The sequence below is a fragment of the Amycolatopsis melonis genome (assembly GCF_040064235.1).
GTDB lineage: Bacteria > Actinomycetota > Actinomycetes > Mycobacteriales > Pseudonocardiaceae > Amycolatopsis > Amycolatopsis melonis.
Genome location: NZ_JBDZYD010000005.1, coordinates 1 through 55488, shown reverse-complemented (window position 1 = coordinate 55488; position 55488 = coordinate 1). Strand labels below are relative to the sequence as shown.

The window sequence follows — 55488 nt, the reverse complement described above, 5'->3', positions numbered from 1 at the left end:
GTCGACCGGATGGTGCTGAACCGCCTGCTCCGCGCGGGTGAGGGCAAGATGGTGAAGCGGCTGCGCAACATCGCCGATCACATCAACTCCCTCGAAGACGACGTCAAGGACCTGACCGACGCCGAGCTGCGGGCCAAGACCGACGAGTTCCGCAAGCGGAACGGCGAAGGGGAGTCGCTCGACGAGCTGCTGCCGGAGGCCTTCGCGGTCGTCCGCGAGGCGGCCAAGCGGGTGCTCGGCCAGCGCCACTTCGACGTCCAGCTCATGGGTGGCGCGGCGCTGCACCTCGGTCAGGTCGCCGAGATGAAGACCGGTGAGGGCAAGACCCTGACCTGCGTCCTGCCTGCCTACCTCAACGCCATCCCCGGCAAGGGCGTGCACGTCGTCACCACGAACGACTACCTGGCCAAGCGCGACTCGGAGTGGATGGGCCGCATCCACCGGTTCCTCGGCCTCGAGGTCGGCGTCATCCTTTCGGAGCAGCAGCCGGACGTCCGGCGCGCCCAGTACAACGCCGACATCACCTACGGCACGAACAACGAGTTCGGCTTCGACTACCTGCGCGACAACATGGCGTGGAGCCTCGACGACTGCGTGCAGCGGGGCCACAACTTCGCCATCGTCGACGAGGTCGACTCGATCCTCATCGACGAGGCCCGGACGCCGCTGATCATCTCCGGCCCGGCCGACCAGTCGTCGCGCTGGTACGTCGAGTTCGCCCGGCTCGCGCCGCTGATGCAGGGCATCGACACCACCACGATGGGGTCGCGCGAGCGCGTCGAGAAGACGAACCTGATCAACTCGAAGTACCACTACGAGGTCGACCAGCGGAAGCGCACCGTCGCGGTGACCGAGAAGGGCGTCCGGTTCGTCGAGGACCAGCTCGGCATCGACAACCTGTACGAGGCCGCGAACACCCCGCTGGTCGGGTACCTGAACAACGCGCTCAAGGTGAAGGAACTCTTCCACCGCGACAAGGACTACATCGTCCGCAACGGCGAAGTCATGATCGTCGACGAGTTCACCGGGCGCATCCTGCACGGCCGCCGCTACAACGAGGGCATGCACCAGGCGATCGAGGCCAAGGAAAAGGTCGAGATCAAGGCCGAGAACCAGACGCTGGCGACGATCACGCTGCAGAACTACTTCCGGCTCTACGACAAGCTGTCGGGCATGACCGGTACGGCCGAGACCGAGGCCGCCGAGTTCCACCAGACCTACAAGCTGGGTGTGGTGCCGATCCCGACGAACCGGCCGATGATCCGCCAGGACCAGCCGGACCTGATCTACAAGACCGAGCAGGCCAAGTTCGAGGCCGTCGCCGAGGACATCGCCGAGCGGCACGAGAAGGGCCAGCCGGTGCTGGTCGGCACGACGAGCGTCGAGAAGTCCGAGCACCTGTCGAAGCTGCTGGTGAAGCTGAGCGTGCCGCACGAGGTGCTGAACGCGAAGCACCACGACCGCGAGGCGCTGATCGTCGCGCGCGCCGGCCAGAAGGGCGCCGTCACGGTCGCCACGAACATGGCGGGCCGCGGTACCGACATCGTGCTGGGCGGCAACCCGGACATCATCGCCGACCAGGTGCTGCGCGAGCAGGGCCTCGACCCGGTCGAGCACTCCGAGGAGTACGAGGCCGCCTGGCCCGCGACCCTGGAGAAGGTCAAGGCCGAGGTCAAGGCCGAGGCCGAGGAGGTGCGCGCGGCCGGCGGGCTGTACGTGCTGGGCACCGAGCGGCACGAGTCGCGCCGCATCGACAACCAGCTCCGCGGCCGGTCGGGCCGTCAGGGCGACCCGGGCGAGTCCCGCTTCTACCTGTCGCTCGGTGACGAGCTCATGCGCCGCTTCAACGCGACGATGGTCGAGCGCGTCATGACGACCATGCGGCTGCCCGACGACGTGCCGATCGAGCACAAGATGGTCTCCAAGGCCATCAAGAGCGCGCAGACCCAGGTCGAGCAGATCAACATGGAGCAGCGCAAGGACGTCCTCAAGTACGACGAGGTCATGAACGAGCAGCGCAAGGTGATCTACGCCGAGCGCCACCGCATCCTCGCCGGCGAGAACCTGCGCGACCAGATCGAGGGCATGCTCGAGGACGTCGTCAACGCCTATGTGGACGGTGCGACCGCCAACGGCTACGCCGAGGACTGGGACCACGAGAAGCTGTGGTCGGCGCTGAAGACGCTGTACCCGGTCAGCGTGACCTGGGACGAGCTGATGGAGGACGGCGACCTCGACGCGGACGGCCTGCGCCAGGCGCTGCTCGACGACGCCCGCCGCGCCTACGACAAGCGCGAAGAGGAGATCAACGCGCTGGTCGGCCCGGACGGCATGCGGACCCTGGAGCACCAGGTGATGCTGACGGTCCTGGACCGCAAGTGGCGCGAGCACCTCTACGAGATGGACTACCTCAAGCAGGGCATCGGCATGCGGGCGCTCGCGCAGCGTGACCCGCTGATCGAGTACCAGCGCGAGGGCTTCGACATGTTCCGCGCGATGCTCGACTCGCTGAAGGAGGAGGCCGTCGGCTTCCTGTTCAACCTGCAGGTCGAGCGGGCCGAGGCACCGCCGGCGGAGGACGCGGCGGCGCTGCCCGCGGGTGTCGCGGCCGGCAACGGCCAGGCGACGGAGGGCCGCCACGCGCGTCCGGCGCCGCCGCAGCCGCCGGCGACCGACACCGAGTCCGTCCCGGCCGCGCTGCGCGGCAAGGGCCTCGGCGGCAGTGCCCCGCAGACGGGCATGACGCTGTCCGGCCCGGGCGAGGACGGCGAGGTCGAGTCCCACACCGACGGTGGCGCGCAGGCCGCGGGCGGCGGTGGCGGGGCGTCCCGCCGCGAGCGCCGCGCCGCCCAGCGTGACGCGCAGAAGAAGGGCAAGAAGGGCCCGCGTCGCTGACGTGAGCCGGGGCCGGGGTGTGCGGGACGTCCGCACACCCCGGCCTTTTTTCGGCAGTCAATCGGGGGAGCGGCACGTGGCCGAGGTCGATCCGCAGGAGTTCTTCGCGTTGTTCGCCGCCGAGCGGCGGGCGGACCCGTACCCGCACTACCGGAAGTGGCGTGAGCGCCTGCCGGTCGCGGCGCCTGCCGAGCGGATGTTCGTGGTCAGCGGCCTTGCCGAAGCCACGCAGGTGCTGCGCGACCCGGCGTTCGGCCACCCGGAACCGGAGTACCTGGATCCGGCGGACCGGCTCCCGGACCAGCCGGTCGACGAGTCGGGACGCGTGGTCCGGGCGTTCCTGTCGCTGAACCCGCCCGACCACACGCGCCTGCGGCGGCTGGTGGCGAAGGCGTTCACCCCGCGGATGGTCGAGCGGCTGGCGCCGCGGATCGAACAGATCGCGGCGGACCTGATCGACCGCGCGCCGCCGGAGTTCGACGTGATGACGGCGCTGGCGAAGCCGTTGCCGGTGGAGGTGATCGCCGAGCTGCTCGGCGTGCCGCTGGACGACCGCGAGCGGTTCGCGGAGTGGTCGCACGCGATGGCGCGGGCGCTGGACCCGCCGTTCCTGCAGAGCCCGGAGACGGTGGAGCCGGCGGTCAGGGCCCGGCAGTCGTTCGTCGCGTACTTCCGCGAGCTGGCCGGGCACCGCCGCCGCGAGCCGGGCGACGACCTGCTGTCGGCACTGGTCGCGGTGTCCGACGCGGGCGACGTGCTGAGCGAGGGCGAGCTGCTGGTGACGTTGACGCTCCTGCTGATCGCCGGCCACGAGACGACGACGAATCTGATCGGCAACGGCGTCCTGGCCCTGCTGCACCACCCCGGCGGCCTGCGCCCGGCGGCGGAGGCGCCGGACCGGGTGGTGGAGGAGACGCTGCGCTACGACTCCCCGGTCCAGCTGACGGCACGCACAGCGCTGCGCGACACGACGCTCGGGACGTCGGCGGTGCCGTCCGGAAGCCAGGTGATAGTCCTGCTCGGAGCGGCCAACCGCGACCCGGCAACGGGCGCCGACCCGGAATCGTTCGACCCGTCCCGCGAGCCAGGCCGCCACCTGGCGTTCGGCCAGGGAATCCACTTCTGCCTCGGCGCCCCACTGGCGCGGCTGGAGGGCCGGATCGCGTTCCGCGAACTGGCCCGCCGCCGCCCGGAGCTGCGACTGGCAGGCACCCCGCAGTGGAACCCGACGACAACCCTGCGGGGTTTGTCGAGCCTGCCGGTGGCGTGAGACGGCTCGGCGGATGCGCCCCAAGGTGGCCTTGGTTGCAGGACCACCGTGGGACGCCCGGGACCGTGCTTCGCCTCTACTGGCGGCGCCCTCGCCCCACACCTCCACCTCACGCCGCGCGCCGGCTCGACTGACCCGGACCGCCCGGCTTCAGCAGCGCGAAGCGCTCACACCGCCATCCCCGCTCCGTGCGGGCGAAGCGGGCCGCCAGGGCGAACGACCTCCCGTCCGCCTCCACCCGGGCGCAGGCCTCGATCACGCCCGGCCGCGGTGTGCACGTGTGGATCGTCTGCGTCCGGTGCCGCGGCCGTGCCAGGCGTGGCCCGCTGAGTCCGGAGTACACCTCCGGTGCCACCAACGCGCGGATCTGGGCCGCCGGGCGGCGGCCGTCGTAGGCCTCCAGCAGCATGCCGAGCAGGCGGCCGACCTCGCTCGCCTCGAGCTGTCTCGGCGTCGGCCACCGGGTGCCGGTGCGCCGATTCTCCTGTGGTGCCAGGGTTTCCGGCCGGTCCGCCCGGCGGGCCGGCTCGTAGTGCCGCAGCGTTCTCACCCGGTGTTCCTCGATCATTTCCTGCCCTCCCGACTCGGCATTTCACCGCCTGCCCCGCTTAGAGGCGGGAACGGGCCGGAAAGTGTCAGGAATCGCCCGATCCGGGCGAGAACCGCCGAAGCCGTGGATTGCGCGCGCGGGATGCGCTAAACCGGGCAACCGTTTGTTGCGCTCTGCGAGACACGGGTCATCGCCCCCGGCTATGGTGTGCCGGGTGCTGAAAGGGCTGTTGGTCGATTTCGCCGGAGTTCTCACCGATCCCGATGCAAGCCGCTTCTACGACTACCTCGCCGGCGTGCGCGAGCGCGGCGTCCGCACCGCTCTGCTGTCCAACGCGCCCGGCGCGTCCGAGCAGGTCAAGAACACCTTGTTCGACTATTTCGACGCTCTGGTGTTTTCCGGAGAGGTCGGCGTGGCCAAGCCCGACCCGGCCGTCTACGTGATCGCCGCCGAGCGGCTCGGCCTGCCCGCGATGTCGTGTGCGTTCGTCGACGACTCCGCGACGAACATCCGCGGCGCGGTCCAGGCGGGCATGGTCGGGGTGCACCACCGGTCGGTCGAGGAAACCCTCGCCGAACTGGAGGTGCTGTTTCCGGACGGCTGAGTCAGCGCGCGCGGCGGACCAGTTCGAACGACAGCACGGCCGCGGCGGCCGAGACGTTCAGCGATTCGACGTCACCCGGCATCGGAATGGACAGCCATTCCGTGACCAATTCGCCGACCTCCTCGCCGACACCGGCCGTCTCGCCGCCGAGCACGAACGCCGCGCGCTGCGGAAGGTCCACATCGAACACCGTCGTCTTCGCCGACGCACCGAGCGCGTACAGCCCGTAGCCGGCGTCGGTGAGCATCTCGGCGGCTTCCCGCGCCGAACCGCAGCGCAGCACCGGCGCGCGGAACGCCACCCCGGCCGACGCCTTGACGACCAGCGGGTCCAGCGCCGCGACACCGCGGCGCGGCACGATCACGCCGTCCAGCCCGGCGGCGGTCGCCGTGCGCAGGATCATGCCGACGTTCGCGGGCGTGGTGATGCCGTCCAGCAGCAGCACCCGCGACGGCGGACGCCGGTCCGACAGTGCTGCACTCAGTGCGCGCATACGCGGGGCAACGACGTCGGCGAGCACGCCCTGGTCCTGCTTGCCGTTGCCGGCGAGCACCTTGACCCGGTGCGCGCTCGCGCGCTGCACCGGCACGCCGGCGGCCTTCGCGGCGCGCTGGATCTCCGCCGCCCCGGGACCACGGGCGGTGTCGGCGAGGATCACCTTGTCCACGCGCAGGCCGTCGTCGGCCAGTGCTTCGAGCACCGGCTTCCGGCCGTACACGGTCAGGAAGCGGTCCTTCGGCGAGATTGTCGACTCATCACCCACACCCGGCAGTCTTTCACTGTGTAAGGATCGGCTCATGCCCGACCGCCTTTCCGCGCTGGACGCCTCGTTCCTGTACGTCGAGGACCACGCGACTCCGATGCACGTCGGCGGGGTGGCGATCTTCGAACGGCCACGCTCCGGGTTCACCTACGCACAGCTGCTGGACCTGATCGGCGGGCGGCTGGCGTTCCTGCCGCGGTACCGCCAGCGCGTCATGGAGGTGCCAGGCCACCTCGCGCGGCCGGTGTGGGTGGACGACGTCGACTTCGACCTGAACTACCACGTCCGGCGCTCGGCGCTGCCCCAGCCGGGCAGCGACGAGCAGCTGTTCGACCTGGTGGCGCGCCTGATGTCGCGCCGGCTGGCCCCGGAACGGCCGCTGTGGGAGGCGTACTTCATCGAGGGCTTGGCCGGCGACCGGGTGGCGCTGGTGACGAAGACCCACCAGTCCGTTGTGGACGGTGTCGGCACGATCGAGCTCGGCCAGCTGATCCTCGACCCGGCCCCGGCCGAGCCGGAGCCGTTCGAGGACATCTGGACGCCGCGCCGCGAGCCGAGCCGCACCCAGCTGATGCTGGACGCGATCAGCGAGGGCGTCCAGCGGCCGGGCGAGGTGGTGGAGAACGTCCGGTCGGTGGCGATGGACGCGGCCGCGGCGGCGGGCAAGTTCGCCGAGACCGTCGGCGGGATGGCGTCGACGCTGCGGACGCTGGTGAACCCGGCGCCGTCCGGTCCGCTGAACGTCCGGGTCTCCGGCGGGCGCGTGTTCGCCGTGGTTCGCACGCGCCTGGAGGACTTCCGGAAGATCCGCGCGGCGCACGGCGGAACGGTCAACGACGTCGTGCTGGCGGCCATCACGGGTGCGCTGCGCGAGTGGCTGCTGTCGCGCGAGGAGCAGCTGACGCCGGACACGACGATCCGCGCGCTGGTGCCGATGGCGGTGCGCGACGCCGAGACGGCGGAGTACTCGACGCCGGCGCTGGTCGGCAACCAGGTGGCGGCCTACCTGGTGGATCTGCCGGTCGGCGAGCCGAACCCGGTGCTGCGCCTGCAGCACGTCGGCCACGCGATGGCCGAGCACCTGGACTCGGGCCGGTCGGTGGCGGCACGCGGGCTGCTCAAGGTCGGCGGATTCGCTCCGGCTACGCTCCACTCCCTCGGCGCGCGAGCGGCGGGGTCGCTGTCGGGGCGCATCTTCAACGTCATGGTGACCAATTCACCGGGTCCCCAGGTGCCGATGTACGCGGGAGAGGCCAGACTGGTCGAGATGTTCCCGGTGATGCCGCTGATGCGCACGCAGGCGCTGGCGATCGGGGTGACGTCGTACCACGGCGGCGTCTACTTCGGACTCAACGGCGACCGCAAGGCCGCCTTCGACGTGGACCTCCTGGCCGGGATGATCGAAGAGTCCCTGGAAGAGCTGAAGGGTGCGCACTGGTGAGGGTCTATCTGCCTGCGACCATCGCGATGCTTCGCGACCTCGAGTCGTCGGGCGAGTTCCGCGCCCGCAGCGGAACGGCGTTCGCGCTGACGCCGGCGTTGCGCGAGGCGTACGTGAGCGGCAGCGACGAGGAGCTGGAGTACGCGGCACTGCTGGACGCGGCCCGGGCATCGCTGCGCCTGATCGCGGCGGAGGAGAAGGGCGAGCCCCGCCGGGTGGTGGTGTCGGCGGACGTTTCGGACGTGACGTTGCGTCCGGACCTGGACGCCCCGGTGGTCCGCCTGGCGCGCCCGGTCCCGCTGTCGGCGGTGGCGGCAATCCACGTGGACGCCCCGGAGGCGGCGGAAGCGGTGGCAGCAGCGGCCGCGGTGATCGACGCGGCCGACTTGGGCGACCCGGACGCAGAGTTCGTCCTGGGCGACGCGGAGGACCACGAGCTGGCTTGGTACGCGCCGCAGGAACTGCCGTTCTTGCTGGAGTTGCTCTGAGTTTCGGCTGAGTTGTCCACAGGTGGAGCGGCTTGTGGACAACCCGGCTCGAGCAGCGGTTTCCGTCGGGGTGGCCGGGTAGACTGGGCCTGGGGACGCCCCCCTGGGAGTGGCGGGGGCTGGTCTGGGGGTTTCTGGGCGGGGGCAGGCCGCTCGGTCCGCTGTCGCTGTCGCCCGGGGGACACCGCCGTGGATTCGGAACCTGTGCTCGGGCCGGCGTCCGAACGAGTCATCCGGGACGTCCAAGTCCCGCGAGGCCGGATTCTGCGTTCACCGCGCCGTTCGGCGACAGTGCCGGCGCACCCAATGTGGCGTTGGTTGCGTCCAGCGCACCGAACGCCACCTTGGGTGCATCCCCCTGAAAGCCCCACCCAGCCGAGCCCGCCTTCGACGACATGAACGACTCTTTCCTGTCGTCGGACGAGGTGAACGAGTCGTTCACGACACCAGCAACACCGGCGCGCGGGAGACAGTCAGTCCACGAACCACTCCGGACCCGGCACCGGCCGCTCACAGAACCACCCGGTCGCCTCCATCAGCTTCCGCGACACCACCCGCTGCGAACGCCCCGTCGGTTCCGCCATGGGCAGCCAGGAGACCAGCCACTTCGGCACCGCCCGCGCCCGATGTACCCCCGCCGCCGCAGCCAGCGCCGCCCCCAGTTCGCCTTTCAGCACCGGGGGCGCCCCCACGTTGTAGACCCCGGCCGGCGCCTCCACAGCCGCCGCGATGGCCGATGCCGCGTCCGGGGGGTGGATTGCCGTTGTCCAGTCCGTCCGGGAGCCCATGATCAGTGGGGCGCCGCGGCGGGCTGCCGCCAGCATTGTCGTTGTCATGACGTCCGTTCCCACCAGCAGGCCGATTCGCAGCCGGATCACCGTGCGGTCCGTCAGTGCCGCGACGTTCTCGTGGGCCGTCACCGAGGATGCCGTTACTCCGCGGGGGTTCAGGGGTGCTTCCTCCGTCAGCTCGCGGGATCCGCCGTCCGCGTACACGAACGAAATGCCCTCCTGGACCACCGTCCGGACCTCTTCGACCTGGCGGACCGCCGCCGCCAGGGTTGCGCTTCCCTCGATCCTCACCCGGTCGTTCGCCGCCCAGCCCGATCGGCGCAGCATGGCTCGGGGGCCCGGGATGCGGGTTGCCAGGTTCACCACCGCGTCGTGGCCGTGCAACGCCCTGACCAGTGAAGACTCCGAGAACAAATCGACATGCGCCGGTGCGGTCACCTCGTGCCCTGCCGCCCGCAGGCGCGCCGTCGTCGGCCTTCCCAGTACTCCCGTCGCCCCGATCACCAGCACCCGCATGTCCGTCTCCCTTCGCCACCCCTCCGGACGACGGCGGGCCGGGAAACGTGACTAGCCCACTTCGCCCGCCGGGGGCGGCTGGACGTCGACGGGGGCTCCCCACTCCGTATAGCGGGTCGTGATCCGGGCTTCTCCCTGCAGGATCGGCGACAGATCCAACACAATCTGCAACGGCCGGTGCGTGTCGTCGAGCCACAGCTCCACCGGGAACCGGCCGAGCCGGCCCGCCGACTCCGGTGGGAGGCCCGCCGGCAGGTCCGTGCCCAGGCGGGCCAGGTCCAGGTTTACGCGGTAGTGCTCCGCCGCCACGCCGCCCAGCTGGGTGCGCTCCGCCGAGACGATCGTGCCCGCCGTGCGGATCTCGCCCAGCGTGTGCGCCGGGTCGTTCTGCGCCGCCAGCTGGGTCAGGCTGCCGCCGAGCACCTGGGAAAACGGATCCGTTCCGTCCGCCGCGACCGCGACCCACGGCTTGCCCGCGCCCATCTCGTCGCGCGAGCCCTCCGGCACCTTCGCGTACAGCTTGCCGCCCACCAGGCGCAGCTCCATCGGCTCGCCGAGGACGTCGGTCGTCATCACCTGGGCCGTCCCGCCTGCGCCGAACCGCGCCTGGCCCTGGCCCTTCGACCGGATCGCGCCGACCGCGACGTGCGTGCCGAACTTCGCCGAGCCGCCGCTCGCCGTCGCCGCCGTGGCCGCGTCGGCCAGTGCCCGCGCGTCGCCGAACGACGGGGGCGGCGACGGCTCGGAGCACGCGCCGGCGAGCAGGGCGAACAGCACGGCGACGACGGTTTTCCGCATGGTGCCAACAAAAACACAGCGGCTCCCCCGAACTCGTTCGGGGGAGCCGCCGCTACTCAGCGTCGTCCGGTCAGCGACCGGCCTTCTTCAGCAGCTCGGCGATGTCGACGACCTGGTCGGCCGGCGGCGCCGCGACGTCGACCGGGGTGCCCCAGTCGGTGTACTTCATCGTGAACTTCGCGTCGGTCGCGCCCGGCGCGCCCAGCGCCTGCATCATCGGGCCCTGGTCCATGGTCACCTGCAGCGGCAGGTTGTCCTTGTTCAGCCACAGCTCGGCCGGGATCTTGATGTCCTTGCCCTTGAGCATGTCGGTGAGCTTGTCGCGCGCCGCGGCGGGCACGGAGCCGGTGAACTGGTCGATGGCCTTCGCGACGTCGAGCTCCACCTTGTAGTGGTTGACCTGCTCGCCGTTCAGCTGCGTCTGGTCGGACGAGACGATCCGGCCGGTCTTCGAGATCTGCTCCAGCATCTTGCTCGGGTCGCCCTGCTCGGCCGACTGCGCGAGCGCGCCACCCAGCGCCTGCGAGACCGGGTCGGTGCCGTCCGGCGAGACCTTCGCCCAGGTCTTGTCGGTGCCCAGCTCCTTCTGGTCGCTGGCAGGCAGCTTGATGTACATGACCTTGTCGACCAGCCGCATCTCGGTGGTCTCGCCGCCGGTGGTGGTCTTCAGCGCGAACTTGGTGTTCGCGGCGTCGAAGCTCATCGCCCCGGAGGCGTTGACCGTCTGGCCGGCGGCGGAGCCCTCCATGGTGAACTTCGCCGACTTGGACTTCTGGGTGCCTTCCTTGGACGCCGACGCCAGCTGGATCGCGTCGGTGAACGGGTTGGCGAGGCCGCTGCCGGCCGGCTTGGCCTGCTCGCCGCCCGGCGCGGCGGTGCCCGTGGTCGTGTTGCCACTGCAGGCCGTCAGCGTCAGCACCAGCGCGGCGCCCGCGGCGACCAGAGTCGTCTTGCGCATGAGTTCCCCTCGGAGTCGAACCTTCTGTCCGGCATATCGCCCGAACGGGCGAATGGTTACCGATGTGACGGTGACGATCCGGAATCGGTTCCCGGTTGCCTCAGGGCTCGGTGGGGCGGGTCACGTCGTGGCCGCCGCGGGAGACCAGCAGGCGCCGCAGCGACGCCAGCCGCTCGGGGCTGGCCGTGCCGTCGGCGACGACGTCGTCGAGCGCGCAGTCCGGGTCCTCGGGCGCGCCCAGGTGCCCGCAGCCCGAGGGGCATTCCTCGGCGGCTTCGGCGAACTCCTCGAATGCGTTCACGATGTCGTCCGCGGTGACGTGGGCCAGCCCGAACGACCGGACGCCCGGCGTGTCGATCACCCAGCCGCCGTCGGGCAGCGGCAGCGCCACCGCCGCGACGGACGTGTGCCGCCCCTTGCCGACCGCGCTCACGACGCCGGTGGCCAGCTCGGCGTCCGGCACCAGGCGGTTCACCAATGTCGACTTGCCGACACCGGAGTGCCCGACCAGTGCGGTCACGCGGTCCTTGAGCATGTCGGCGAGGCCGTCCGGCTCCTCGTCGTAGCGCGTCACGACCGCCGGGATGTCGAGGCCCGCGTAGCTCGCCAGGAGCTCGTCCGGGCTGGCCAGGTCGGCCTTCGTCAGGCAGAGCACCGGCTCGACGCCCCCGGCGTAGCAGGCGACCAGGCAGCGGTCGATGAAGCCGGTGCGCGGCGGCGGGTCGGCCAGCGCGGTGACGATCAGCAGCCGCTCGGCGTTCGCGACGACCAGCCGCTCGTACGGGTCCGTGTCGTCGGCCGTGCGCAGCAGGGAACTCGTGCGGTCGTCGACGCGGACGATCCGGGCGAGGGTGTCCGGCCTGCCGGAGACGTCCCCGACCACCGCGACGCGGTCGCCGACGACCACCGGCGTCCGGCCCATCTCGCGGGCCCGCATCGCGGTGATCACGCGGCCCGGATCGGCGTCGACCGCGCAGGTCCAGCGGCCGCGGTCCTTGCCGATGACCATGGCGGTGACGGCGTCGGCGTGCTCGGGACGGCGCTTGCTGCGCGGGCGGCTGCCCTTGCCGGGACGTACTCGGACGTCGGACTCGTCCAGCCTGCTCCAGTCGCTGCGCGCCAACAGTGACCTCCTCCCGTGCGCCGGTGCCACCCGAATGATCCCATGCCGCTCGCCACGGCCCTGGCCAGCGTGTAACGATGGCGTCGGCGGACATTTCCGGTACCGAGGAGGTTGGCCATGTGCGGCCGGTACGCCGCCACGAAGGACCCGGCGAAGCTGATCGAGGAGTTCGACGCGGTCGACCTCACCGAAGGTCGTGCCCGCGCCGACCACAACGTGGCGCCGACGAAGAACGTCGTCACCGTCGTGCAGCGGCATCCGCGCGACGAAGACGGCCAGGTCCTCGAGGACGAGCCCGCCGAACGCTCGCTGCGGATGATGAAGTGGGGCCTGGTGCCGTTCTGGGCCAAGGACCCCTCGGTCGGCTCGCGGATGATCAACACGCGCGCCGAGACGGCCGCGGAGAAGCCGGCCTTCCGCCGCGCGCTGACGTCGCGGCGCTGCCTGGTGCCCGCCGACGGCTGGTTCGAATGGCGCCGCACCGGCAAGGAGAAGGAGCCCTTCTACATGACGTCGCGCGACGATTCGTCGCTCGCGTTCGGCGGCATCTGGGAGAGCTGGCGGCCGAAGGACGACGACAACGCGGCGCCGCTGATCACCTTCTCGATCATCACGACCGACGCCGCGGGGCAGCTCACCGACATCCACCACCAGATGCCGCTGATCGTGCCGCGGTCGCACTGGGACGGCTGGCTGGACCCGGACCGCGAAGACGTCACGGACCTGCTGGTGCCGACGCCGGACGACCTCGTGGCGTCGCTGGAGCTGCGGCCGATCTCGACCCTGGTCAACAACGTCCGCAACAACGGGCCCGAGCTGCTGGAGCGGGTCGACCCGGCACACGAGGGCGCCCTGTTCGACGTGCCGAAGTCATGACCGCGCTGGAGATCGACACCGAGTACGGCCCGGCGCGGGCGTACCTGCACTGCGCCGAGGAGGGCACGGCGGTGCTCATGCTCGGCCACGGCGCGGGCGGCGGCCTCGGCGCGAAGGACCTGGTGGCGGTGACGCGCGCGGCGCAGGCGGCGGGCGTGCACGTGGCGCTGGTCGAGCAGCCGTACCGGGTGGCGGGCCGCCGCGCACCGGCACCGGCGAAGCAGCTGGACGCGGCCTGGCTGACGGTGGCGGACGACCTGTCGGCCCGCTTCGACGGCCTCCCGTTCGTGTTCGGCGGCCGCTCGTCGGGCGCAAGGGTGGCCTGCCGCACGGCGGCGGCGGGCCAGGCGGTGGCGGTGCTCTGCCTGGCGTTCCCGGAACACCCGCCGGGCAAGCCGGAGAAGACCCGCCAGCCGGAACTGGACGCGGTCGAGGTCCCGGTACTGGTGGTCCAGGGCGAGCGTGACCCGTTCGGGCGACCCGCGGGAGGGCCGCACCACGAGATCGTGGTGGTGGACGGAGACCACAACCTGTCGGCGGACCTGGAGTCGGTGTCGCGGGCGGCGACGGAGTGGCTGTCCCGGGTGCTGCGGCCGCTGGCCTGAGTCGTCCACATCGGGCTGAGCCTGCGCCTCCACGAGGTGAACGACTCTTTCCTGTCGTCAGACGTCATGAACGACTCGTTCATGACGTCCGGTCAGCCAGGTCAGGCCGCGATCGGTGCCACCACGGCCCCGGTCAGCCGGATCAGCTCCCCGGGGGCCAGCTCGACCTCGAGTCCCCTTCGCCCGGCCGAGCAGAACACCGTCTCGAACTTCTCCGCCGTGGCGTCGATCACCACCGGCAGCCGGCTCCGGTGGCCCAGCGGGGAGATGCCGCCCAGCACGTAGCCCGTCGCCCGCTGGGCCGCCGCCGGGTCGGCCATCTTCGCCTTCTTGCCGCCCGCCGCGGCCGCCAGGGCCTTCAGGTCCAGCTGGCCCGTGACCGGGACCACGCCCACCGTCAGGCGGCCGTCCACGTCCGCGACCAGCGTCTTGAACACCCGGGCGCGGTCGAGCCCGAGTGCCTCCACCGCCTCCAGCCCGTACGACTCCGCGCGCGGGTCGTGGTCGTAGGCGTGCAGCGTGTGCGGCACCTTCTGCTTCGTCAGCAACGCCGTCGCCGGGGTCCCCTTGCCAGCCATGGGCGGAAGTCTAGGGAATGCCCGCATCCCCTGATCGGTTGTACGGGGCGTGACCACGACGCTCGCCACCCCACGCTCCCGCAGCCGTCGCCGCCCGCAGGCACCGGCGAACCCCGGCGTGCCCGGGCCCCGCGTAAACTCGGGCCTGCCGTATGCGCGCACGCGCATCGACGCCGAGCGGGAAGGGAACGGTTTGCCGAGCACGCAGAACTCAGCACCGGAAGAAGCGACCGAGGCGGAGCGCGCCGAGCGCTTCGAACGGGACGCGATGCCGCTGCTCGACCAGCTGTACTCGGCCGCGATGCGGATGACCCGCAACCCCGCCGATGCCGAGGACCTGGTCCAGGAGACCTACCTCAAGGCGTACGCCGCCTTCGCGTCCTTCAAGGCCGGCACGAACCTCAAGGCCTGGATGTACCGCATCCTGACCAACACCTACATCAACGGCTACCGCAAGCGCCAGCGGCAGCCGGTGCAGGCGCCCACCGAGGAGATCACCGACTGGCAGATCGCCAAGGCGGAGAGCCACACCTCCAGCGGGCTGCGCTCGGCCGAGGTCGAGGCGATGGACAACCTGCCCGACACCGACGTGAAGGCCGCCCTGCAGAAGCTGCCCGAGGAGTTCCGGCTGGCCGTCTACCTGGCCGACGTCGAGGGCTTCGCGTACAAGGAGATCGCCGAGATCATGGACACCCCGATCGGCACCGTGATGTCCCGCCTGCACCGCGGCCGCGCGCAGCTGCGCGACCTGCTCGCCGACGTCGCGCGGGAACGCGGTTTCATCCGGGGTGCCAAGGAGGAGGTGGCCGGGCGATGAACGACATGTGCGAGGGCGCGTCCGACAAGGTCCGCTGCGAGGAGGCGCTCGCCGACATCTACCTGCTCCTCGACAAGGAGTGCAGCCCCGAGCGGGACGCCGCGCTGCGCAAGCACATCGAGGACTGCCCGCCGTGCCTCGAGGAGTACGGCATCGACGAGCACATCAAGCAGCTGCTGGCCCGCAAGTGCGGCGGCGACCACGCCCCGGCCGAGCTGAAGAGCCGGCTGCGCGCGTCGATCCGCCAGACCGTCGCCTCCCGCGGCGGTGTCACCGTGGAACGCACCGAGATCACTCTCGAGCAGCGCTCCGAATAGGCGCCCGAGCACGACGAAGGCCCCCGCACCGGTGGTGCGGGGGCCTTCGGCATGCCGAACGCTCAGGCGTTGGGCTTCTTGCCGTGGTTCGCGCCGTTCTTCTTCCGGTCGCGACGCTTGCGGGCGCGCTTCGACATGTTCACTCCTCGTCGTCAAAGCTGGTCAACCTCTCAAGTGTGGCATGACGCTCCGCTCTGGTTGGATGGGGTGCGTGTCCACGCTCGCGGAACTGCTCGCCGAGAACACCGGGCTGCCCGGTGAGGCGGCGGACCACCTCCAGACCGTCGTCGCCGAATGGCAGCTGCTGGCCGACCTGTCCTTCGCGGACTTCCTGCTCTGGGTCCCGGTGACCGAGGAGCTGCAGCCGGACGGCGGCGACTTCGTCTGCGTCGCGCACGCGCGGCCGACGACGGCGCCCACCGCGCACCCGGAGGACGTCGTCGGCACGCGGTTCACGGTGGAGGAGCACCCGCAGCTGGCGAAGGCCATGCGCGAGGTGCGGATCTGCCGCGAGGAGGACCCGCACTGGTACCGCGACCTGCCGATGCGGCGCGAGGCCATCCCGGTGCGGTTCCACGACCAGGTGATCGCCGTGATGAGCCGCGAGACGAACCTCGCGGCGCCGCGGGTGCCGTCGCCGCTGGAAATCGCGTACCTCGGCAGTGCAGGCGACCTGTGCCAGATGATCGTCGACGGCACGTTCCCGCCGAGCGGCTCCAACCAGACGGACACGCACACGTCACCCCGCGTGGGTGACGGCCTGATCCGGCTCGATTCGAGCGGCACGGTCGTGTTCGCCAGCCCGAACGGGTTGTCCGCGTACCACCGGATGGGGCACGAGTCCGATCTGGTCGGGACGCGGCTGGCGCCGCTGACGCGCTCGCTGATCCGCGACCCGTTCGACGCGACCGAGGTGTCCCACCGGATCATCGAGGCCCTCGACGGGAAGCCGTCCAGCCGCACGGAGGCGGATTCGCGCCGGGGCGCCGTGGTGCTGTTCCGCGCGCTGCCGCTGCGGCCTGCCGGGCAGGCGGCGGGCGCGCTGGTGCTGGTCCGCGACGTCACCGAGGTGAAGCGGCGCGACCGGGCGCTGCTGTCGAAGGACGCGACGATCCGTGAGATCCACCACCGGGTGAAGAACAACCTCCAGACGGTGGCGGCGCTGCTGCGCCTGCAGTCCCGCCGGACGACGTCGGAGGAGGCGCGGCTCGCGCTGGCGGAGTCCGTGCGCCGGGTGACGTCGATCGCGCTGGTGCACGAGGCGCTGTCGATTTCGGTGGACGAGCGCGTCGACCTCGACAAGCTCCTCGACAACGTGCTGCCGATGGTCGGCGAGGTCGCCACGGCGGAGTCGCAGGTCGGGCTGTCGCGGAAGGGCTCGTTCGGGGTGGTGGTCGCGGAGATCGCGACGCCGCTGGTGATGGTGCTGGCGGAGCTGGTCCAGAACGCGATCGAGCACGCGTTCCCGGCCGGCCGGTCGGGCAAGGTCGAGCTGATCGTGGAGCGCTCGGCGCGCTGGCTGGACGTCGTGATCCGCGACAACGGGCGCGGCCTGCCGTCGGGGTTCTCGCTGGAGCGGTCGGACGGGCTCGGGCTGCAGATCGTGCGGACGCTCGTGGAGTCCGAGCTGCGGGGGTCGCTGTCGCTGCGGAAGGTGCGGGCGGAGGCGTCGTCGACCCGGGTCACGGGGACGGAAGCCGCGCTGCGGATCCCGCTTTCACGCCGCCTCTGACTCGTGTCGTCTCTCTGATCACGCGTGTCGTCCCCTCAATCACGCGAGTTGACCGCTCCATCACGGTCTGGGCTGCCGACGATGTGACGGAGAGGTCGACACGCGTGATTGGAGGGTCGACACGCGTGATTGAAGGGTCGACACGATGAAGGCCCGGCACCAGGTGCGTGGTGCCGGGCCGTTCAGCGCTTGCGGGAGGACTTGAAGTCCCGGTGAGGTTTCACCGCACCCGTCGCCAGGTGGTTTCGCCCCACTTGTTAAGCTTGAACCGGGTAGGTAGCACCCCAGACGGCGTGGGCACAGCAATGCCCGCCGGGAGAATTTCCTCTTCGGTTCCGGTGCTTTTCGTGAAACTCAGGCGTTGGTACGCGTGCCGATGTGCGTACGGCGGCGCTTGAGCGCGCGTCGCTCGTCTTCGCTCATACCGCCCCACACGCCCGCGTCCTGCCCGCTGGCCAGAGCCCAGGCCAGGCAGTCGGAAGCGACGGTGCAGCGGTGGCACACGGCCTTCGCCTGCGCTACCTGCGACAGAGCAGGACCGCTGGTTCCCACGGGGAAGAACAGCTCGGGGTCCTCGTCTCGGCAGGCCGCGTCGTGGCGCCAGTCCATGTTCGTGAGCTCCTTCATACGGCGCGGGAGGGCCGCGCCACAGTCGTCAATGGCGGTCGTGTTCTTGGGTGCTTGTGAATGCTTTCACGAAGCACCGCTTTCGACAAGGGTTTCCGGAAGATCGGTGAGTCAGGTCACCCGGCCGAGCGACGCCTCTGACCTGCGGTTTCTCTCCGAAACAGCCTCCCGAAGGGAAGGCTGATGCGCTGAGTGGAGCTTCTGCGTCGACGAACGGCAACTGGCACTTTGCCGCAGGCGATCAGCGGTCACGTCGTCACACGATTACCGACAGTGCATCCGGGACGCTGAAGAACTCCACTCGGGTCCGCTGGCCGACGAGGTCGCCGTCCACCTGGAAGTTTACCGGTTCAGCTGCGTCGATGCGGATCATCGGGAGGTCATCGTGACGCACGAGACGTCGCCCGCGCTGGTTGCTCTTCGTAGCCAAAGCTTGGCGTACATGCTTGAACACGGTGGGCAATCCCAGACCGTTCAGCGCGAACAAGCCCAATCCCGTCTCGAACGAGCAACCCGGGTTGAGGTGGACGGCACGCTCGCCCAGGTAGCTCCACGGATCGGTGTTCGACACGAAAGCGGTCAGCGCCTCGGCGGGTTCCTGGCCGGGGACGCGGATCGTGAGGGTCGGCCGGCCCAGTGGCGGCCGGAAGTAGGAGCGGACGGCGGCCCGCATGTACAGCCCGGCGGTCGTCTGCTTGCCGCGGCGCTTGGCGACCCGGCCGACGACGTCGGCGTCCCAGCCGAGCCCGGAGTTGAAGGTGAACCAGTGCCCGTCGGCCAGGCCGAGCCCGACCCGGCGCGAGCGGTCGTGCTCCAGCGCGTGGAGCAGCTGGTGGGTGGCCTCGACGGGGTCGTGGGCGATGCCGAGGGCGCGCGCGAACACGTTGGCCGAGCCGCCGGGGACGACGCCGAGCGCGGGGATCCGGCCGATTTCGGCCGGGTCGCCGTCACTGTCGGCGAGCAGGCCGTTGACGACCTCGTTCACCGTGCCGTCGCCGCCGTGCGCGACGACCAGGTCGATCCCGTCCCGCGCGGCCGAGCGCGCGACGGCCATCGCGTGGCCGCGGTAGTCCGTCTCGACCACGTCGAGCTTGACCTGGCTGGCGAGCGCGTGGGCCAGCACGTCCCTGCCACCCGCGGTGGTCGAGGTGGCCTGGGGGTTCACGACGAGGATTGCGCGCATTACCGCAGAGTAAGTGACTTCCGGCGGTCCGAGAACCTTCCGGCGGTCCATGGTGACGGGCGCAACCCCTCCGAACAGCACCTGCGAAAACCCTGTGCCGGGCGGCCCTCCTTCACGTGCGAGTGTCCGCGCGTCGTGACAAGTGCACCCGGGCCGACCGCCCGCTCATCGACGACACCTGAATTTTCGACGCTCACGCGGTCCCGCGAAAACGGCCGACCGGGTGGCATACGATCGAAGAAGCTCACGCACCGTGACTCGCCCTGGTCGAGTCCACTGTGCACCGCCCGAAAAGCTCTCCGGAAGGCCGCCGCAGTGAAGCTCTCGCCCGCTCCCCGGGAGGTCCGGCTGGCCGGTGCCGTCACCGCGGTGCCGTCGCTCGCCCTGCTGGTGTTCGGGGTGATCGTGCTGGTGAACGGCCTGCGGACGCCGGCGCAGCCGGGCAACAACGTCTTCGTCGAGTCCGGCACGTTCATCGTGGTGGCGCTGGCGTTCCTGGCCGCGTCGGCCGGGCTCGTGCTGGGGCAGACGTGGGCGCGCTCGCCCGGCGTGGTGATCGCGCTGATCGTGATCGGGCTCGGCTGGTACCTGCTCGGCCCGTCGGGCGAGCCGGCCTTCGGCGTGCCGGTCGCGCTGTTCGGCATCGCGGCGCTGGTGCTGCTGTTCCGGCGGCCGTCCCGTGCCTGGGCGCTCGGCCTGCGCGAGGGCGAGACGGAGACGGAGGCCGCCGAACGCGGCGGGCTCGCGGGCCGCCGCGCCGAGCGCGAGGGCCGCGAAGAAGACTGAACCCAGATCTCGCGTGATCAGAGCCGGATCTCGCGTGATTGAAGCCGTAACTCGCGTGATTGAAGCCGGAACTCGCGTGATCGGGGCCGTAACTGGCGTGTCAGGGCCGTAACTCGCGAGATCCGGTCTCAAGCACGCGAGTTACGGTCTCAAGCACGCGAGTTACGGGCCCAGTCACGCGAGTTACGGGCCCAAGCACGCGTGGTGCGGGTCAGGCTTGGGCAGCCAGGGCTCGGAGGGGTTCGTCGGTGAGGCGGTTGACCGTCCACTCGTCCATCGGGACCGCGCCGAGGGCCTTGTAGAACTCCGTTGCCGGGTTCCAGTCCAGGACCGACCACTCCAGCCGCGCGTAGCCGTTCGCGACGCACTCCGCCGCCAGTGCCGCCAGGAGGGCCTTGCCCAGGCCCGAGCCGCGGTGTTCCGGCAGGACGAACAGGTCCTCCAAATAGATGCCGTGCACGCCGCGCCAGGTGGAGAAGTTCAGGAACCAGACCGCGAAGCCGGCGATCTTGCCGTCCACTTCGGCCACATGCCCGAACAGCTTCGGCGCTTCGCCGAACAACGCCGTGTGGAGCTGGTCGGCCGTCAGGTGGCACTCGTCCGGGGCGCGCTCGAACTCCGCCAGCGCGTACACCAGGCCGACGGCGGCCTCGACGTCGTCGGGCCGGATGCGGCGGATGCGGTTGTCGGGCACGTCAGTCCTCCGTCGGCAGCAGGTTGAGGTGTTCGATCTGGGGCTCGCCGCGCTCGTCGCCGAGTACCGCGATGCCGGCCGCGTCCAGTCCGAAGTGGACTCCGGCGGTGGCGGGCAGGCCGAGCCAGCGGGCCACCAGCACGCGGCTGAAGTGCCCGTGCCCGACCAGGACGACGTCGCCGTCCTCGATGTCGCGGCGGGCGCGGGCCAGCACGCGGTCCGCGCGGGTGGTGACGTCCGCGGCGCTTTCGCCGCCGGGGATCGGGTGGGTCCAGACCGTCCAGCCGGGCACGGTTTCCCGGATCTTCGGCGTGGTGACGCCTTCGTAGTCGCCGTAGTCCCACTCGGCGAGGTCCTCGGTGACTTCGTCGACGCGCAGCCCGGCCAGCGCCACCGTGCGCAGCGCCCGCGTGCGGGGGCTCGACAGCACCAGCGACGGCCCGCCCACCAGGTTCCGCAGCGTGCCGCCCGCGGCACGGGCCTGGCCCTCGCCTGCCGGGGTCAGCGGGATGTCCGTGCGCCCGGTGTGCCGCCCGTTCAGCGACCATTCGGTCTGGCCGTGCCGGAGGAGGAAGAGCCGATGAGCCACGCCGCCGAATATATCCGGCCGTTTGCGCGGCGACCGGTCGTCTGCTTAGCTACTGAACGGTAGCTTAGTCCGAGGAGAACCCCATGTCCGAGACGCCGACGTTCGCGCTGTGGCAGAAGCTGGCCGGGAAGCCGGGCGGGAAACAGCTGTTCAGCGCCGCGATCTGCCTGCGTGTGCCCTACTTCCGCACGGTGCTGCCCTCGGTGCGTGACCTGCGACCCGGCCGCTGCGAGGTGACCGCGCCGAAGTGGTGGGGTGTTTACAACCACATCCGCACCTTCCATGCGATCGCCGCGTGCAACCTCGCCGAGATCGCGATGGGCATGCTCGCCGAGGCGACGGTTCCCTCGACGCACCGCTGGCTGCCGAAGGGCATGAACGTCCAGTACGTCGCCAAGGCCGAGACGGGCCTGCGCGCGGTGGCCGCGCTGCCCGAGCTGCCGGAGTTCGGCGACGAGGGCTTCGACCTCGAGGTCCCGGTGACCATTTCGGACGCGAACGACCGGCCCGTGGTCACCGGGACGATCACGATCTGGGTGACGCCGAAGAAGCGTTAGAGCTGCTTGTACTGCACGTACGTGGTCTGGTGGAACGTGTTCCGGCCGGACGGCGACGGCAGGCCGAGCCTCCGGTCGACGAGCCTGCCGAGCGGCCCGCAGTCCTGCGTTGCCGGCACGGCGAGTTCCCGGTCGAAGACGCCGAAGTGGAACGTCGGCGGGTGCTGCGAAATCCGCGTCGGCGGCACCGCCGGGTCGTCGTGGACGACCGTGTGCAGCACGCCGGTCCGGCAGTCCTTGCGCAGCAACGGATGGTGCAGCGACGCGTAGACGTCCAGCTCGCCGCGCCGCTCGTCGTTGCCCTGGAAGTCCGAGTAGCCGCCGTAGTGCAGCTGCAGGGTCGTGCCGGCGAGGCCGGGAACGCGGACCGGCGCGTGCCGCAGTGCGCCGAAGATCTGCGCGTACCGGCCGCCGACCTGGCCTTCGCTGAACGTCAGGCGCATTTCCCCGAGCGGGATCTCCCGGTCGCCGATGGTCAGGGTTCCTTGCGACACAAAGGCTTCGCAGCGCCACGTGCCCGGGTCGGCGTCGGGCGGCGGTGCCGGGCAGTCGGTGAAGTCGAACGTCGGCAGGTCGGCGGGCGTGTCGGCGGAAGCCGTTCCGGGCACGATCGCCAGTGCGGCCACGGCCGCCCCCAGTGCGAGAAGTTTCATGGCGGTGAGCCTGCTCCCGCGCCGGCGCCGGGACATCCGGGATCGCCCCCAGGGGACACCCGAAATCTCACTCGACCGGGTGAAACACGTTCCATTTAGTTAACGACGTTCACTGAACTGGGCCATGCTCGGGCCCATGTCCGCCTTCTCCCGCCGCCGGTTCCTCGGCCTCGCCGCGCTGAACTCGGCCGCCGCCCTCGGGCTGACCACGATCTCGACGACCCGCGCCGCGGCCGCCCTGCCCGAGTACTGCCCGGCGCTGGTCGTCGGGACCGGCTACGGCGCCGCCGCCACGGCGTTGCGCCTGGGCGAGGCCGGGATTCCCACGCTGATGCTCGAGATGGGCAGGCTGTGGACCACCCCGGGCGCCGACGGCCGGGTCTTCTGCCCGATGCTCGCGCCGGACGGGCGCGCGATGTGGTTCAAGGACCGCACCGAAGCGCCGCTCGCGTCGTTCCTCTGGCTCGACCTCGCCAACCGCGACATCCCGCGCTACGCCGGGGTTCTCGACCGGGTGAACTTCGGCGACATGGCGGTGTACCTCGGCCGCGGGGTCGGCGGCGGCTCCCTGGTCAACGGCGCGATGGCGGTGACGCCGAAGCGGTCCTACTTCGAGGAGATCCTCCCGCGGGTCGACGCCGGCGAGATGTACGGCAAGTACTTCCCGCGGGCGCGGGCGCAGCTGGGCGTCAACGTCGTGGACCCGCAGTGGTTCGAGACGTGCCGCTCGTACCGGTACGCCCGCGTCTCGCGGAAGGCCGCGGCCAGGGCGGGCTTCGGCACGGTGTTCGTGCCCAGCGTGTACGACATGGACTACCTGCGGCGGGAGGAGGCGGGCGAGGTCCCGCGCTCGGCCGACGCGTCCGAGGTCATCTACGGCAACAACCACGGCAAGCGCTCGCTCGACCGGACCTACCTCGCCGCCGCGCTCGGCACGGGCCGGGTGACCATCCAGGCACTGCACGAGGTCCGCGAGATCCTCCACCAGCCCGACGGCACGTACACCCTGGTCGTGCGCGAGATCGACGAACACGGCACCGTCCTGGCGACCAAGCACGTCACGACCAAGCACCTCTTCCTGGGCGCGGGCAGCCTCGGCTCGACCGAGCTGCTGCTGCGGGCGCGGGAGACCGGCAGGCTGCCCGCGCTGAACGACGCCGTCGGCCGCGGCTGGGGCACCAACGGCAACGTCATGCTCGGGCGCGCCAACCACGTCTGGGACCCCACTGGCACGCTGCAGTCCGGCATGCCCGCGCTCGGCATCGACAACTGGGCCGATCCGGTGCACCCGGCGTTCGCCGAGATCGCGCCGGTGCCCGCCGGGGTCGAGACGTGGCTCAGCCTCTACCTGGCGATCACTCGGAACCCCGAACGCGGCCACTTCGGCTACGACGCCGCCAGTGACTCCGCGAAGCTGCACTGGACGGCGTCGCAGGGGCAGCCGTCGGTCGCGGCGGCGAAGGCGCTGTTCGACAAGATCAACCGGGCGAACGCGACGATCTACCGCTACGACCTCTTCGGCGACACCCGCGTGTTCGAGGACCGCTTCACCTACCACCCGCTGGGCGGGCTGGTCCTCGGCGAGGCGACCGACGACTACGGCCGGGTCAAGGGCTACCGGAACCTCTACGTCACGGACGGCTCGCTCATCCCCGGCAGCACCGGCGTCAACCCGTTCGTCACGATCACCGCGCTCGCCGAGCGCAACATCGAGCGCGTTCTCGCCGAGGACATCAGGGGCTGAGCCGGGCCAGCGCGTCGGTGAACTCGTCGCCGACGCCGTCGAAGAACGACGCGTCGGCGGCCTCGACGTCCTTCAGGGCCTTCGCGACCAGCTCCAGGCCGGCCGGGGTGACCTCCAGCCGCTTCGCGCGGGCGTCCGCGGGGTCGTCGGCGCGGGTCAGCAGGCCACGCTCGGCGAGCTTGCGGACGACCTGGCTGGTCATCATCGTGTCCGTGCCCGCCTGCTCGGCGAGCTGCCGCTGGGTGGGTGGCTCGCCCCCGCGGGTGAGCCACCACGTCGTGGTCAGCAGCACGAACTGGACGTGCGTGAGGTCGTGCGGGGCCAGCGCGGCCCGCATCGCCCGCTGCCAGGCCAGCGTCACGCGCCACAGCAGGAAGCCGGGGCTGCGTTCCGGGCCGGGCAGGCGGGACTCGGGAGTGGTCATGCCCGCTCGGCCAGGCGGGCCAGCGCGCGCATGGCGTCGGGGGTGTCCTCGGTCACCTGCGGGCCGAAGCCGTCCGGGCCGTCGATGGTGACGCGGTAGGTGATCCGGGTGCCGCCGTCGACGTCGGTCAGGACGTGCTCGAAGCGCAGGAACGCGTCCGGCAGGCGGGTCTCGTCGGTGAAGCTGCGGCCCTCGGTGACCTCGGTGAGCGTGAAGGGGATCGGCGGCATGCCGTCCATCGTCATGGTGCCGCTGGTCCCCACGGCGAAGGGGCCGTCGATGACCACCGACCGGACGCCCGCGTCCCACTCGGGCCAGCGGCTCGTGTCGGCCCAGAGCGGCCAGATCGCGGCGGCGGGAGCGGTGGAGGTCTCGCTGTGCTCGTACTCGTAAAGTGGCATGCGGGCAGACTATATGCACGCTTACTAAATTCGCAAGCGGCCGGGCGGCCGGAGCGGTGCTCAGTTCGCCGAGCGCAGCTTGTCGTAGTAGGCGACGCAGTCCGCGTACACCGGGAGCAGGCCCTGCTCCAGCGCTTCGGCCAGGGTCGGCGCCTCGCGGTCCTTGGCGGACAGGACCGGCTCGAGGTCCTGCGGCCAGGGCAGTCCCAGCGCCGGGTCGAGCGGGGTGATGCCGTGCTCGCCGGCGGGGTTGTACGGCTCCGAGCAGTAGTAGCTCATCACGGTGTCGTCTTCGAGCGCGACGAAGCCGTGGCCGAGGCCCTCGGCCAGGTACATCGCGTGGAACTCGCGCGCGTCGAGCTTGACCGCGTCCCACTGGCCGAAGGTCGGCGAACCGACGCGGAGGTCGACGACGACGTCGAGCAGCGAGCCGCGCGGGCAGTAGACGTACTTCGCCTGCCCGGGCGGCGTGTCGGCGAAGTGGATGCCGCGGATCGTGCCGCGCCGGGACACGCTGTGGTTCGACTGGCCCAGCCGCAGCGGGTGGCCGACCGCCGCGCGGAAGGCGTCCTCCTGGAAGGGGGCGACGAACAGGCCCCGGTCGTCGGGGAACGCCCGGGGGGAGAACTCGTAGGCGTCCGGGACGCGCAGCGGGCGGAATTGCATGACATCACCTTATCGGGCGGCAACAAAACCGGACGGACGTCTTGGGAATTGCCGGAATTGGCCGATGATGTGACATCAACCGCACCGAGGGGTCACCCGCGGCACGGGACCTGTCACAATGAACGAACCGCCGCGTCCGCGGCCATCGCCAGACCCACGGCACCGATGGCCGACGTGACGCCTCGCCGACAGGCCGGCGCTACCGCGCTGGGCTGCCGTGCCGGGAGCCGCCACGGTTCGCACTGCGAACCGTGGTCCCAGCCCGCAGGCCCAGGAGAAATTCCAGTGACCCACGTTCGAACCGCGAGTTCCGTCATTCCCACTGGAGGAATGACGGAAACGACGACAGGAAACCCCATGAGCGACCCCACCGGCGCCGTCGCGCCGGTCACCGACGAAGAGATCTTCACCGGGCACGAGGGCGGCAAGCTCTCGGTGGCGGCCACCCGCCCGATTTCCAGCCCGCGTGACCTTTCGATCGCGTACACCCCGGGTGTGGCGAAGGTGAGCCGCGCGATCGCCGAGGACGCGGCCAAGGCCAAGCGGTACACGTGGGCGGACCGGCTGGTCGTCGTGGTGAGCGACGGGACGGCGGTGCTCGGCCTCGGCGACATCGGCGCCGGCGCGTCGCTGCCGGTCATGGAGGGCAAGTCGGTCCTGTTCAAGACCTTCGGCGGGCTCGACTCGATCCCGCTGGTGCTGGACACCACCGACGTCGACGAGATCGTCGAGACGCTGGTGCGGCTGCGGCCGTCGTTCGGCGCGGTCAACCTGGAGGACGTCTCCGCGCCGCGGTGCTTCGAGCTGGAGGACAAGCTCAAGGAGGCACTCGACTGCCCGGTCATGCACGACGACCAGCACGGCACGGCGATCGTCACCCTCGCCGCGCTGCGCGGCGCCAACCTGGTGCTGGACCGGTCGATCGCCGACCAGCGCGTCGTCGTCTCCGGTGCGGGCGCGGCCGGTGTCGCCTGCGCGAAGATCCTGCAGGAAGCGGGCATCGGCGACGTCACGGTGCTCGACTCGCGCGGCATCATCCACTCCGGACGCGACGGCCTGAACCCGGTCAAGGAGCGCCTGGCCGCGACGACGAACAAGGCGGGCCTGCGCGGCGGTCTCGCCGAAGCGCTCGAAGGCGCGGACGTGTTCCTCGGCCTGTCCGGCGCGACGATCGACGAGTCGCTGCTGGGCCGGATGGCAGGCGGCGGCATCGTGTTCGCGCTGTCCAATCCGGACCCGGAGGTCCACCCCGAGGCCGCGGCGCGGTACGCGTCGATCGTGGCCACCGGGCGCAGCGACTTCCCGAACCAGATCAACAACGTCCTGGCGTTCCCGGGCGTCTTCCGCGGTGCGCTGGACTCCGGCGCGCGGGCGATCACCGAGAACATGAAGCTGGCGGCGGCCGAGGCGATCGTGTCGGTGGCGATGGACGACCTCGGCCCGGACCGGATCGTCCCCAGCCCGCTCGACCCGCGGGTCGCCCCGGAGGTCGCGACCGCGGTGGCGAAGGCCGCGGAAGCCGACGGCGTCACGGACTGACCTTCGGCGCAAAGCGGCACTTTCACGTGAAAGTGCCGCTTTGCGCTGCAGAAGTTCAGCGCAGCAGGTCGGGGAGGCGGTGGCGGGGGACGTCGACCAGGCGCAGGTCGACCAGGTCCGCGGGGACGTCCAGGGCGACGTTCGCCAGGCGGGCGTGCGCCCGGGTCAGGATCTCGTCCTGGTGGGCCACCGCGTCCGCGACCACCACCGCGTGCCGGTTGTCCGGAGTGCTGCGCAGGTAGCGCAGGGCGTATTTCCCTCTAACGAGTGAAGCGAGCGCCTCCTGGGACGCCTGGTCCGCCAGGTCCGGGTGGGCGTTGGGCAGCAGCAGTGCCAGGCGCCGGGCGTTCGTGCCCAGCAGCGTCCGCAGCAGCCATGGGCCCGGGTCGGCCGAAAGGTCCATCGCGACCGCGTCGCCCTCCGGGCCGGAGATCGACCAGTCCACCGGCCGCGACTCCAGCGCCAGGCCGCCGGAGACCGCGATCTCCTTCAGCTTCTCCAGCAGCGCCGGTTTCGTGCCCGCCGACTCCACCGACTGCGGCCCGTGCGTGTAGATCGCCTTGCCGCTGCGCATCTTCTTGGCCTTCGCCGTCGGCTGGCAGACGTACAGGTCCGCCGCGCTGCCGATCGCCTGTGCCCCGAAGTACCGGTTGAAGCCCGGCAGGATCGCCTCGAACGTCAGCCCGAGCGTGGCCAGCGACCGCTGCACCTGCGCGCCCAGCGCCGGGTGCCGCGGGCTGTAGCCGTAGGCCAGCAGCAGCCGTCCCTCGCTCGGCTCGCGCAGGGCCTGCACCCCGCGCGCCGCGAACAGCCCCATCCCCTCCGGCGTGTACGGCGGATCGCTGAACACCAGGTCGAACCGGCCGGCGAACGCCGGGGGCAGCCCGACGCGCAGGTCCGTGTGGGCCGTCGCGATCCCGCGTTCGCCACGCTCGTCCAGGTAGGCCAGGACGCGCTCGTCCAGGTCGACGACCGTCAGCGACGCCGACGGGCAGACCGCGCGCACCGCCAGCGACGTCAGGTCGTGGTCGCCGAGGAACAGCAGCCGCGCCGAGGCGAGGTCGTACTGCGCGTCCAGCCACAGTGCCCGGCGCAGCACGGTTTCCGGGGTCGCCTGCACGTGGTCGAGCGCGGCGAGCGGCGACGGCACTTCGGCCACCCACTCGGCCACCTTCGGCAGCAGCTCGTGCGTCGCCACGGCTTCGTCGAGCGGGTCGGCGTACCGCGGCGCGCGGTACTGCAGGTACGACGCGGCGACGCCGGGGGCGATCCGCAGCCGGTCGCCGCTGCGGTCGAGGTCGTCGCCGAGGGCGTTCAGGACGGCCTCCACGCTGCGCCGCGGCGCCGTGGACAGCCGCACCAGCTCACCGAGGTCGTGGTCGCCGGTGCGGAGCAGGTCGAGGACGCGGTACAGCGGGCGGACGCCGACGCCGTGCGCGGCGAGGACGTCGTCGAGTGCGCTCACGGACTCCGAGCCTAGTAGCCACCTTCCGGGACACCGTGCCAACCGCCGTCAACTCGGCTACGGTCGGATGCGACCGGGACATGGGGAGTGGCCGTGACCATCGAATTCCGCGACGTGACCAAGCAGTACCCGGACGGGACGGTCGCTGTCGACAAGCTGAACCTGACGGTCGAGGACGGCACGATCACCGTGTTCGTCGGCCCGTCCGGCTGCGGCAAGACGACGTCGCTGCGGATGATCAACCGGATGGTCGAGCCGACGTCCGGGCAGGTGCTGCTGGACGGCAAGGACGTCGCCGACGGCGACCCCGCGCTGCTGCGCCGCGGCATCGGCTACGTCATCCAGCACGCCGGCCTCTTTCCACATCGGACAGTGCTCGACAACATCGCCACCGTGCCGCTGCTGTCGGGCTGGGACAAGGCGAAGGCCCGCAAGCGCGCCGCGGAGCTGCTGGAGATCATCGGCCTGCCGGTCGAGCTCGGCAAGCGTTACCCCGCCCAGCTTTCCGGCGGGCAGCAGCAGCGCGTCGGCGTCGCCCGCGCGCTCGCCGCGGACTCGCCGGTGCTGCTGATGGACGAGCCGTTCTCCGCGGTCGACCCGGTGGTGCGCGAGGGTCTGCAGGACGAGCTGCTGCGGCTGCAGTCGCAGCTGGGCAAGACGATCGTGTTCGTCACCCACGACATCGACGAGGCCGTCCGGCTCGGCGACAAGGTCGCGGTGATGCGCGTCGGCGGCAAGCTGGCCCAGTACGGCACGCCCGCCGACGTCCTGCGGCACCCGGTGGACGACTTCGTCGCGTCGTTCGTCGGCCGCGACCGCGGGTACCGCGGGCTTTCGTTCCTCTCCGCCGAAGGCGTCGAGGTCAAGGAACTGGACCTGGTCGAGATCGGCTCCGCCGTCCCCGCGAGCGACGGCTGGCGGCTCGCGGTCAACACCGAGAAACAGCCCCGCGGCTGGCTGCCGCCGGGCTCCACAGTGGACGGACCGCTCGCCGAGGACGACCTCGTGGCGGGCGGGTCGCTGTGGGTGCGCGGGACGCCGATCCGCGGCGCGCTCGATGCCGCGCTGTCCTCGCCCGCCAGCCTCGGCGTGGTCGTGGACGAGGACCACCGCGTGCTCGGCGCCGTCGTCGCGCGGCAGGTGCTGGACGTCATCGAGGGCACGCCCCAGGCGTCATGAGCTTCTTCGACGAGCTCGTGCGGTACCTGGGCAGCGCGAACAACCGCGGCCAGATTCTCGGCGACCTGGGCGACCACGTGTATCTCGCGCTGCTCCCGCTGGTGCTCGGCATCGTGCTCGCGATCGCGGCGGGCTGGCTCGGCAGCCGGTGGCAGCCCGCGCGACGGGTCCTCGTGGTGCTGGCCAACCTGCTCTACACGATCCCGTCGCTCGCGCTGTTCGTGGTCATCCCCGGCCTGATCGGGACGAAGATCCTCGACAGCGCGAACGTCGTCGTGGCGCTGACGATCTACACGACGGCGCTGCTGGTCCGGCCGGTGCTCGACGCGCTGGACGCCGTGCCGCCGCCGGTGATCGCCGCCGCCACCGCCGTCGGGTACCAGCCGGTGCGCCGGTTCTTCGCCGTCGAGCTGCCGTTGTCCGTGCCGGTGCTCGCGGCGGGCGTGCGGGTGGCGTCGGTCAGCAACATCAGCCTGGTCAGCGTCGGCGCGCTGATCGGCACCGGCGGTCTCGGCGTGCTGTTCACCGACGGGTTCCAGCGCGAGTACTTCTCGCCGATCGTGGTCGGCATCGTGCTGACGCTGCTGCTGGCACTGGTCGTCGACCTGGTCCTGGTGGGCTCGCGTAACCTGCTGACGCCGTGGGTCCGGGCGGGAGCCGCATGATCACCGACCTCTTCCGCTGGTTCGGCGACCCGGCGCACTGGTCCGGCCCCGACGGCATTCCGCAGCGGCTGCTGCAGCACCTGGGCTACACGGCGTTGTCGCTGGTGATCGCGCTCGTCATCGCCGTCCCCTTGGGACTGTTCGTCGGCCACACCGGACGCGGCGGCGTCGCACTGGTGAGTGCCGGCAACGCGATCCGTGCGCTGCCGACACTCGGGCTCGTCACGTTCCTGTTCCTGCTCTTCACCGAAAGCGTCACCTCGACGATCATCGGGCTCGTCGTGCTGGCCGTGCCGCCGATCCTCGCCGGGACGTACGCCGGGCTGCAGGCGACCGACCACGGCGTGGTCGACGCCGCCGAGGGTGTCGGGATGACCGGCTGGCAGCGGCTGTGGCAGGTCGAGGTGCCGATCTCGCTGCCGCTCGTGCTCGGCGGCATCCGCAACGCGGTACTCCAGCTCGTGGCGACCGCCGCGGTGGCCGCGTACGTCGGACTTGGTGGCCTCGGCCGGTTCCTGCTCGACGGACTGGCCATTTTGGACTATTCCGAGGTGATCGCGGGCGCGCTGCTGACGACGGCGCTGGCCGTCGTCCTGGACCTGCTGTTCGCGCTGCTGAACCGCGCACTGGTCCCTCGCGGAGTCCGGCTCGCGGCGGCGGCGAAGAAGGTGACGGCGTGAAGCGGCTGATCTTCCTGATGGTGCTGGTGCTGGCCGCCGGCTGCGGCAACCCGCTGGCCGGCGGCGGCGAGGGCGGTGCTTCGGGGGACATCATCATCGGGGCGTCCGACGTCGGGGAAAGCCTGCTGCTGGCCCAGATCTACGCTGGAGCGCTGCGGCAGGCGGGGGCCACGAACGTCACCGTGCGGCCGCCGGTCGGCAGCCGCGAGGTCGTCGTCAAGGCGCTGCAGGACAAGTCGCTGTCGGTGGTGCCGGACTACAGCGGAAACCTGTTGCGCTACTTCGACAAGGACACCACGGCGACGACCTCGCAGGACGTCTACGCGCAGCTGCGGCAGAAGCTCCCGCCGGGATTCGAGGTACTGGACCAGGCACCGGCCGAGGACAAGGACCTGCTCGTCGTCGGGCCGCAGCTGGCTTCGGTCAGGACGGTGTCCGACCTGGCCCCGCGGTGCCGCGAGCTGGTTTTCGGCGGGCCGGGGCAGTGGAGCAGCCGCTGGAAGGACAAGATCAAGGCGTTGTACGGCTGCGAGTTCAAGGAGATCCGCACAACCGACACGGGCGGACCGGTGACGGTGGCGGCGCTGAAGTCGGGCGAGGTCCAGGTGGCAGACCTGTTCAGCACGTCGTCGACGATCGCGGCGAACGGGTTCGTGCCGCTCACCGACGACAAGAACATGTTCCCGGCGCAGAACATCGTGCCGCTGGTGGCCCGCGGAACGCTTTCGCCGCGTGAGGTGGCGGCGTTGAACCGGGTGTCGGCGGCGCTGACGACCGAGCAGCTCACGCGGTTGAACGTCGAGTTCACCGAAGAGAAGCGCAACCCGCTGGACATCGCGGAGGACTTCCTCGCGCGGGCCTAGTCAAGGGCGAGCTTCACGCCGAGCCCGATGAAGATGCCCCCGGTGGCGACCTCGAGGCGGCGCTGGTTCCGCTTCCGCCGCAGCCACCCGCCGAGGCGGCCGGCGAGGACGCCGACGGTGCCGTCGACGAGGAACTCGAACACGATCATGATCGCGCCGAGGACGGCGAACTGCAGCCAGAGCCCGCCGCGCGCCGGGTCGATGAACTGCGGGAGGAAGGCGATGGTGAAGGTGACCATCTTCGGGTTGAGCAGGTTGGTCAGCAGGCCGGACAGGTAGGCGCGCTCCGCGGGCTTCTCGACCAGGGGCTTGCGGTTCCGGATGGCCTGAACGCCCAGGTAGATGAGGTAGGCGGCCCCGGCAATCCGCACAACGGTGAAGGCAACGGGCACGGCGGCGAAGAGAGCGGCCAGCCCGGCCGCGGCGACGGCGACGTGGATGGCCTCGCTGGTGGCAACCCCGGCGGTGGCGAGCAGCCCGGCCTTCGGGCCACCGCGCATGCCGCAGCCGAGGATGAAGAGCATGTCCGGGCCCGGGGTGACCATCGCGATCGCGGTGGTCACCAGGAAGGCCAGAAGGAGGTGCGGATCGACCGGCATGTGTCGATCCTGACACGGCGGGTGGGTTGGCGGCGCGGTGAACGCTTTCCGCGGCCGGGTCCCGCTCGGAGGCGGGTCGGGGGCTGGTGGTCGTTGTCGGCCGCGGGTTGGTAGCGCCTGTGGCCTTCGTCGGTGAGCCAGGGCGGCGGCTTTCCGCGGCCCGGCCCCGCTCGGAGCCAGGCCGCCGAAAGCTCGTCTTCGTCAGCCGCGCAGGGCTGCCGCCACCCGGCCCGCGTCCTCGATTCCGCGCTCCGGGGGCTCCTCCGGCAACGGCAGCAACACCACCGAGCCGCTGCCTGCCTCGTGCAGGGAACGGACCGCCGTCACGCAGTGGTCCAGGTCGCCGCAGATGGCCAGGCTCTGCAGCCACTCCGGGTGCAGGCCCGCTGCCAGCTCGTCCACCGTGGCTGCCGCATCAACCAGCTCCAGCAGCTCTGCCGCGAACGGCAGGCCCTCCACCTGGACCCGCGCCCCCGGGGTCAGGGATTCCGCGACCGTCCGGCGGGCGCGCTCCGGGTCGCCCAGGGCCAGCCAGTTGTACGTCACCACCGCGTGGTGGGGCGGGGCACCCGCCGCCGCGCGGCCTGGGGCGATGCCTGCCAGTGCCGTGCGGACGTACTCCGGTGGGGCCGGCTCGGCGAGGATCGTCCCGTCCGCCGTCGCGCCCGCCACCGCCAGGGACTTCGGGCGCCGGACGCCCGCCACCAGCGGGGGTGGCGTCGACGCCGGGAACACCAGCTCGACCTCGTCGAGGTGGACGTGCCTGCCGCTCATCGAGACCCGCTCGCCCGCCACCAGCCTGCGGACCGCGACGAGCGTCTCCTCCAGCGCCGCCAGCGGGGACGCCGGGTACGCGCCGATCTGCCGCATCCACGACGCCACGCCGTGGCCGAAGCCGGCGATCAGGCGGCCCGGGTGCAGCTCGGCCAGCGCCGCGATCTCCATTGCCGCGATCGCCGGGTTGCGGGCGACCGCCGGGAGCACGCCGATGCCGACCTTGATCGTCGACGTCGCCGCCAGCGCCGTCGCGACCGTGGCGATTCCCGCCGCCCAGAAACAGTCTTCGACCAGCCAGACTTCGTCGAGCCCCGCGTCTTCCGCCTGCCGGGCCAGCTCGATCAGCCGGGACGGCGGCTGTTCGCGGTTGATCCGGACACCGACCGACGTCGTGGGTGCGTACATGCGCAGCTCCTGTTCAGATCCGGGCGAGGGCAGGCGCGTACTCGAAAGCGCCGGCCTGGGTGGGTTCGTAGGCCGCCAGCGTCCGGGCCTGGAAGTACTTCCCCCAGCTCGGATCCGGCGAAACGATCGACAACTCCGCCGCCGCGGTGAACCCGAACCGCGCGTAGTAGGCGGGCTCGCCGAGCAGGACGACCAGGCCGTACCCGAGTGCGTCCGCCGCTGCGAGCACCGCGTGCATCAGTGCTGCACCTACGCCGGAACCCTGGTGCGCGGACAGCACGCCGAGCGGCCCCAGCCCCACGGCGGCCGCCGGATCACCGCCGAGCCGGGCGCGGCTGCAGCACACGTGCCCGGCGACCTCGCCGTCGCGGACCGCCACCAGCGACAGCGCGGCGATCAGGTCGCCTTCGGCGCGCAGGTCGTCCACGAGCGGTGCCTCGATCGGGGTGACGCCCTCCTCGCGCCGGAACGCTTCGCTGTGTACTGCGTGGATCGCCGCCTGGTCGGCGGGAGTTTCCCGGCGGATCAGCATGAGCGTCACCTTGCCGTGAACCGGCGCCGAGCGGAAATCGTTTTCAGGGGTGCCGCGCCACCAGCAGGTCGACCACGTAGGTCTCTTCCACCTCTTCGCCGGGGAACATCCTCCCCAGCCGCACCCGCTCGTCGGCGAGAAACGCCCGGCGGCCGTCCTCGCCGAGGACCAGGAACGCCGAGCGGCTGCCGAGGTTGGCGAGATGCACGTCCAGCGAGACCGTGCGGCTCCAGCGCAGCTGACGGCGGGTCACCCGCAGCCCCGTCAGTCCCGCCAGCCGGACGGCCTCGCCGTCCGGGGGCCGCACCGCGGGCCGCGGCTCGACCCCGCAGTGCTGCGCGATGCGCGCGTGCTGCGCCCGGATCCACGGGACGTCGAAGGCCGTGGTGTTCCACCAGATCGCCAGCGCCCCGTGCGGGCGCAGGACGCGCAGCGCCTCCGGACGCGCCCGGCCCGGGTCGGTCCACTGCCAGGACTGCGCGTACGTGACGAGGTCGCAGGAAGCATCGGCGAGCGGCAGGGCGTTGCCGTCACCCCGCACGACCGGCACGTCCGGGAGCGCCCGGCGGAACTCGCCTGCCATGGCGCCGCCCGGCTCGACGGCGACCACCTCGGCGCCCCGCTCCCGCAGCAGCGCGGTGGCGATTCCGGTGCCCGCGCCGACGTCGGCGACCCGCGCGCCGGCCAGGCGGCTGCCCGTGGACTCCTCGAGGTCGTCGAAGAGCGCGGCGGGGTAGGCGGGACGGCTCGCCGCGTACTGCGCGGCGGCGACGTCGAACGACAGGGCGCGTGAACCGGCGGTCATGTCCTCATCATCGGAGTAACCCGTCACCACCGCGGGTGGTTCGGGCGGAAACGCCCGCTCCGGTCGCGCGAATGGCCTAGTGTCCGGTTCGTGCAGCAAGGACCGCAGTACCCCTATCAGCAGCAGCCGTATCCCCAGCCGCAGTACCCCGGCTACCCGCCGCCGAAGTCCGGGAAGACCGCGCTGGTCGTCACGCTGGTCGTCGTCGGAGTTCTCCTGCTCGCCGGCGTGGGCGTCGGCGCCTTCTTCCTGCTGACCGCCCGCGACGACAAGCGAGCCGCGCCGGTCACCACCACGACGTCACCCGCGGGCGAGCCGGACCGGTACACCTCGCTGCCGCGGTGCAGTGAGATCGGCAGCCGGATGAACAACCTGCCGCCGCTCGACAGCGACAAGCCGCCGGAACCGGCGAGCACCTCGAACCCCGAAATCGAGCAGTCCGTGCTGGGCTGTTCGTGGCGCAAGCCCGGCTCGTCGGCGGGTGACCTGTCGATGTACCTGTCGAAGTCGAAGCAGCCGGGCTCCGGCGCGGGCGCGGGGTACGCGGCCGCCGGGTACGAGAACGCGGTCGACGACGGCGCGAAGCCGATCACCGAGAAGATCGGGAAGGCGACGAAGGCCGCGGACGTCGAGTACAACCAGGGCAGCACACTGCAGTGCGGCGTGCGGTTCTACCAGGGCAACGTCGACGCGACCGTGATCGTCTCGGCGGCCGACGCGACCGACCGCAATCTCGAACGCTGTCGCCGTAACGCGCACAGCCTCGCGAAGGCTGCTTCGGAAGCCCTCGGCTGAGAAACGGCGAAGGCCTCCTCACCGGCGAACCGGGGAGGAGGCCTTCGCCGTGGTCAGGCGATCAGTCGAACGCCTTCGCGATCAGCGCCTTCTGCTCGACCTCGTGCACCTTCGACGAACCCGCCGACGGTGCCGCCATCGGGCGGCGCGACACGACCTGCAGGCCCGAGAGCAGCTCCGGGAACTTCCGCGGCAGGTTCAGGCCGAAGAACGGCCATGCACCCTGGTTCTCCGGCTCCTCCTGGACCCAGGTGATCTGCTGCGCGTTCGAGTACCGCTCCAGCGCCGCCACCAGCTTCTTCTTCGGCAGCGGGTAGTATTGCTCGATCCGCACGATCGCGACGTCGTGCGCCTCGCGCTTAGCCCGCTCCGCGACCAGCTCCCAGTACAGCTTCCCGGAGGTCAGCAGCACCTTGCGGATCTGCGCCGGGTCCGGCGTCGTGTCGTCGATGACGGACATGAAGCGGCTCTCGCCGGTGAAGTCCTCGACCGCCGACGTCGCGGCCTTGTTGCGCAGCATCGACTTCGGCGTGAAGACGATCAGCGGGCGCTGGATGCCGTCGAGGGCGTGGCGGCGCAGCAGGTGGAAGTAGTTCGCCGGGGTGGACGGCACCGCCACCGTCATCGAGCCCTCCGCGCACAGCGAGAGGAACCGCTCGATGCGGCCGGAGGTGTGGTCCGGGCCCTGGCCCTCGTGGCCGTGCGGCAGCAGCAGCACGACGTCCGAGCGCTGGCCCCACTTGGCCTCGCCGGAGGAGATGTACTCGTCGATGACGGTCTGCGCGCCGTTGACGAAGTCACCGAACTGCGCTTCCCACATCACCAGCGCCTCGGAGTTCGCCACCGAGTAGCCGTACTCGAAGCCGACCGCCGCGTACTCCGACAGCGCCGAGTCGTAGATCATCACGCGGCCCTGGCCGTCGGCCAGGTTCTGCAGCGGCGCGTACTCCTGGCCGGTCTTGCGGTCGATGAAGACCGAGTGCCGCTGGGTGAACGTGCCGCGGCGCGAGTCCTGGCCGGACAGCCGGACCAGCCGTCCCTCCATCGCCAGCGACCCGAACGCCAGCAGCTCGCCGAAGGCCCAGTCGATGTCGCCTTCGCGCGACATCTTGTGGCGCCGCTCCATCACCGGCTTGACGCGCGGGTGCGGCGTGAAGCCCTCGGGGATCTGCACGAACGCGTCGCCGATGCGCTCGATGACGTCGCGGTCGACCGAGGTCTTCACCTTGGCCGGGACCTGCTGCTCCTCCTCGACCGACGGGCTGGCCTTCGCCGGGTGCTTCTCCAGCTCGCGGACCTCGTTGAAGACGTGCTCCAGCTGGCTGGAGAAGTCGCGCAGCGCGGCCTCGGCCTCCTCGACGGAGATGTCGCCGCGGCCGATCAGGGACTCGGTGTAGGTCTTCCGGACCGAGCGCTTGGTGTCGATGATGTCGTACATCGCCGGCTGCGTCATCGACGGGTCGTCGCCCTCGTTGTGCCCGCGGCGGCGGTAGCAGATGAGGTCGATGACGACGTCCTTGTGGAACGCCTGCCGGTAGTCGACGGCCAGCTTGGCCACCCAGTGCGCGGCTTCCGGGTCGTCGCCGTTGACGTGGAAGATCGGCGAGCCGATCATCTTCGCGACGTCGGTGGCGTACTGCGACGAGCGCGAGTGCTCCGGCGCGGTCGTGAAGCCGACCTGGTTGTTGACGATGACGTGCACGGTGCCGCCGGTGCGGTAGCCGCGCAGCAGCGCCAGGTTCAGCGTCTCGGCCACGACGCCCTGGCCCGCGAAGGCCGCGTCGCCGTGCATCAGGACCGGCAGGACCGTGTAGCCCTCGCCGCCCTTGTCGAGGATGTCCTGCTTCGCGCGGACGATGCCCTCGAGCACCGGGTCGACCGTCTCCAGGTGGGACGGGTTCGCGGTCAGCGACACCTTCGTCTCGCCGTCGCCGAACATCCGGAAGTACTTGCCCTCGGCGCCGAGGTGGTACTTCACGTCACCGGAACCGTGCGCCTGGCCCGGGTCGAGGTTGCCCTCGAACTCCTGGAAGATCTGGCTGATCGGCTTGCCGACGATGTTGGCCAGCACGTTCAGGCGGCCGCGGTGCGGCATGCCGATGACGACCTCGTCGAGCTCGTGCTCGGCTGCCTTGTCGAGGATGGTGTCGAGCAGCGGGATCGCCGTCTCGCCGCCTTCCAGCGAGAACCGCTTCTGGCCGACGTACTTCGTCTGCAGGAACGTCTCGAACGCCTCGGCGGCGTTCAGCTTCGAGAGCACGTACTTCTGGACCGCGGGGTCCGGCTTCTCGTGCGGGATCTCGACGCGCTCCTGGATCCAGCGCCGCTCCTCGGGGTCGAGGATGTGGGTGTACTCGATGCCGACCGTGCGGCAGTACGAGTTGCGCAGCACGCCCAGGATGTCGCGCAGCTTCATCCGCTCCTGGCCGGCGAAGCCGCCGACCGGGAACTCGCGGTCGAGGTCCCAGAGGGTGAGGCCGTGGGACAGCACGTCGAGGTCCGCGTGGCTGCGCTGGCGGTAGTTCAGCGGGTCGGTGTCGGCCATCAGGTGGCCGCGCATCCGGAACGCGTCAATCAGCTCGATGACGCGGGCGGTCTTGTCGACCGGGCCGTCCGGGATGTCGGCGACCCAGCGGATCGGCTCGTACGGCAGGCGCAGGCTGGTGAAGACGTCGTCGTAGAAGCCGTCCTCGCCGAGCAGCAGCTCGTGGATGCGCTTGAGGAACTCGCCCGACTCCGCGCCCTGGATGATGCGGTGGTCGTAGGTCGAGGTCAGCGTCATGATCTTGCTGATGCCGAGGTCGACCAGGGTCTTCTCGCTGGTGCCCTCGAACGCGGCCGGGTACTGCATGGCGCCGACGCCGATGATGGCGCCCTGGCCTGCCTGCAGGCGCGGCACCGAGTGGTTGGTGCCGATGCCGCCCGGGTTGGTCAGCGAGATCGTCGTGCCGGAGAAGTCGTCGGCGGTCAGCTTGTTGGTGCGGGCCTTCTTGACGATCTCCTCGTACGCCTGCCAGAACTGCAGGAAGGTCATGTCCTCGACGGCCTTGATCGAGGCGACGACCAGGTTGCGCGAGCCGTCCTTGCCCTTCATGTCGATCGCGAGACCGAAGTTGACGTGCTCCGGCGTGACCGCGAACGGCTTCCCGTCGATCAGCTGGTAGTGCCGGTTCATGTTCGGGAAGTCCTTCAGCGCCCGCACCATGGCGTAGCCGATGAGGTGCGTGAAGGAGATCTTGCCGCCGCGGGTGCGCTTGAGGTGGTTGTTGATGACGATGCGGTTGTCCGCCATCAGCTTCGCCGGGACCGCGCGCACGCTGGTCGCGGTGGGGACGCTCAGCGAGGCGTCCATGTTCTTGGCGATGGCCGCCGCGGCACCGCGCAGCTGCTTCGACTCCGGCTCGTCCTTCTTCGCGTCGGCCTTGGCCTCGGCCTTCGGGGCCGCCTTCGGCTCGGGCTTCGCCTCCGCCTTCGGGGCGGCCTTCGCCGGGGCCGGCTTCGCGGGGGCCGCCTGCTTGGCCGCCGACGCCGCGTTCTGCACGGCCTTGGCCGACGGCTGTGCCGCCTGGCCGTTGGTGGCGGGCTTGGCGTCGGCCTGCTGCCGGGCGTTGTCCGCCTTGGCCTGCGCGCTCTGCGTCGGCTTGAAGTCCGCGAAGAAGTCGTGCCAGGCGGCATCGACTGAAGAAGGGTCGGCGAGGAACTGGTCGTACATCTCTTCGACCAGCCACTCGTTGGGGCCGAACTGTGACGCAGGGCTGCTGCTGGACACGGCTGGGGCTCGCCTCTATCCGTCTCGATCTCGATCTTGAATCCGCTGATGCGCCTACCAGGCTAACCCCCTCGGTGACCGCGATGTGATGGAACCGGCCTGTGTGAGGCGTGGCGCACTAGGGGATCGGTCACTGACTCGATCAAGATGTGCTAAGGGAACCTTAAACGCTGGACCCGGTCCAGGGTTCCCTGGCTCTTCGGCGGGGGTTCTCCGCGCTGCCCGCGGCCGTTCACCGCGGCGGGTTCTCCTGGGAGAATGTGGCTGGTCGAATGTCCTTCGTTCTGGGACCAGGGCCTGGTACGGCCGCTGGTCACCGAGTCCGGCGCGATCGTGCTGCGGTGCGACTCGTGCGCCGCGGTCTGGCCGACGCTGGCCGACTTCGAGCAGATGGAGTGGGTCGAGCCCGACGAACCGGACTGGCTGGTCGGCGCCGGCGTCCACGTCCGGCCGGGCACGGTCCGCTGGGCGTCCCGCCCGGACGTCGAGGCGGCCGGCCTCGGCGAGCTGAAGTGGCGGGCGCTGCCTTAGCCGGGTTCGTACGGCGGTTCGTGGGGGACGAGCTTGACCGCCAGGTGCAGCCGGTCGGTGGCCAGGAGCCCGGCGACGTCCCGCACGACCGGGGTGACGTCGGCGACCGCGGTGACCCATGCGCCGGGGAGTTCGCTGCGGATCCGGATCGCCTGGAAGTTCAGCGGCGAGTGGTCGAGGTCCCGTTCCGGGACCCACTCGACGTGCTCCCGGAGAGCCCGCTCGAAGCCTTCGCGGGTGAGGTCGACGGCCAGGACGCGCTCGCGCCCCGGCTCGCTCCCGTTGCCGCTGAGGTGGGCGGCGAGACGGAACGATGGAGTGAGCCACACGGCCCCCACCCGCCCGAGGTCCTGCTTCCCGAGCGCGTCGTCGGCGACGGCGGGCGGGCAGGCCAGGTAGACCCGGACGGTCGTCTCCGTCTGCATGGCCCGGACCTGCCGGTCGGGAACCCGCTTCTCCTCGAACATGCCCGCCATGCTCCCAGCACGGACCTGCCCCGGCCATGCGGCGAGGGGCATCACGCGTGTCTGGAGGGGCATCACGTGTGTCTGGAGAGGCATCAACTGTGTCTGGAGGGGCATCAGCCGCGATGCCCCGCCAATCACGCGTGATGCCCCTCGGATCACGCGTGATGCCCCTCGCCGCACGTCAGCCGAGGGACCAGAGGCGGGCGTAGTGGCCGTTGGCGGACAGGAGTTCCTCGTGGGTTCCGGTTTCGACGATCTTTCCGTGGTCCAGGACCACGATGCGGTCCGCGCGGGCCGCGGTCGCCAGGCGGTGGGCGACCACGAACGTCGTGCGGCGGCGGGCCACCGTCTCCGTTGCCCGGAGGACCGCGGCCTCCGTTGATGGGTCCAGGGCTGCCGTGGCCTCGTCCAGGAGGAGGACATCCGGGTCCACCAGTTCCGCGCGGGCCAGGGCGACCAGCTGGCGCTGGCCTGCCGACAGGGACCGGCCGCGTTCGCCCACCGGTTGCAGGAAGCCCGAGGGCAGTGCCGCCACGCCGTCCAGGGCGCCCACCGCGCGGACCGCCGCCTCGACCTCCGCGTCGGACGCCGACGGGCGGCCGTAGCGGACGTTGTCCGCCACCGTCCCCGAGAACAGGTGGGCTTCCTGCGGGACCACGCCCATCCGGCGGCGCAGGCCGGCCAGCTCGTACTCGCGGACGTCCGTGCCGTCGATCCGGACCTCGCCGCCGGTGACGTCGTAGTAGCGCGCGACCAGCTTCACCGCCGTCGACTTGCCCGCGCCGGTCGCGCCGACGAGCGCGACCGTCTCGCCCGCCGCGACGTCCAGCGAGAACTGCTCCAGCGCCTTGCCCTCCGCGCCGGCGTAGGCGAAGTCGACCTCCTTGAACGACACCTCGCCGCGGAGCCGGTCGGGCACCGCGACCGCGTTCTCCGCCGCCGGGACCGACGTCGGCGTGCGCAGCAGGTCGCCGATCCGGTTCAGGCCGACGCGGGCCTGCTGGTAGCCGTCGAACACCGCCGACAGCTGCTGGATCGGCGAGAAGAACTGCTGCAGGTACAGCAGGAACGCCAGCAGCACACCCGCCGAGAGCGTGCCCGCCGAGACGCGGTTCGCGCCCGCCACCAGCACCGTCGTCGTCGCCAGGTCGGACAGCAGCGCCACCAGCGGGAAGTACGTCGCCACGTACCGCTGCGCCCGCAGCCGCGAGCGCCGGTACTCGTCGCTGCGCGAAGCGAACGCCTCCGCGGAGCGGTCTTCGCGCGTGTACGCCTGTGCCACGCGCAACCCGCTGACGTTCTCCTGCATGTCCGCGTTCACGACGCTGACCCGCTCGCGGGCCTCGTTGTACGCCTTCGACGCCGACCGCCGGAAGATCACCGTGGCCACCGCCAGCACCGGCACCATCGCCAGCGCGTACAGCGCCAGCCCGGCGTCGGTGACCAGCAGCGCGGCCGTGATCCCGGCCAGCGTCAGCGCGCTGACCACCGCCGTCGCCAGCCCGGTCTGCAGGAACGTCGACAGCGCGTCGACGTCCGTGGTCATCCGGGTCATGATCTTCCCGGACAGTTCCCGCTCGTAGTAGTCGAGCCCGAGCCGCTGCAGGTGCGCGTAGCTGCGGACGCGCAGCGCGTACAGCACCGTTTCGCCCACCCGCGACGTCAGCCGCGTCTGCGCGAACACCACCAGCCAGTCGGCCGCGATCACCGCCGCGCCGATCCCGGCGGCCAGCCAGATCATCCACTCGACGCCGGCGCGCACGCCGTGGTCGACGCCGAACTGGTACAGCCCCGGCAGCGCGATCGACGCCAGCGCGTCCGCCGCGACCAGCCCGATCACCGCGGCCAGCGGCCACCGGACCGGCCGCAGCAGCCGCGCCAGCCGGAACCCTGGGTCGGGTGCGGTGACGTCCATGCCGGGCAGCCGCGGCCGGTCGGGCGCGGGCGGCAGCTTGCGCACGCCCTCGATCAGCTCCGGCGTCGGCGGGACGTCGAGACCGCCGCCCCCGCCGACGAACCCGCTGTTGTTCGGGTCGCCGCTGCGCCGGAGCGCCGCTTCGGCCAGTGCGTCGACCTCGTCGCGCTCTTCGCGTGGCCACAGCGACGGCGTGATCCCGGCCGGGCCGCAGTCGAGGCTTTCGCAGCGGTGCTTCTCCTCGACGTCGTCGCCCGGGCCCGCGACCAGCTCGCGGAACAGCGGGCAGCGCGCCATCAGCTCGGCCTCGGTGCCGACGTCGACGACGCGGCCTTCGTCCAGCACCGCGATCCGGTCGGCGAGGGCGAGCGTGGACCGCCGGTGGGCGATCAGCAGGGTCGTCCGGCTAGCGGTGACCGACCGCAGGGTGTCGTGAATGGCCGCCTCGGTGACCGTGTCGATGGCCGACGTCGCGTCGTCGAGGACGAGGATCCGCGGGTCGGTGATCAGGGCCCTGGCCAGCCCGAGCCGCTGCCGCTGGCCGCCGGACAGCGTCAGCCCGCGCTCGCCGACCAGCGTGTCGTAGCCGTCCGGCAGCGCGCGGATGAAACCGTCCGCCTCGGCCGCGCGCGCGGCCGCGACGATCTCCTCCTCGCTCGCGTCCGGGCGGCCGTAGGCGATGTTGTCCCGGATCGACGCGGAGAACAGGAACGCTTCTTCGAAGACGACGCCGATGGCCTGGCGCAGCTGCCGCAGCGGCACGTCACGGACGTCGAGCCCGCCGACCCGCACCGCGCCCTCGTGCACGTCGTAGAACCGGGGCAGCAGCAGGGAAATCGTCGACTTCCCGGAGCCCGCGGTGCCGACCAGCGCGAGGGTCTCGCCGGGGTGCGCGGTGACCGAAAGGCCGTCCAGCACCGGTTCGCTGCGCGTGTAGCCGAAGCGGACGCCGTCGAGTTCGACGCCGAGCGGGCCGTCCGGCAGCGGCCGCGCATCGGGGGAGTCGGTCACTTCCGGCTGTGCGTCGATCAGCTCGTACACGCGCTCGGCGCCTGCGCGGGTCAGCTGGGCCTGCACGACCAGGCCGGACAGCATCCGGGCCGGGCCGATCAGCGTCGCGAGGTAGGTCGCGAAGGCGAGGAAGGTGCCGAGGGTGATCGAGCCGTTCAGCGCGAGGACACCGCCGATGCCCAGCACGGCGACCTGGCCTGCCGCGGGGAGCGCGGCCGTGGTCGCCGTCGGCGTCGCCGACAGCTTCGCCGCGCGAAGCCGCTCCGCGAACAGCTTGCGCGCGGTCGCTTCCAGCTTCGAGACTTCGCGTGCTTCCTGGCCGAAGCCCTTGACCACGCGGACGCCGGTGACGGTCTCTTCGACCTGCTGCGCGACGTCCGCCGCGCGCTGCTGCGCCGACCACGTCGCCGGGAACAGGCGCTTGCGGCTGCGCGTCACGATGATGCCGACCGCGGGCGTGACGACCAGCGCGATCAGCGTCAGGAGCGGGGACAGCCACAGCATCGCGACGAACGACAGCAGCGCGAAGACCACCGAGCCGAACGACAGCGGGACCTGCATCAGGATGCCGGTGACCAGCTGCAGGTCGGAGATCGCGCGCGAGGCGACCTGGCCGGTGCGCAGCGCGTCCTGCTTGCCGCCGTCCAGCCGCGAGACCGCGTTGAAGACGCGCTGCCGCAGGTCGTGCTGGACGTCGAGGGCGAGCTTCCCGCCCAGGTAGCGGCGCGCGAACGCGCTGCCGAAGGCGACCAGTTGCAGTGCGACCAGGAAGGCGGCGATCCCGGGGAGCCCGCCGGTGTCGCCGTCCACCGCGCCGTCCACCGCCGAGCGGACCAGCAGCGGGCTCGCGGCCTGCACGCCGACGCCGAACGCGGCCGCCAGCAGCGACAGCACGACGAGCACGCGGTGCTCCCACGCCGCGGCGGACAGCCTGCGGATCCAGCCGGGTGTCCCGGCGGGTGGGAGCTCTTGACGGGAGCGAGGCGGGGCGGTGGTCACGTTGTCACAGTAAGCGCGACCACCGACAAAATATTTCCGCGAACGCGGATGGACACCGGGCGCCCCGAGGCTCTGTCCCGGGGCGCCCGGGGTACTACGTGATGTCGCGCTTCTGGTTGCCCGCCCAGCCGAGGCCGAAGAACAGCATCGTCCACGCGAAGAAGATCAGCGCCGAAGCCCACCACGAGAACACGCCGGGCGCGCCCGCGGTCAGCTGCAGCACCAGCTGCGATCCGGAGTCCACGCTGCTCGGCAGGGCGAGGGAGTTGAAGCCGAACGCGTCCGCCGCGATGCCGCCGACGATCCCGTTCGCCGTGCCGTTCGGCAGGATCCCGCCGAGGAACCGGATGTCACCCCAGCCCCAGAACGCGATCACCAGGACGTTCTCGATGATGAGGAACCACACCATCAGCAGCACGACGGCCAGCGGCACGCTGCGCAGCACCGCGCCGAACCCGATGCCGAACAACGTCACCAGGATCGCGGCCAGCACCGTCCCGCCGAACGCGGCCAGCCACTGACCCGCCGACGGCCAGCGGCCCGAGTCGACCGACGCCATCACCGCGCCCGCCGAGACCGCGAAGCTGACCACGCCGTAGATGGCACCCCACGCGACGTAGGTGAGCATCTTCGCGGTCAGCGCCGAAATCCGGTTCGGCGCGGTGAGGAACGTCGTCGTGATCGTCTTGCTGCGGTACTCGCCCGCCAGCGCGAAGACCCCGAACAACGCCGGCACCAGCTGCGCGATGTTCACGCCGTGCGCCAGCGCCAGCAGCCCCACCGGGATCTCGTTCGGGTCCAGGCCGATCATCTCGGTGACCTGCCGGGCGTCCTCCGAGCCCAGGAAGTCCGCGAAGTCGTTCGTGAGACTGCCCCACGCGAAGGTCAGCCAGAACGCCACCAGCACCAGCGGGATCAGCAGCACCCACCACGTGTTCAGCGACAGCGTCTTGCGGAACTCCGCCTTGACCAGGTTGCCCATCACCGCTGCGGTCCTCCCCAGTGCTGCTGCTGGCCCTGCTGGTACTGCTGCGGGTAGCCGGGCGGCGGGCCCTGGTACTGCGGCTGCGGCGGGAACCCCGGCGCGCCGGCGTACTGGCCCTGCGTCAGCTGGAAGAACATCCGCTCCAGATCGGCGTGCTCCTCCTGCATCCCGTAGACCGCGATCCCGGCCTTCGCCGCGAGGTCACCGATCTGCTGGACACTCGACCCGGCGACCGCCACCCGGCCGTCCGGCGTCGGCGAAACCTGCTGGATGCCGTTCTCCTGCAACGCCTTCACCAGCGCACCCGGATCCGCCGGCTGCACCAGCACCCGCGACTGCTGGCCCTTCCGCAGCTGCTCCAGCGGACCGTAGTACCGCGTGACACCCTGGCTGATGATCACCACCTGGTCGATCAGCTGCTCGACCTCGTTCAGCAGGTGACTCGACACGAGCACCGTCCGCCGCTGCTCCCGCGCATAGGACCGCAGGAAGTTCCGCAGCCACAGGATGCCCTCCGGGTCCAGCCCGTTCGTCGGCTCGTCCAGCACCAGCACCTGCGGATCACCCAGCAACGCCGTCGCCAGCGCCAGCCGCTGCCGCATACCGAGCGAGAACCCGCCCGCCTTCCGGTCCGCGGCACTGCCCAGCCCCACCAGGCCCAGCAGCTCGTCCGCCCGCCGATCCGGCACGCCGATCGCCGCGGCATACACCCGCAGATGGTTACGCGCCGTCCGGCTCGGATGGAACCCCTCGTTCTCCAGCACCGAGCCGACCACCCGCGCCGGATTCCCCAGCTGCGCGTGCGGCCGCCCGTTGATCGTCGCCGACCCCGACGTCGGCGTCACCAGCCCGAGCAGCATGCGCAACGTCGTCGTCTTCCCGGCACCGTTCGGGCCAAGGAAGCCCGTCACCGAACCCGGTTCGACCGTGAAACTGAGGTTCTGCACCGCGTTCACCGCGCCGAACTGCTTACTCAGGTTCTGCACCACAATCCGGCCACTGCCGTCGTGCATACCGTCCCCTAACGTTCCCCGCTGATGCGGCGTCATCCTGCCCTACCGGCGACGCTCGCGCGCACGGAACACCCGAAGCCACCCAGAGCGACCTTCGTCACGTTCCGCGACCGGACGGCCGCCTGACCTGAGGATTCACCGGCCCGACCAGATCAACTTGGTAAAGAATTCGTGCGACTTGCCGACCCGGTGCAGCGAACTCGGCCCGCGCCCTCTAAGCTAGGACCCGGCGACCCGCTCCCAGTGACCCCCAGGCTGGTTGAGCGGGTCGCCCTCGTTTTCGCTTCGGGCTCGGCTCTCGCTGCGGGCTTCGCCCTTGCTTCGGCCTCCGCCCTTGCTCAGCCTCACCCGTGTCTACCCGGGGGGCCGAGCCCCCCGGACCCCCACGGTGCCTTCCTCGCAGCTTCCAGCTCGGTCCATATCTCTCGTGGCTTCCAGCTTGGTTGGCCGTCTGTGGGATTGTTGCCTGGTGCGGATCTTGCTTGTTGAAGATGAACGGCGGCTTGCTGAGGCTCTGCGGGCTGGGCTTGGGGGTGAGGGGTATGCCGTTGATCTTGCCCACGATGGGCGGGATGCTCTGTGGCTTGCCGGGGAGCACTCCTATGCCGCCATCGTTCTCGACATCATGCTTCCTGGGCTGAACGGCTATCGGGTCTGCCGGCGGCTTCGGGAGCAGGGGGACTGCACTCCCATTCTCATGCTCACCGCCAAGGACGGTGAGGACGACGAGATCGAGGCTCTTGATACCGGGGCTGATGACTTTCTGCCCAAGCCCTTCTCCTATGGGGTGCTGCTCTCGCGGTTGCGGGCTCTCATTCGGCGGGGTGGGGCCACCCGGCCGGGTGTCCTCAAGGTGGGTGATCTTGAACTCGATCAGGCTCGGCACACCTGTCGGCGTGGGGACGTTGGCATCACTCTTACCGGTAAGGAATTTGCCCTGCTGGCTTACTTGCTGCAGCGGTCGGGACAAGTCGTCACCAAGGCCGAACTGCTCGACAATCTCTGGGACTTTGCCGCCGGTGCCACCGCCAACCTTGTTGAGGTGCACGTCAGTGCCCTGCGGCGCAAGATCGATGCTCCCTTTGGGGTTGAGACCATCCGGACCGTTCGGGGGGCCGGTTACCACGTGGTTTCCGCGGGTGGCTAGCTTCTGGCGGTCCACCCGCTTTCGTGTTGCCGTCAGCGCCTTTGTTGCCTCGGCCTTGGCGCTGGGTGCCGTGTCCGTTTGGTTTGTGCTTCAGGCTCGGGGGCGGCTTGAGGATGCCGCCGTTCAGCTTGCCGGTGCTCATGCCGATGCCATTGTGCAGCTGCTCAATACCGGGGCTCGGCCTGGGGATCTGCCGCTGCTTGTGCGGGACTCGATCTATGAGGTCACCGATCGTTCGGGGCGGCGGGTGGCGTCCTGTCCCGCCCTCGTGGGGGCCACCCTCAATCTCGGTGGTCGCTGGGATGTCGATCGGGTTCAGGTGGTGCGGCCCTATCAGTACGACCGGAGCCTTCCCGAGTCGGTTGGGTGTGCTCCGCAGCTGGGTGGGCTTGATGGTGATCTTCGGCTGCATGTTGTTGCGCGGGTTAGCGGGGACAGCCGTTATCACGTCTTTGCCGGTGTTGCGGTTGATGAGGCTGGAACTGCCGCCGTTGACTCGGTTCGGACCGCGCTGGGGTTTGGGGTTCCTGCTGTTGCCTTGCTCATTGGGGTGATTGCCTGGCTGGCCGTTCGGCGGGCGCTTCGGCCCGTTGAGGCCATTCGGGCCGAGGTTGCCGGGATTGGGGCTCAGGATCTGGGGCGGCGGGTTCCCGCTCCGCGGAGCGGGGATGAGATTGCGCGGCTGGCTGGGACCATGAACAGCATGCTCGGGCGGCTTGATGAGGCCGTGGCGCGGCAGAGCCGGTTCGCCTCCGATGCCTCCCATGAGCTGCGTACGCCTCTTGCCTCGCTGCGGACCCAGCTTGAGGTTCTGCTTGCCCATCCTGATCGGCTCGACTGGCGGCGTGCCTGCGAGAACGCGCTTCTCGACGTCACGCGGCTTCAGGAGCTTGTTGCCGATCTTGTGCTGCTTGGCAAGCTCGACCACGGCGGCCCCGAGCGGCTCGAACCCGTGGCATTGTCCGAAGTGGTCGTGGCGGTTGCCGGGGGTCGGGATGGCGTTGACGTCGAGGTTGGTGCGACGCCGGTGGTGCTTGGGCATCGGGCTCGGCTGGAACGGCTCGTTCGCAACCTTGTCGACAACGCGCAGCGGCATGCCGTCTCTCGCGTTGTCGTCACCGTGTCCGTAGTGGACGGTTACGCTCTGCTGGTTGTCGACGATGACGGGCCGGGGATTCCGGAAGGTGAGCGCGAGCGGGTCTTCGACCGCTTCGTGCGCCTCGACGATGCTCGGGCGCGCGACGATGGTGGCTCGGGGTTGGGGCTGGCCATCGTGGCCGACATCGTCCGGGTCCACGGGGGCACGGTCTTGGTTGACGGTGGGAGCCGGTTCGTTGTGCGGCTGCCGGACCTGAAGACGTCTTAAGGTCGCTTCAGCTTGGGTTCAGCGTCGGAGTTCGACGCTGCCCGGCATGTTCCTCTCTTGGCAGCCGCTCGACCACGCCGAGTACCGGGCGTCGTCCTGGTTTCCCGGCCTCGCCGGTGTGCGGGCCCTTGCCGCGCTGGCCGTTGTCTTCTTCCACTATGGCGGGCCGGTTGTCGACCGGTTGCAGGGCTGGATTGCCGTCCAGCTGTTCTTTGTTCTCTCCGGCTTTCTCATCACGACGCTGGCGCTGCGTGAGGAGGAGCGCGTCGGCCGGATCTCGCTGCGGAACTTCTATCTTCGGCGCGTCTTCCGGATCATGCCCGTGTACTTCCTGCTGCTTGGGCTGACCGCGCTCGCCGTGACGGTCGCCGGGGCCTACCACAGCAGCCGGCTTGCCGACGCGATGCCTTTCTACCTCGTCTTCGGCAACGAACTCGTCGACTACAACACGCCGTATCCGACGTCGTGGTCGCTCGGCGTCGAGGAGAAGTTCTACCTCGGCTGGCCCGCGCTGCTCGTGCTGACGTCGGTGGCGAAGACCGGTAAGACCGCCTTGCGCCTGATGATCGGCTGCGGCCTCGTGGCCGTCGTGCTGGGCGTGCTGCCGCTCGCGCCGTCGCATCAGTGGGCGAGCCTGTCGGTGCACTACGGCTCGCTGGTGGTCGGGTGCCTGCTCGCCCTGGCCCTGCATCACCCGCGCGGGTTCGCCGTCTTCCGGCCGCTGACCAGCCCGGCCGGGGCGCTCCTGGTCGCCGTGGGGTTCTGTGTGCTGCAGGTGTCGGTCAAGCCGCTCGGGCAGCAGTTCGGCGGGCACTGGCAGTTCGTCGTGCCGGTCTATGCTGCGGGCTCGGCGCTGCTGCTCGTGGCCGTCGTCGGGCGGGGGCCGGTCCGGCGGGTGCTGTCGAGCCGTCCGCTGACCTACGTCGGTGATCGGTCGTACGCGCTGTACCTCAGCCAGACCGGGGCCGCGGGCGTGACCGGCCTGCTGCTGCCGACCGGGCTGGGCAAGGCGGTCGCCACGTCCGCCGTCGCGCTGCTGTTTGCCTGCGTGCTGCGGCGGTGGGTCGAGCTGCCCGCGATCGCCTTCGGACGGCGGCTGGCCGGAAAAGGGGAGCGGGCCCCTGCCGCGGTGCGACAGGGACCCGCTCGGGGGAAATGAGGTCAGGCGAGCACGGACTCCACCGGCGTGTGCGCCAGGTCGTGCGCCACCGCGACCGGGCCGTTGGTCAGGGCGCCGTCGTGGGTGTTGAGGCCCTTCGCCAGCGCGGCGTCGGCCTGCAGCGCGGCCTTCCAGCCGTGCTCGGCCAGCTGGACCGCGTACGGCAGCGTGACGTTGGTGAGGCCGTAGGTCGACGTCCGCGGCACCGCGCCCGGCATGTTCGCGACGCAGTAGAAGACCGACTCGTGCACCGTGTAGGTCGGGTCGTCGTGGGTGGTCGGGCGCGAGTCGGCAAAGCAGCCGCCCTGGTCGATCGCGATGTCGACGAGCACGCTGCCCGGCTTCATGTGCGCGACGAGGTCGTTCGAGACCAGCTTCGGCGCCTTCGCGCCGGGGACCAGCACCGCGCCGATGACGAGGTCGGCCTGCAGCACCGCTTCCTCGACCGAGAACCGCGTCGAGGTCACCGTGCGGATGCGGCCACCGAAGTCGTGGTCGATCTGGCGGAGGCGGTCGACGTTGGTGTCGAGGATCTCGACGTCCGAGCCGAGGCCGAGGGCGACGCGGGCGGCGTTGAGGCCGGCGACACCGCCGCCGATCACGACGACGCGCGCCGGGTGCACGCCGGGGATGCCGCCGGGCAGGACGCCGCGGCCGCCGCTCGGCTTCATCAGCGAGTAGGCGCCGACCTGCGGGGCCAGCCGGCCCGCGACCTCGGACATCGGGGCGAGCAGCGGCAGCGCGCCGTTCGCGGTCTGCACCGTCTCGTAGGCGATCGCGGTGGTGCCGGCGGCGAGCAGCGCGTCGGTCAGCGGCCGGTCGGCGGCGATGTGCAGGTAGGTGAACAGCACCTGGTCGCGCCGGAGCCGGGGGTACTCCTCGGCGATCGGCTCCTTGACCTTGAGGACCAGCTCGCCCTCGGCCCAGGTCTCGTCGGCGGTGCCGAGGATCTTCGCGCCGGCGGCGACGTACTCGTCGTCGGTGATGGACGAGCCGACGCCGGCGCCCGTCTCGACGAAGACGTCGTGCCCGCGGCCGACCAGCTCGTGCACCCCCGCCGGGGTCAGCGCGACCCGGTATTCGTGCTTCTTGATCTCACGGGGAACGGCGATACGCACGGGCGGCCTCCTGAGTCGGTGCGGTGGTGCCACTCACGGTGAGCCACCCGGACGACGGTGTCATCGTGCCGCGCGGACAATTCTACGCCGTGATCATGGTGCTCGGCGGACAATGATCTTGACCTCCAGTCCACTCGAAGTTGCAGGGTGACCGGCATGCGTGCGGTGTGGATGCGGGAGTTCGGCGGTCCGGAAGTGCTGGTCCCGGGGGAGGCCCCGGACCCGGTCGCGGGACCCGGTCAGGTACTGGTCGAGGTGGCGTTCGCGAACATCACGTTCGTCGAGACGCAGTTCCGGGCGGGACGGCCGGGACCGTTCCGGGCGGAGCCGCCGCTGATCCCGGGCAACGGGGTCGGCGGGGTGATCGGCGCGGTGGGCGAGGGCGTCGACCCGGCGCTGGTGGGACAGCGGGTGGTGACGTCGACCGGCGGCTCCGGCGGGTACGCCGAGCGGGTCGCGGTGGACGCGGCTTCGGTGTTCGCGGTGTCTTCCGGGCTGGAACTCGACGCGGCCGTGGCGGTCCTCGCGGACGGCCGGACCGCGGTCGGCCTGACGACGGCCACCGGGGTGCGCTCCGGCGACCGTGTCCTGGTCGAGGCGGCGGCGGGCGGCGTCGGCAGTCTCCTGGTGCAGCTGGCGAAGGCGGCGGGCGCCACGGTGATCGGCGCGGCGGGCGGGAAGCTCGACCAGGTCCGCGCGCTGGGCGCGGACCTCGCCGTGGACTACCGCGCGGCGGGCTGGACGGACGGCGTCGGCGAGGTGGACGTGGTGTTCGACGGCGTGGGCGGGGAGATCGGCACGGCGGCGTTCGGCCTCCTGCGCCCGGGCGGCCGGATGGCGGTGTACGGCCTGGCGGGCGGCGCGTGGACGGAAGTGTCCGAAGAGGACGCTGCGGCCAGGGGTGTCACGTTGGTGCGTTCGATCGGCGGGCCCGCGGAGATGCGGGCCTTCACGGAGACGGCGCTGGCGTCGGCGGCCGCGGGAGAGCTGGTGCCGGTGATCGGGCAGCGCTTCCCGCTGGAGAAGGCGGCCGACGCCCACGCGGCCATCGAATCCCGTGCCACGGTGGGAAAGACGCTGCTGGTCGTATGACCGAAGTGGACGAATTCCTCGCCCGGCCGCTCACCGCCCGGGTCGCCACGGACGGGCCGACGGTCCGGCCGACGTGGTACCTCTGGGAGGACGGCGCGTTCTGGATACTGAGCGGCTCGTGGTCCCGGCTGCCGTCGCGGATCCGGCGGCGGCCGCGGATCGCGCTCACCGTGGACGTCTGCGAGCTGGACACCGGAGAGGTCCGGCAGGTGCTGGCGAGCGGCGACGCGCAGCTGCGCCCGTTCGACGTCGCCCGCGGCCGCCGGAAGCTGGTGCGCTACCTCGGCCAGGACGAGCAACGCTGGGACCCGCGGTTCCGCGCGTACCTGCACGAAAACCCGGACACCCTCTGGATCCACCTGCGGCCGTCCCGGCTGGTGCTGACCGACCTCAGCTACCAGGTGCCGTGAAGGCCTCCTTGCCGGTCAGCAGAGACGGCAAGGAGGCCTTCACGGTTTCACCGCGGGAGCGGGAGTGTCAGGCGCGGTACGCCGACCAGGAGTTCTGCATCCGCGTCGCCTGGCCCGGGGTGAACTCGTACATGCAGCTGTCGTAGCTGTAGTCCATGAAGTTGTGCACCGGGTCCACGCCCGTCGACGTGCAGGTGTCCTTGCTCGCCGGGCAGCCGGACGTCGCCGAGGCTTCGGCCGGGGTGTCCGACACGTAGTCGCCCGAGCCGGAGCAGCCGCCCTGGAACGTGTGGTACAGGCCCATCCAGTGGCCGACCTCGTGGGTGGCCGTGTCGCCCTCGTTGTAGTTCGTGGCCGAGCGGCCCGGGAGCGACTCGTCGAGGATGACCACGCCGTCCATCTTCGGCTGCGACGCGTAGCTCGACGGGAACGTCGCCCAGCCGAGCAGGCCGTCGCCGAGGCTGGCGGTGTAGATGTTCAGCGCGTTCTTGCCGCCCTTGCGCAGGGCGTTCTTCATGTTGCGCTCGGCCGACGTGCCGTCGGTGATGCCGTTGTACCACGTCGAATTGTTGGTGTAGTCGGTGCTGACCAGCGAGAAGCTGAAGCCGCTCGACGCGTACGCGCTGTTGAGGACCGAGATCTGCTTGCTGATCGTCGACGCGGGCAGGTTGCCCGCCGAGCCGCTGGTGATCACGTGGAAGTACACCGGGATCGACACCGCCGCGGCCTGCGCGGACAACGCCGTGCGCTTGCCGGCGAGCTTGCTCTGCATGTCGGCTTCGATGCGGGCCGCCTCTGCCGGGGACACCGTGTCGGCGTGGCCGTCCTTGCTGCGGTCCGCCGCGTGGGCGGGGGTGAAGCAGTCACCGCTGGGCGCCGCGGCGGCGCTCCCGGCTCCTGCGGCCGGGATGGTCAGCGCGACGAGGGAGAGCGCGGACACCGCGCCCAGCCTGACGGCCTTGCCGAACCGCTTCGAACTGCTCATGGACGAACTCCTCTGGCAACGACCCGGCTACCCGGGGTGGTGAGGAGAAGATGCGGCACGCGATCTTGGTGAATCCACCATCTTTCGGCGGGAAAAGACAATCCGAACGTTCGGCGCGATCCATGCGGAGTAACGCATACGTCGCGCGCTGGGCCGAATGGCCCATCAGCTCCAGTGCAGCGCGACCAGCTGGGTCAGCAGCGCCAGCCGGACGTCGGGGTCGTCGAGGTCCAGCGGCACCAGCTCCAGCAGCTTCCGCAGCCGGTACCGGAGCGTGTTGGGGTGGATCCGCAGCTGCCGCGCCGCCGCGCGCGGGTCGCCGGGATGCCGCAGCCACGCGTAGAGCGTCTCGACGTACCCGGCGTTGCTCGTCTCGTCGTGCGCGCGCAGGGCGCTCAGCGGGCCGAGTTCCGCGACCTTCGCCGCGGCCGCCGCCGTCGCGCCGCGGTGCAGCGTCAACGCCGTCCAGGCCTCGTCGAACGCGATCACGCGCTCGCCGATCAGCTCGGCGCGCAGCAGGCCCAGTGCTTCGTCGGCCTGGGCGCGGGACACCGAGAGGTCGCCGATTTCGCCGGGTGCGCCCGCCGCCGCCCGCGGGGCCCCGCCACGCCGGGACGCTGGCTGCGCGGCCAGGGCCTGCCGCAGCTCGGCCCAGCCGCCGGGCCCCGGCCGGTCCGGCACCACGGCGTAGAGCAGCCCGCCCAGCTCGGTCGCCACCGGGCGGCGGCCGATGCCCTGGGACAGCCGTTCGAGCAGGGCCAGCCGCAGGCCCTCGGCGTCGCGCCCGTCGCCGCCGGTGACCTCGATGACGACCACGCGGTGCGGCTCGTCGGACAGGTCCAGCTCCGCCATCGCCTTGCGCGGGTTCGCGCGGCCTTCGAGCACCGCGCGCAGCAGTTCGGCCGAGGCGCGGCGCTGCGCGTCGGTGTGCGCGCGCCGCCGCAGCAGGTGCAGCGCGACGACCGGGGCGGCGTCGGCGAACGCGGCCGCCCGCTCGTCGGACACCGGCCCGGCGACCACCGCCCACATCGACCCGAGCAGCTCGCCGCCCATCCGGATCGGCACGATCAGCCGCGGCAGCGTGCCGTCGCGCTGGGCGGGGACGAAGATCGTCTGCCGTCCGCGGGACAGCTCCCGGAACACCCCGCGCGAGCGGAACCGCGCGAGGACGTCGTCGGGGATCCGGCGGCCCATGATCGTGGCGACGCGCGCGGGGTCGGTCAGGTCCTGGCGCGCGGAGTAGGCGAGCACGCGCGAGTTGGTGTCCTCGATGGTCACCGGCGCGTCGACGACCGCGGCGACGGCGTCGGCCAGCCGGAACAGATCACCCGATCCGGGGTCGAGGTCCTCGGATTCGTCGGCCAGCGCGTCGAGGACGGTCCGCAGCAGCCACACGAGCTGCGCCCACGACGTCGCGGCGTGCACCTGGATGAGCGCGACGCCGCTGGCCTTCGCGGCCCGTTTCACCGGCGGCTTCGCGGCGAGCGGCGGCTTGAGCAGGACGGCCGCGGCGCCCTGCGCGGCACTCTGCCTGACCAGCTCGGCGGCGTCTTCGGGACCGGTGGTGGCGACGCCGAGCACGAGGTCGCCGGCGGCCAGGGTGAGCGCGCCGCCGGGTTCGGCGATGACGACGTCGGCGACCGCCGGGCAGTCGTCGGGCAGCTGGAGAGCGTGGAGCAGCGTCGGCCCCACCCGGTCGACCACGCTGCGTACCGAGACCACGGGGTCATTCTCGCCGAGAAATCCGGGAAGGGCCTGCCGGGGTGGGCGG

The 55488-nt window shown here is 70.9% G+C and carries 55 protein-coding genes; 25 read left to right on the top strand and 30 right to left on the bottom strand.

Annotated elements, in window-relative coordinates:
* The first annotated feature begins 9 nt into the window (after window positions 1-9).
* Together secA and ABJI51_RS14200 are read left to right on the top strand one after the other, a co-directional pair.
* Window positions 10-2895: a preprotein translocase subunit SecA gene (gene secA, locus ABJI51_RS14205; protein ID WP_348950954.1), complete on the top strand. Its 2886-nt coding sequence runs from the start codon at window positions 10-12 to the stop codon at window positions 2893-2895.
* 76 nt (window positions 2896-2971) lie between these two features.
* Window positions 2972-4165: a cytochrome P450 gene (locus tag ABJI51_RS14200; protein WP_348950952.1), complete on the top strand. Its 1194-nt coding sequence runs from the start codon at window positions 2972-2974 to the stop codon at window positions 4163-4165.
* Between the two features lie 109 nt (window positions 4166-4274).
* On the opposite strand, the gene ABJI51_RS14195 is transcribed toward ABJI51_RS14200, so the two are convergent.
* On the bottom strand, window positions 4275-4715 hold the full coding sequence (locus tag ABJI51_RS14195; RefSeq protein ID WP_348950950.1) for an Rv3235 family protein: 441 nt from the start codon (window positions 4713-4715) through the stop codon (window positions 4275-4277).
* A 229-nt stretch (window positions 4716-4944) separates the two neighbouring features.
* Here ABJI51_RS14195 and ABJI51_RS14190 point away from each other — a divergent pair, with 229 nt between their 5' ends.
* Complete coding sequence (locus ABJI51_RS14190) at window positions 4945-5319, top strand: HAD-IA family hydrolase (RefSeq protein WP_348951849.1); 375 nt, start codon at window positions 4945-4947, stop codon at window positions 5317-5319.
* 1 nt (window position 5320) lies between these two features.
* Here ABJI51_RS14190 and ABJI51_RS14185 read toward each other — a convergent pair whose 3' ends face one another.
* Window positions 5321-6082, bottom strand: coding sequence for a TrmH family RNA methyltransferase (locus ABJI51_RS14185; RefSeq protein ID WP_348950949.1), 762 nt, complete (start codon window positions 6080-6082; stop codon window positions 5321-5323).
* Window positions 6083-6116: 34 nt separating this feature from the next.
* Between ABJI51_RS14185 and ABJI51_RS14180 the strand changes: the two genes are divergently transcribed.
* Both ABJI51_RS14180 and ABJI51_RS14175 read left to right on the top strand, forming a co-directional pair.
* Window positions 6117-7523, top strand: a complete 1407-nt coding sequence (locus ABJI51_RS14180) for a WS/DGAT/MGAT family O-acyltransferase (RefSeq protein WP_348950947.1) — start codon at window positions 6117-6119, stop codon at window positions 7521-7523.
* The gene (locus ABJI51_RS14175; protein ID WP_348950946.1) at window positions 7520-8011 is read left to right on the top strand and encodes a DUF6912 family protein; all 492 of its coding nucleotides are present in this window, start codon (window positions 7520-7522) and stop codon (window positions 8009-8011) included. The genes ABJI51_RS14180 and ABJI51_RS14175 overlap by 4 nt, the downstream gene beginning before the upstream one ends.
* 229 nt (window positions 8012-8240) lie before the next feature.
* On the opposite strand, the gene ABJI51_RS14170 is transcribed toward ABJI51_RS14175, so the two are convergent.
* The 5 genes from ABJI51_RS14170 to rsgA all read right to left on the bottom strand — a co-directional run bounded on the left by ABJI51_RS14170 (window position 8241) and on the right by rsgA (window position 12197).
* Window positions 8241-8453 carry a hypothetical protein gene (locus ABJI51_RS14170; RefSeq protein ID WP_348950944.1) on the bottom strand — a complete coding sequence of 71 codons (213 nt, stop codon included), beginning with the start codon at window positions 8451-8453 and terminating at the stop codon, window positions 8241-8243.
* A 31-nt stretch (window positions 8454-8484) separates the two neighbouring features.
* A complete protein-coding gene (locus ABJI51_RS14165; protein WP_348950943.1) occupies window positions 8485-9318 on the bottom strand; it encodes an NAD-dependent epimerase/dehydratase family protein in 834 nt (277 codons plus the stop codon).
* A gap of 51 nt (window positions 9319-9369) precedes the next feature.
* On the bottom strand, window positions 9370-10116 hold the full coding sequence (locus ABJI51_RS14160; protein WP_348950941.1) for an SCO4651 family lipoprotein: 747 nt from the start codon (window positions 10114-10116) through the stop codon (window positions 9370-9372).
* A gap of 70 nt (window positions 10117-10186) precedes the next feature.
* Window positions 10187-11074: an SCO4651 family lipoprotein gene (locus ABJI51_RS14155; protein ID WP_348950939.1), complete on the bottom strand. Its 888-nt coding sequence runs from the start codon at window positions 11072-11074 to the stop codon at window positions 10187-10189.
* A gap of 100 nt (window positions 11075-11174) precedes the next feature.
* Window positions 11175-12197, bottom strand: a complete 1023-nt coding sequence (gene rsgA, locus ABJI51_RS14150; protein WP_348950937.1) for a ribosome small subunit-dependent GTPase A — start codon at window positions 12195-12197, stop codon at window positions 11175-11177.
* A 117-nt stretch (window positions 12198-12314) separates the two neighbouring features.
* On the opposite strand from rsgA, the gene ABJI51_RS14145 reads away from it, so the two are divergent.
* Together ABJI51_RS14145 and ABJI51_RS14140 are read left to right on the top strand one after the other, a co-directional pair.
* A complete protein-coding gene (locus ABJI51_RS14145; RefSeq protein ID WP_348950935.1) occupies window positions 12315-13073 on the top strand; it encodes an SOS response-associated peptidase in 759 nt (252 codons plus the stop codon).
* Window positions 13070-13678, top strand: a complete 609-nt coding sequence (locus ABJI51_RS14140; protein ID WP_348950933.1) for an alpha/beta hydrolase family protein — start codon at window positions 13070-13072, stop codon at window positions 13676-13678. Before ABJI51_RS14145 ends, ABJI51_RS14140 begins: the two co-directional genes overlap by 4 nt.
* A 101-nt stretch (window positions 13679-13779) precedes the next feature.
* Here ABJI51_RS14140 and ybaK read toward each other — a convergent pair whose 3' ends face one another.
* Window positions 13780-14256, bottom strand: a complete 477-nt coding sequence (ybaK, locus tag ABJI51_RS14135; protein ID WP_348950931.1) for a Cys-tRNA(Pro) deacylase — start codon at window positions 14254-14256, stop codon at window positions 13780-13782.
* Window positions 14257-14449: 193 nt separating this feature from the next.
* On the opposite strand from ybaK, the gene ABJI51_RS14130 reads away from it, so the two are divergent.
* Window positions 14450-15073 carry a sigma-70 family RNA polymerase sigma factor gene (locus tag ABJI51_RS14130; protein WP_003059778.1) on the top strand — a complete coding sequence of 208 codons (624 nt, stop codon included), beginning with the start codon at window positions 14450-14452 and terminating at the stop codon, window positions 15071-15073.
* Entirely contained in the window at window positions 15070-15390 is a 321-nt protein-coding gene (gene rsrA, locus ABJI51_RS14125; protein WP_348950929.1) for a mycothiol system anti-sigma-R factor, read from the top strand. The genes ABJI51_RS14130 and rsrA overlap by 4 nt, the downstream gene beginning before the upstream one ends.
* 62 nt (window positions 15391-15452) lie before the next feature.
* On the opposite strand, the gene ABJI51_RS43555 is transcribed toward rsrA, so the two are convergent.
* Window positions 15453-15527, bottom strand: a complete 75-nt coding sequence (locus ABJI51_RS43555; RefSeq protein ID WP_098515123.1) for a 50S ribosomal protein bL37 — start codon at window positions 15525-15527, stop codon at window positions 15453-15455.
* A 74-nt stretch (window positions 15528-15601) separates the two neighbouring features.
* Between ABJI51_RS43555 and ABJI51_RS14120 the strand changes: the two genes are divergently transcribed.
* Window positions 15602-17122: a sensor histidine kinase gene (locus ABJI51_RS14120; RefSeq protein ID WP_348950927.1), complete on the top strand. Its 1521-nt coding sequence runs from the start codon at window positions 15602-15604 to the stop codon at window positions 17120-17122.
* Window positions 17123-17476: 354 nt separating this feature from the next.
* Here the strand turns inward: ABJI51_RS14120 and ABJI51_RS14115 are convergent, their stop codons facing one another.
* Both ABJI51_RS14115 and ABJI51_RS14110 read right to left on the bottom strand, forming a co-directional pair.
* Window positions 17477-17731, bottom strand: coding sequence for a WhiB family transcriptional regulator (locus ABJI51_RS14115; RefSeq protein ID WP_072481920.1), 255 nt, complete (start codon window positions 17729-17731; stop codon window positions 17477-17479).
* Between the two features lie 274 nt (window positions 17732-18005).
* Complete coding sequence (locus ABJI51_RS14110; RefSeq protein ID WP_348950924.1) at window positions 18006-18932, bottom strand: diacylglycerol/lipid kinase family protein; 927 nt, start codon at window positions 18930-18932, stop codon at window positions 18006-18008.
* A 315-nt stretch (window positions 18933-19247) separates the two neighbouring features.
* Between ABJI51_RS14110 and ABJI51_RS14105 the strand changes: the two genes are divergently transcribed.
* Window positions 19248-19718 (top strand): hypothetical protein, encoded by a 471-nt coding sequence (locus ABJI51_RS14105; RefSeq protein WP_348950922.1) that lies wholly within the window; start codon window positions 19248-19250, stop codon window positions 19716-19718.
* 211 nt (window positions 19719-19929) lie between these two features.
* Here ABJI51_RS14105 and ABJI51_RS14100 read toward each other — a convergent pair whose 3' ends face one another.
* Together ABJI51_RS14100 and ABJI51_RS14095 are read right to left on the bottom strand one after the other, a co-directional pair.
* Window positions 19930-20412, bottom strand: coding sequence for a GNAT family N-acetyltransferase (locus ABJI51_RS14100; RefSeq protein ID WP_348950920.1), 483 nt, complete (start codon window positions 20410-20412; stop codon window positions 19930-19932).
* Window position 20413: 1 nt separating this feature from the next.
* Window positions 20414-21001 carry an acid phosphatase gene (locus ABJI51_RS14095; protein WP_348950918.1) on the bottom strand — a complete coding sequence of 196 codons (588 nt, stop codon included), beginning with the start codon at window positions 20999-21001 and terminating at the stop codon, window positions 20414-20416.
* 83 nt (window positions 21002-21084) lie between these two features.
* Here ABJI51_RS14095 and ABJI51_RS14090 point away from each other — a divergent pair, with 83 nt between their 5' ends.
* Entirely contained in the window at window positions 21085-21558 is a 474-nt protein-coding gene (locus ABJI51_RS14090; RefSeq protein ID WP_348950916.1) for a hotdog fold domain-containing protein, read from the top strand.
* Here the strand turns inward: ABJI51_RS14090 and ABJI51_RS14085 are convergent.
* Window positions 21555-22211, bottom strand: coding sequence for a hypothetical protein (locus ABJI51_RS14085; RefSeq protein WP_348950915.1), 657 nt, complete (start codon window positions 22209-22211; stop codon window positions 21555-21557). The two genes, ABJI51_RS14090 and ABJI51_RS14085, sit on opposite strands and share 4 nt — an antisense overlap.
* Before the next feature lie 136 nt (window positions 22212-22347).
* On the opposite strand from ABJI51_RS14085, the gene ABJI51_RS14080 reads away from it, so the two are divergent.
* Complete coding sequence (locus ABJI51_RS14080) at window positions 22348-23955, top strand: GMC oxidoreductase (protein ID WP_348950914.1); 1608 nt, start codon at window positions 22348-22350, stop codon at window positions 23953-23955.
* Here the strand turns inward: ABJI51_RS14080 and ABJI51_RS14075 are convergent.
* The 3 genes from ABJI51_RS14075 to rfbC are packed head-to-tail and all read right to left on the bottom strand — an operon-like array spanning window position 23945 to window position 25446.
* Window positions 23945-24379, bottom strand: a complete 435-nt coding sequence (locus ABJI51_RS14075) for a MarR family winged helix-turn-helix transcriptional regulator (protein WP_348950912.1) — start codon at window positions 24377-24379, stop codon at window positions 23945-23947. The genes ABJI51_RS14080 and ABJI51_RS14075 overlap by 11 nt on opposite strands.
* The gene (locus ABJI51_RS14070; RefSeq protein ID WP_348950911.1) at window positions 24376-24780 is read right to left on the bottom strand and encodes an SRPBCC family protein; all 405 of its coding nucleotides are present in this window, start codon (window positions 24778-24780) and stop codon (window positions 24376-24378) included. The genes ABJI51_RS14075 and ABJI51_RS14070 overlap by 4 nt, the downstream gene beginning before the upstream one ends.
* 60 nt (window positions 24781-24840) lie before the next feature.
* Window positions 24841-25446, bottom strand: a complete 606-nt coding sequence (gene rfbC / locus ABJI51_RS14065) for a dTDP-4-dehydrorhamnose 3,5-epimerase (protein WP_348950909.1) — start codon at window positions 25444-25446, stop codon at window positions 24841-24843.
* Between the two features lie 357 nt (window positions 25447-25803).
* On the opposite strand from rfbC, the gene ABJI51_RS14060 reads away from it, so the two are divergent.
* A complete protein-coding gene (locus ABJI51_RS14060; RefSeq protein WP_348950907.1) occupies window positions 25804-26985 on the top strand; it encodes an NAD(P)-dependent malic enzyme in 1182 nt (393 codons plus the stop codon).
* A 55-nt stretch (window positions 26986-27040) separates the two neighbouring features.
* Here ABJI51_RS14060 and ABJI51_RS14055 read toward each other — a convergent pair whose 3' ends face one another.
* Window positions 27041-28450, bottom strand: coding sequence for a bis-aminopropyl spermidine synthase family protein (locus ABJI51_RS14055; protein ID WP_348950905.1), 1410 nt, complete (start codon window positions 28448-28450; stop codon window positions 27041-27043).
* A 93-nt stretch (window positions 28451-28543) separates the two neighbouring features.
* On the opposite strand from ABJI51_RS14055, the gene ABJI51_RS14050 reads away from it, so the two are divergent.
* From ABJI51_RS14050 to ABJI51_RS14035, 4 genes are read left to right on the top strand one after another with little or no spacing between them, the layout of a single operon-like run.
* Entirely contained in the window at window positions 28544-29629 is a 1086-nt protein-coding gene (locus ABJI51_RS14050; protein WP_348950903.1) for an ABC transporter ATP-binding protein, read from the top strand.
* Window positions 29626-30294 carry an ABC transporter permease gene (locus tag ABJI51_RS14045; RefSeq protein WP_348950902.1) on the top strand — a complete coding sequence of 223 codons (669 nt, stop codon included), beginning with the start codon at window positions 29626-29628 and terminating at the stop codon, window positions 30292-30294. Before ABJI51_RS14050 ends, ABJI51_RS14045 begins: the two co-directional genes overlap by 4 nt.
* Complete coding sequence (locus tag ABJI51_RS14040; RefSeq protein ID WP_348950900.1) at window positions 30291-30974, top strand: ABC transporter permease; 684 nt, start codon at window positions 30291-30293, stop codon at window positions 30972-30974. The genes ABJI51_RS14045 and ABJI51_RS14040 overlap by 4 nt, the downstream gene beginning before the upstream one ends.
* Window positions 30971-31837 (top strand): ABC transporter substrate-binding protein, encoded by an 867-nt coding sequence (locus ABJI51_RS14035; protein WP_348950898.1) that lies wholly within the window; start codon window positions 30971-30973, stop codon window positions 31835-31837. Before ABJI51_RS14040 ends, ABJI51_RS14035 begins: the two co-directional genes overlap by 4 nt.
* On the opposite strand, the gene ABJI51_RS14030 is transcribed toward ABJI51_RS14035, so the two are convergent.
* The 4 genes from ABJI51_RS14030 to ABJI51_RS14015 all read right to left on the bottom strand — a co-directional run bounded on the left by ABJI51_RS14030 (window position 31834) and on the right by ABJI51_RS14015 (window position 34955).
* Window positions 31834-32436, bottom strand: coding sequence for a LysE family translocator (locus tag ABJI51_RS14030; protein WP_348950896.1), 603 nt, complete (start codon window positions 32434-32436; stop codon window positions 31834-31836). The genes ABJI51_RS14035 and ABJI51_RS14030 overlap by 4 nt on opposite strands.
* Window positions 32437-32637: 201 nt before the next feature.
* Window positions 32638-33618 (bottom strand): LLM class flavin-dependent oxidoreductase, encoded by a 981-nt coding sequence (locus ABJI51_RS14025; RefSeq protein ID WP_348950895.1) that lies wholly within the window; start codon window positions 33616-33618, stop codon window positions 32638-32640.
* A 13-nt stretch (window positions 33619-33631) separates the two neighbouring features.
* A complete protein-coding gene (locus ABJI51_RS14020) occupies window positions 33632-34150 on the bottom strand; it encodes a GNAT family N-acetyltransferase (protein WP_348950894.1) in 519 nt (172 codons plus the stop codon).
* Window positions 34151-34193: 43 nt separating this feature from the next.
* On the bottom strand, window positions 34194-34955 hold the full coding sequence (locus ABJI51_RS14015) for a class I SAM-dependent methyltransferase (RefSeq protein ID WP_348950893.1): 762 nt from the start codon (window positions 34953-34955) through the stop codon (window positions 34194-34196).
* A 90-nt stretch (window positions 34956-35045) separates the two neighbouring features.
* On the opposite strand from ABJI51_RS14015, the gene ABJI51_RS14010 reads away from it, so the two are divergent.
* On the top strand, window positions 35046-35750 hold the full coding sequence (locus ABJI51_RS14010; RefSeq protein ID WP_348950892.1) for a hypothetical protein: 705 nt from the start codon (window positions 35046-35048) through the stop codon (window positions 35748-35750).
* A gap of 61 nt (window positions 35751-35811) precedes the next feature.
* On the opposite strand, the gene ABJI51_RS14005 is transcribed toward ABJI51_RS14010, so the two are convergent.
* Window positions 35812-39519, bottom strand: a complete 3708-nt coding sequence (locus ABJI51_RS14005) for a multifunctional oxoglutarate decarboxylase/oxoglutarate dehydrogenase thiamine pyrophosphate-binding subunit/dihydrolipoyllysine-residue succinyltransferase subunit (protein ID WP_348950891.1) — start codon at window positions 39517-39519, stop codon at window positions 35812-35814.
* A 258-nt stretch (window positions 39520-39777) separates the two neighbouring features.
* Here ABJI51_RS14005 and ABJI51_RS14000 point away from each other — a divergent pair, with 258 nt between their 5' ends.
* The gene (locus ABJI51_RS14000) at window positions 39778-40050 is read left to right on the top strand and encodes a hypothetical protein (protein WP_348950890.1); all 273 of its coding nucleotides are present in this window, start codon (window positions 39778-39780) and stop codon (window positions 40048-40050) included.
* On the opposite strand, the gene ABJI51_RS13995 is transcribed toward ABJI51_RS14000, so the two are convergent.
* From ABJI51_RS13995 to ABJI51_RS13980, 4 genes are all read right to left on the bottom strand, one after another.
* Complete coding sequence (locus ABJI51_RS13995) at window positions 40047-40517, bottom strand: DUF4291 family protein (RefSeq protein WP_348950888.1); 471 nt, start codon at window positions 40515-40517, stop codon at window positions 40047-40049. The genes ABJI51_RS14000 and ABJI51_RS13995 overlap by 4 nt on opposite strands.
* Window positions 40518-40698: 181 nt before the next feature.
* Window positions 40699-44442: an ABC transporter ATP-binding protein gene (locus ABJI51_RS13990; RefSeq protein WP_348950886.1), complete on the bottom strand. Its 3744-nt coding sequence runs from the start codon at window positions 44440-44442 to the stop codon at window positions 40699-40701.
* Between the two features lie 94 nt (window positions 44443-44536).
* Entirely contained in the window at window positions 44537-45424 is an 888-nt protein-coding gene (locus ABJI51_RS13985; protein ID WP_348950884.1) for an ABC transporter permease subunit, read from the bottom strand.
* Complete coding sequence (locus tag ABJI51_RS13980; RefSeq protein WP_348950882.1) at window positions 45424-46440, bottom strand: ABC transporter ATP-binding protein; 1017 nt, start codon at window positions 46438-46440, stop codon at window positions 45424-45426. Before ABJI51_RS13980 ends, ABJI51_RS13985 begins: the two co-directional genes overlap by 1 nt.
* A gap of 469 nt (window positions 46441-46909) precedes the next feature.
* On the opposite strand from ABJI51_RS13980, the gene ABJI51_RS13975 reads away from it, so the two are divergent.
* From ABJI51_RS13975 to ABJI51_RS13965, 3 genes are read left to right on the top strand one after another with little or no spacing between them, the layout of a single operon-like run.
* A complete protein-coding gene (locus ABJI51_RS13975; RefSeq protein ID WP_348950880.1) occupies window positions 46910-47587 on the top strand; it encodes a response regulator transcription factor in 678 nt (225 codons plus the stop codon).
* Window positions 47580-48953: a sensor histidine kinase gene (locus tag ABJI51_RS13970; RefSeq protein WP_348950878.1), complete on the top strand. Its 1374-nt coding sequence runs from the start codon at window positions 47580-47582 to the stop codon at window positions 48951-48953. Before ABJI51_RS13975 ends, ABJI51_RS13970 begins: the two co-directional genes overlap by 8 nt.
* Window positions 48954-48999: 46 nt before the next feature.
* Window positions 49000-50112 (top strand): acyltransferase family protein, encoded by a 1113-nt coding sequence (locus ABJI51_RS13965; RefSeq protein ID WP_348950877.1) that lies wholly within the window; start codon window positions 49000-49002, stop codon window positions 50110-50112.
* A 2-nt stretch (window positions 50113-50114) separates the two neighbouring features.
* On the opposite strand, the gene ald is transcribed toward ABJI51_RS13965, so the two are convergent.
* Window positions 50115-51230 (bottom strand): alanine dehydrogenase, encoded by a 1116-nt coding sequence (ald, locus tag ABJI51_RS13960; protein ID WP_348950875.1) that lies wholly within the window; start codon window positions 51228-51230, stop codon window positions 50115-50117.
* A 156-nt stretch (window positions 51231-51386) separates the two neighbouring features.
* Here ald and ABJI51_RS13955 point away from each other — a divergent pair, with 156 nt between their 5' ends.
* On the top strand, window positions 51387-52322 hold the full coding sequence (locus ABJI51_RS13955) for a zinc-binding dehydrogenase (protein ID WP_348950873.1): 936 nt from the start codon (window positions 51387-51389) through the stop codon (window positions 52320-52322).
* Window positions 52319-52732: a pyridoxamine 5'-phosphate oxidase family protein gene (locus ABJI51_RS13950; protein WP_348950871.1), complete on the top strand. Its 414-nt coding sequence runs from the start codon at window positions 52319-52321 to the stop codon at window positions 52730-52732. The genes ABJI51_RS13955 and ABJI51_RS13950 overlap by 4 nt, the downstream gene beginning before the upstream one ends.
* Before the next feature lie 67 nt (window positions 52733-52799).
* Here the strand turns inward: ABJI51_RS13950 and ABJI51_RS13945 are convergent, their stop codons facing one another.
* Both ABJI51_RS13945 and ABJI51_RS13940 read right to left on the bottom strand, forming a co-directional pair.
* The gene (locus ABJI51_RS13945) at window positions 52800-53717 is read right to left on the bottom strand and encodes a zinc metalloprotease (RefSeq protein WP_348950869.1); all 918 of its coding nucleotides are present in this window, start codon (window positions 53715-53717) and stop codon (window positions 52800-52802) included.
* Between the two features lie 165 nt (window positions 53718-53882).
* Window positions 53883-55439 carry a PucR family transcriptional regulator gene (locus ABJI51_RS13940; protein WP_348950867.1) on the bottom strand — a complete coding sequence of 519 codons (1557 nt, stop codon included), beginning with the start codon at window positions 55437-55439 and terminating at the stop codon, window positions 53883-53885.
* Window positions 55440-55488: the final 49 nt, after the last annotated feature.

What these genes read in the sequence shown, in the direction of transcription:
- secA (WP_348950954.1), top strand. Translation starts at nt 10, where the DNA reads ATGGTGCTGAACCGCCTGCTCCGCGCGGGTGAGGGCAAGATGGTGAAG.
- ABJI51_RS14180 (WP_348950947.1), top strand. Translation starts at nt 6,117, where the DNA reads ATGCCCGACCGCCTTTCCGCGCTGGACGCCTCGTTCCTGTACGTCGAG.
- ABJI51_RS14165 (WP_348950943.1), bottom strand. Translation starts at nt 9,318, where the DNA reads ATGCGGGTGCTGGTGATCGGGGCGACGGGAGTACTGGGAAGGCCGACG.
- ABJI51_RS14160 (WP_348950941.1), bottom strand. Translation starts at nt 10,116, where the DNA reads ATGCGGAAAACCGTCGTCGCCGTGCTGTTCGCCCTGCTCGCCGGCGCG.
- ABJI51_RS14155 (WP_348950939.1), bottom strand. Translation starts at nt 11,074, where the DNA reads ATGCGCAAGACGACTCTGGTCGCCGCGGGCGCCGCGCTGGTGCTGACG.
- ABJI51_RS14145 (WP_348950935.1), top strand. Translation starts at nt 12,315, where the DNA reads ATGTGCGGCCGGTACGCCGCCACGAAGGACCCGGCGAAGCTGATCGAG.
- ABJI51_RS14140 (WP_348950933.1), top strand. Translation starts at nt 13,070, where the DNA reads ATGACCGCGCTGGAGATCGACACCGAGTACGGCCCGGCGCGGGCGTAC.
- ybaK (WP_348950931.1), bottom strand. Translation starts at nt 14,256, where the DNA reads ATGGCTGGCAAGGGGACCCCGGCGACGGCGTTGCTGACGAAGCAGAAG.
- rsrA (WP_348950929.1), top strand. Translation starts at nt 15,070, where the DNA reads ATGAACGACATGTGCGAGGGCGCGTCCGACAAGGTCCGCTGCGAGGAG.
- ABJI51_RS14115 (WP_072481920.1), bottom strand. Translation starts at nt 17,731, where the DNA reads ATGGACTGGCGCCACGACGCGGCCTGCCGAGACGAGGACCCCGAGCTG.
- ABJI51_RS14110 (WP_348950924.1), bottom strand. Translation starts at nt 18,932, where the DNA reads ATGCGCGCAATCCTCGTCGTGAACCCCCAGGCCACCTCGACCACCGCG.
- ABJI51_RS14090 (WP_348950916.1), top strand. Translation starts at nt 21,085, where the DNA reads ATGTCCGAGACGCCGACGTTCGCGCTGTGGCAGAAGCTGGCCGGGAAG.
- ABJI51_RS14085 (WP_348950915.1), bottom strand. Translation starts at nt 22,211, where the DNA reads ATGAAACTTCTCGCACTGGGGGCGGCCGTGGCCGCACTGGCGATCGTG.
- ABJI51_RS14080 (WP_348950914.1), top strand. Translation starts at nt 22,348, where the DNA reads ATGTCCGCCTTCTCCCGCCGCCGGTTCCTCGGCCTCGCCGCGCTGAAC.
- ABJI51_RS14075 (WP_348950912.1), bottom strand. Translation starts at nt 24,379, where the DNA reads ATGACCACTCCCGAGTCCCGCCTGCCCGGCCCGGAACGCAGCCCCGGC.
- ABJI51_RS14070 (WP_348950911.1), bottom strand. Translation starts at nt 24,780, where the DNA reads ATGCCACTTTACGAGTACGAGCACAGCGAGACCTCCACCGCTCCCGCC.
- rfbC (WP_348950909.1), bottom strand. Translation starts at nt 25,446, where the DNA reads ATGCAATTCCGCCCGCTGCGCGTCCCGGACGCCTACGAGTTCTCCCCC.
- ABJI51_RS14060 (WP_348950907.1), top strand. Translation starts at nt 25,804, where the DNA reads ATGAGCGACCCCACCGGCGCCGTCGCGCCGGTCACCGACGAAGAGATC.
- ABJI51_RS14045 (WP_348950902.1), top strand. Translation starts at nt 29,626, where the DNA reads ATGAGCTTCTTCGACGAGCTCGTGCGGTACCTGGGCAGCGCGAACAAC.
- ABJI51_RS14040 (WP_348950900.1), top strand. Translation starts at nt 30,291, where the DNA reads ATGATCACCGACCTCTTCCGCTGGTTCGGCGACCCGGCGCACTGGTCC.
- ABJI51_RS14030 (WP_348950896.1), bottom strand. Translation starts at nt 32,436, where the DNA reads ATGCCGGTCGATCCGCACCTCCTTCTGGCCTTCCTGGTGACCACCGCG.
- ABJI51_RS14025 (WP_348950895.1), bottom strand. Translation starts at nt 33,618, where the DNA reads ATGTACGCACCCACGACGTCGGTCGGTGTCCGGATCAACCGCGAACAG.
- ABJI51_RS14020 (WP_348950894.1), bottom strand. Translation starts at nt 34,150, where the DNA reads ATGCTGATCCGCCGGGAAACTCCCGCCGACCAGGCGGCGATCCACGCA.
- ABJI51_RS14015 (WP_348950893.1), bottom strand. Translation starts at nt 34,955, where the DNA reads ATGACCGCCGGTTCACGCGCCCTGTCGTTCGACGTCGCCGCCGCGCAG.
- ABJI51_RS14000 (WP_348950890.1), top strand. Translation starts at nt 39,778, where the DNA reads ATGTGGCTGGTCGAATGTCCTTCGTTCTGGGACCAGGGCCTGGTACGG.
- ABJI51_RS13995 (WP_348950888.1), bottom strand. Translation starts at nt 40,517, where the DNA reads ATGTTCGAGGAGAAGCGGGTTCCCGACCGGCAGGTCCGGGCCATGCAG.
- ABJI51_RS13985 (WP_348950884.1), bottom strand. Translation starts at nt 45,424, where the DNA reads ATGGGCAACCTGGTCAAGGCGGAGTTCCGCAAGACGCTGTCGCTGAAC.
- ABJI51_RS13980 (WP_348950882.1), bottom strand. Translation starts at nt 46,440, where the DNA reads ATGCACGACGGCAGTGGCCGGATTGTGGTGCAGAACCTGAGTAAGCAG.
- ABJI51_RS13965 (WP_348950877.1), top strand. Translation starts at nt 49,000, where the DNA reads ATGTTCCTCTCTTGGCAGCCGCTCGACCACGCCGAGTACCGGGCGTCG.
- ABJI51_RS13955 (WP_348950873.1), top strand. Translation starts at nt 51,387, where the DNA reads ATGCGTGCGGTGTGGATGCGGGAGTTCGGCGGTCCGGAAGTGCTGGTC.
- ABJI51_RS13950 (WP_348950871.1), top strand. Translation starts at nt 52,319, where the DNA reads ATGACCGAAGTGGACGAATTCCTCGCCCGGCCGCTCACCGCCCGGGTC.
- ABJI51_RS13945 (WP_348950869.1), bottom strand. Translation starts at nt 53,717, where the DNA reads ATGAGCAGTTCGAAGCGGTTCGGCAAGGCCGTCAGGCTGGGCGCGGTG.